Raw genomic sequence first — 57671 nt, forward strand, 5'->3', positions numbered from 1 at the left:
CGCCCGGTTACATTTCGAACCCGGAAGCTAAGCCTTACAGCGCCGATGGTACTGCAGGGGGGACCCTGTGGGAGAGTAGGACGCCGCCGAACAATCTTTGGAAAGGACCCCTGGTCCCCAGCGTTCAGCTGGGGACCAGGGGTCCTTTCGTTTTTCCAGGGCGCACCGGGTACCCGGCTGCGCGAGAATGACTTGCGGTACCGAAGACAGGAGTCACCGATGTCCACCAACTCTCCCGACGACCGACCGGAGCGCGATCAGCGGCGACGGGACAGTGGTGACCGCGATGACCGCAGGGGTCAGCGCAGTGACCGTGGTGGGTTCCGCCGAGACGACCGCCGAGACGACCGCCGGGGTGATGACCGCGGCGGACAGCGCAGTGGCTTCCGCCGGGACGATCGTGACCGTGGACCGCGACGGGACGACCGCGATCGTGGTGGTGACCGGGGCTTCCGTCGCGACGACCGGGGCGGAGACCGCCCGCCCTTCCGGCGCGACGACCGGGGTGACCGCGGGGATCGCCCGTCGTTCCGCCGTGACGACCGAGGTGGAGACCGCCCGCCCTTCCGGCGCGACGACCGTGACGACCGGCGGGACCGCGGGGACCGTCCTTCCTACCGTCGTGACGACCGGGGTGGCTTCGGTCGCCGTGACGACAGCCGGCGAGACGACAGCCGTCGGGACGACCGCGGTGGGCAGCGAGGCGGCTTCCGTCGTGACGACCGACGTGACGACCGGCGTGATGACCGCCGCGACAGTCGTCGTGACGACAACCGCGGTGGCGGTTACGGGCGTCGGGACGATCGCGATCGTGGTGGTGACCGGGGCTTCCGCCGTGACGACCGGGGCGGAGACCGCCCGTCGTTCCGCCGTGACGACCGAGGCGGGGACCGTCCGGGCTTCCGGCGCGACGACCGCGGGGACCGTCCGTCGTTCCGCCGTGACGACCGAGGCGGAGATCGTCCGGCCTTCCGCCGTGACGACCGTGACGACCGCCGGGACCGTGGCGATCGCCCCTCGTACCGTCGTGATGATCGGCGTGACGACCGTCGTGACGACCGTCCTCCCTTCCGGCGCGACGACCGGGGTGACCGCGGAGAGCGCGGTGGCTTCCGTCGGGACGACAACCGTGGTGAGCGTGGCGGATTCGGCCGGCGTGACGACCGGCGTGACGACGGCCGGGGTGGCGACCGCGGTGGGTTCCGCGGGCGGGACGACCGTGGGGGGCGCGGGCCCCGGCGCGACGACCGCGGTGGACGGCCCGGCGGGTACCGGGGGCGTGACGACCGGCAGGGCGGCGGTGGCCGTTTCCGTGACGAGCGGGACCGCGACCGCGACCGCGAGCCGATCAAGCGCCTGCCGATCCCCGAGGAGGTCACGGGCGACGAGATCGACAAGGATGTGCGGCAGGAGCTGCAGAGCCTGCCCAAGACGCTCGCGGAGGACGTCGCCAGGAACCTGGTGATGGTCGCGCGGCTGCTCGACGAGGACCCGGAGGCCGCGTACGGCTACTCCAGGGTGGCCCTGCGCCTGGCGTCCCGCGTCGCCGCCGTACGCGAGGCGGCGGGGTTCGCCGCGTACGCCAACCAGAAGTACAGCGAGGCGCTGGCGGAGTTCCGGGCTGCGCGGCGGATGACCGGGTCCGTGGAGCTGTGGCCGGTCATGGCCGACTGCGAGCGCGGTCTCGGCCGGCCGGAGAAGGCGCTGGACATGGCCGGCGCCCCCGAGGTGCACAAGCTGGACAAGGCCGGTCAGGTCGAGATGCGCCTCGTCGCTGCCGGTGCCCGGCGTGACATGGGGCAGCTGGACGCCGCCATCGTGACGTTGCAGAGCCCCGAGCTGGCCTCCAACTCCGTACAGCCCTGGACCGCCCGGCTGCGGTACGCCTACGCCGACGCGCTGCTGGCCGCGGGCCGGGAGCGGGAGGCGCGGGAGTGGTTCGCGAAGGCCGTGGAGTCCGACCGGGACGGCAGCACGGACGCCTCCGACCGGCTCGCCGAGCTGGACGGCGTGGAGTTCATGGACGCCTTGGACGAGGACGAGGGCGAGACCCATCCGGGTAGCGGCGTGGAGAGCGCTGCCGCCAAGGACGGGGACAAGGACGGGGACAAGGACGAGGACAGGGGCGGCGAAGACGACTGACGTCCCGTACCACGAGACGAAGGGGCGGGCCCGGTTCACGGGCCCGCCCCTTCGTCCCGTCGTGGGCCGGGTCAGGTGTCGAGCGCGCGGAGGACGAGGCCGGAGGCCGGTTTCGGGCCGAAGGACGTCGACTTGCGGGGCATCGTGACGCCCTGTCGGGCCAGTTCGCGGACGACCTCCTCGCGGACCGGGTGCATCAGTACCGCCGTACCGCCGTCGCGTTCGGCCTTCTCCACGGTGGCCGCCGTGTCGTGGATGTAGGAGATGTGGGCCGCCGAGTCGTCGGGGACCTGCCAGACGTGGGCCAGGAGCGTGGCGTGCAGGACGGTGGCGTCCAGGGTGCGCCAGGCCTCGGGCCGGTCGGTGGGAACCGTGCGGTCCAGCAGTCCGGGGTCCGGCAGATCGACCAGGTGGAAGGCGCCGTCGCCGGCGAGCAGGAAGGCGTTGCCCGCGTCGGCCGCCTTCGCCAGGGTCTCCAGGGACTCGTCCAGAGGTGTGTCCAGGCGGCGGACGCGGAAGTGCCCGTCCACGGCGGCCACGGCGTCGCGCACCGGGACGCCGTGCAGCAGGCGGTGGATGGCGCGGACGCGGAGCGGGTAGCGGGCCGTGTCGACCAGGAGGACGAGACCGTGGTCCCACGGGCTGGGGGAGGGGTGCTCCGCGCGGAGGGTGCGGTAGGTGGCCCAGCGGTGGTGGCCGTCGGCGATGAGGGCCTGCTGACGGGACAGCTCGCCCCGGACGCGGGCCATGGTGTCCGGGTCGGTGACCGACCACAGCCGGTGGCAGAAGCCGTCCTCCGTGGTCGTGGAGAGGAGCGGCGGTTGTCCGGCCGTGCGTTCCACGAGGGCGCTGGTGGCCGGTGTCTCCTCGTCGCCGCGGTAGGTCAGGAGCAGGGGCTCCAGGTTCGCCCGGGTGGCCCGCATGAGCGCCGCGCGGTCGGCGACGACGTGGGGCATGACGTCCTCGTGCGGCAGGACCACCTGCTCCGAGGGGTCCGAGACGCGCAGGGCGCCGATGACGCCCCGCTGCAGCATGCCCGCGCCGTCGCGTTGTTCGTAGACGTACAGACCCGGTTCGGGGTCGGTGGTCAGGACGCCCTCCGCCGTCCAGCGCCGCAGGGTGCGTGCGGCCTGCTCGTTGCGCGCCTCGGGTGTGGCGGCCTGCGGGAGGATCAGCCGGACGATGTTGTGCGGGTCCGCCGACTCGAGGTGGAGCAGGCCGTCGGGGCGGACCACGACGTCGTAGGGAGGGGAGGTCACGGCGGCCAGGCTGCCGACCCGGTCGGGGTCGTAGCGGAGGCCTCGGAACGGGGTGAGTTCCAGGCCCCGGTGCGCCGTTGCTTCCGGGTGACCTGCAGAGTTCATCCCGGCATCGTACGTGTGTCGGTGGCATGGGGGATGATCGGGGGAAAGGCGACGAACGAGGAGCGATGCGCAATGAGCCGGAGCGTCAGGACGAGGCCCGAGGGCAGTGGGCAGGGCCTGAACGAGGCCTATGACACGGCGCTGCTCGACCTGGACGGCGTGGTGTACGCCGGGGGCAACGCGATCGCTCACGCCGTCGAGTCCCTCGGTACTGCCCGGGACGGCGGCATGCGCCTGGCGTACGTCACCAACAACGCGCTCCGGACGCCCGACGCGGTGGCCGCGCATCTGACGGAGCTGGGGATAGCGACGGACGCCGGCGACGTCATCACCTCGGCGCAGGCGGTGGCCCGGTTGATCGCCGAGCAGGTGCCCTCGGGGGCGCGGGTGCTGGTGATCGGCGGTGAGGGGCTGCGCGTGGCGCTGCGCGAGCGCGGTCTCGAGCCTGTGGAGTCGGCCGAGGACGATCCGGCGGCCGTCGTGCAGGGGTTCGGCGGCCCGGAGCTGCCGTGGGGCCGGTTCGCCGAGGCCTGTTACGCGATTGCGCGCGGTGTCCCCTGGTACGCCTCCAACACGGACCTGACCATCCCGGGTGCCCGGGGGATCGCCCCGGGCAACGGCGCGGCGGTGGAGGTCGTGCGGATCGCGACCGGTGCCGAGCCGCAGGTCGCGGGGAAGCCGCTGCCCCCCATGCACCGGGAGACGATCCTGCGGACCGGTGCCCGGCGCCCGCTGGTGGTGGGCGACCGCCTGGACACCGACATCGAGGGGGCGTTCAACGGGGAGGTCGACTCGCTGCTCGTCCTGACCGGCGTGACCGACGGAGCGCTGTTGCTGGCGGCGCCGCCGCAGCACCGGCCGACGTACGTCGACGCCGACCTGCGCGGGCTGCTCACCGGCCAGCCGGAGGTCTTGGGCGGCGCGGACGACGGCTTCCGCTGCGGTGGCTGGACGGCGACGGCCGGTGAGGAGCGGCTGGAGCTGGCGGGCGAGGGCTCCGCGCCGGACGGGCTGCGTGCCCTGTGCGCGGCGGCCTGGACTGCGGGCGGGGAGCAGGGGTGCGCACTGGACTCGGGTAAGGCGCTGGCACGATTGGGGTTGTGAGGCGGCGTAAGGGGAAGGCACCCGTCCACGGGTGTGCGGGACGCCGGTTCGGGGTTTGTTGGCGACCTCGGGAATCGTGATCGATTAGCAGGGTAGGCTAACCTAACTGCGTGTTGGTCGACAGTCCCCCCGAACAGCGCGCGGAGACCGCTCCCGCGCCGCCCTCCAAGCGCCGCGTCCTGCGTGCCGCGGGGCTGCCCGTCTCCGTCGCGGTCCTGGTGCTCGTCGCGATGGCGAGCATCGCGATCGGTGCCAAGGACCTGTCCCTGGCGCAGGTCTGGCACGGCCTGTTCCACGACACGGGCACGTACGGCGACGTCGTCGTCGGCGAGCGGCTGTCGCGGACCGTGCTCGGCCTGCTGGCCGGCGCGGCCCTCGGTCTCGCGGGAGCCGTGCTGCAGGCACTCACCCGCAATCCGCTGGCCGATCCCGGACTGCTCGGCATCAACGCGGGCGCCTCGGCGGCCGTCGTCACCGGCATCACCTTCTTCGGTGTCACCTCCCTGACCGGGTACGTCTGGTTCGCCTTCGCCGGTGCGGCGGGCGTCGGCGCGCTGGTCTGGTTCCTGGGCGGCAGCCGGGGGGCCACGCCGGTGCGGCTGGTGCTGGCCGGCACCGCGATCAGCGCCGCACTCTTCGGCTACCTCCAGGCCGTGATGATCATGGACGACGCGGCGCTGGGCCGGATGCGCTTCTGGACGGTCGGTTCGCTCGCCTCGGCGACGACCGGGACCATCCGGGAAGTGCTGCCCTTCTTCGTGACGGGCACGGTCCTGGCGCTCGGGCTCTCCCGGCCGCTCAACGCCATGGAGATGGGCGACGACACCGCCAAGGCCCTCGGCGCCAACCTGAACCGGACCCGGGCGCTGTCCATGCTGGCCGCGACCGTGCTGTGCGGGGCCGCGACCGCCGCCTGCGGACCGATCGTGTTCGTCGGGCTGATGATCCCGCACATCGTCCGCTCCTTCACCGGCCCCGACATGCGCTGGATCCTCCCGTACGCGGCGATCCTGTCCCCGGTGCTGCTGCTCGGCGCGGACGTCCTCGGCCGGATCGTGGCACGGCCCTCGGAGCTCCAGGTGGGCATCGTCACCGCCGTCCTCGGCGGGCCGGTCTTCATCTTTCTCGTACGACGGCGGAGGACGGCCCAGCTGTGAAGACCGGGAAGACCGTGAAGACCAACCGCGCCGTGCGCAGCCCGGGTGGGCTGTCCTTCCGCCTGGACGTGCGGGCCACCGTCGTGGTCGCCCTGCTGCTGCTCCTCGCCCTCGCCGCGAGCGTGCTGCTGATCGGCACCGGCGACTTCGACATACCCGCCGCCGACGTGCTGAAGACCCTGGTCGGACAGGGCAACGCGGGGCAGGAGTTCATCGTCAACGAACTGCGGCTGCCGAGGGTCCTGGTCGGCCTGCTGGTCGGCGGCGCGCTCGGCGTCGGCGGCGCGCTCTTCCAGGCCATCTCCCGCAACCCGCTCGGCAGTCCGGACGTACTCGGCCTCGGACAGGGGGCGACGGCCGGCGCGCTCATCATGATCGTCCTGTTCTCCGGCAGCTCGGCCCAGGTCACCGTCGGCGCGCTCGTCGGCGGCCTGGTGACCGGTCTGGCCATCTATCTGCTCGCCTGGAAGCGTGGCGTGCACGGATACCGGCTGGTCCTGGTCGGCATCGGTGTGTCCGCGATCGTCACGGCGGTCAACGGCTACCTGCTCACCCGCGCCGACATCGTCGACGCCTCCCGCGCCGTCGTCTGGATGACCGGGTCCCTCAACGGCCGGGACTGGGACCAGGTCTGGCCCCTGCTCGCGCTGTGCACCGTGCTCGTGCCGCTCGTGCTCACCAACGGGCGGGCGCTGCGGATGATGGAGATGGGCGACGACGTCTCGTACGCCCTCGGTGTGCGCGTCGAGCGGGTGCGGGCGCTGCTGATGGTGGCCGCCGTCCTGCTCACCGCCGCCGCGACCGCCGCCGCCGGACCGGTCAGCTTCGTGGCGCTCACCGCGCCGCAGCTCGCCCGGCGCCTGACCCGCTCGCCCGGCCCCAACCTGGTGCCGTCCCTGTGCATGGGCGCCGCCCTCCTGGTCAGCGCGGACTGGATCTCGCAGCGGGTCTTCGGCGCCGACCAACTGCCCGTGGGCGTCGTCACCGGCGTACTCGGCGGCGTCTACCTGCTGTGGCTGCTGGTCACCGAGCGCAAGGCGGGCCGGATATGAGCGCCGGTGCCGGGAGCCGCAGCGGGCCGAACAACCAAAGGAGCAACGTGAACCGCCTGACCGCCGAGAACGTCACCCTCGCCTACGACCAGCGGGTCATCGCGGAGAAGCTGTCGGTGGAGATACCCGACAACTCCTTCACAGTGATCGTCGGCCCGAACGCGTGCGGCAAGTCCACACTGCTGCGGGCCCTGTCGCGGATGCTCAAGCCGAGCGAGGGCCGGGTGCTGCTCGACGGGTCGGTCATCCAGTCGATGCCCGCCAAGAAGGTGGCGCGGACCCTCGGCCTGCTGCCGCAGTCGTCCATCGCGCCCGACGGCATCACCGTCGGCGACCTCGTCGGCCGAGGCCGTTACCCGCACCAGGGCATCCTGCGCCAGTGGTCGACCGAGGACGAGCGGGTCGTCCAGGAGGCGATGGCGCAGACCGGCATCGCCGAGCTCGCCGACCGCTACGTCGACGAACTCTCCGGCGGCCAGCGCCAGCGCGTGTGGATCGCCATGGCACTCGCCCAGCAGACTCCGCTGCTGCTGCTCGACGAGCCGACGACGTACCTGGACATCCAGCACCAGATCGACGTCCTCGACCTGTGCGCGGAGCTCCACGAGGAGCAGGGCCGCACCCTCGTCGCCGTCCTGCACGACCTCAACCACGCCGCCCGCTACGCCACCCACCTCATCGCCCTGCGCGGCGGAGAGATCATCGCCGAGGGCGCGCCGAAGGACATCGTCACGGCCGACCTGGTCGAGCGGGTCTTCGGGCTGCGCTGCCAGGTCATCGACGACCCGGAGACGGGCACGCCGCTGGTGGTGCCGGCCGCTCGCAAGGGGCGCACCAAGCTGGAGAAGGCAGTCGCTACAGGAGCTTCCTGAGCCGGAACAGATCGCGCAGACCCGCCTCCAGCTTCACCCGGCCCGAGCCCCAGGCCCTGGCGAAGTTCAGTTCGCCCCCCACCAGGGCCACCAGGTCGTCGCCGGTCATCGCCAGTCTGATCTCCGCCCTCTCGCGCGGCGGGCCCTGCAGGGTCTCGCGCACGTCGATGCGGCCGTCCGCCATGCGTCCCGCGAAGGTGACGTCCAGGTCGGTGATGTGGCAGCTCACCGAGCGGTCCAGCTCCGTGGCCGCCCGGACGTCCCCTTCGGCGCCGCGCATGCTGTCCGAAAGCTTGTCGAGTGCGGCACGGCACTCCTCAGTCGTCGCCATCGGGACCGACCGTACCCCAGCGCCACGCGGTAGCGTCGGGGCATGAGCGACGCAGTACCGGAGCCGGAGTCCGAGCCCGAGGAGGCGGAGCCCGGGGAGCACGCCGGCCCCGGCTACGAGCCGGCCGCCCCCGCACCGCTGGACGTCCCGCGCGCCCCCACCGGGAACGCCGAGGTGGACGCCCGGCTGGCGCGGCTGGCCGACGCCGACCACCTGGCCACCGACGGACATGTCGAGGTGTACGAGGATGTACACCGGGGGCTGCGCGACGCGCTCACCGCGCTCGACGCCCGCCCGGGACCCCAGGGACCACCGGCGCCCCCGCCGCCATCACCGTACGACCGCAGGAGCTGAACCGAACGTGGCAGGAGTCGCACGCCGCCGTCTCGACGCGGAGCTGGTGCGCCGCAAGCTGGCGCGCTCGCGCGAGCACGCGAGCCAGCTGATCGCCGCCGGACGGGTCACCGTCGGCAAGACCGTCGCGACCAAACCCGCCACGCAGGTCGAGACCGCCGCCGCGATCGTGGTGACCTCCGACGACGACGACCCCGACTACGTCTCGCGCGGCGGCCACAAGCTCGCCGGGGCACTGTCGGCGTTCGTACCGCAGGGCCTCGTCGTCGAGGGGCGGCGGGCCCTGGACGCCGGCGCCTCCACCGGCGGCTTCACCGACGTACTGCTGCGCGCGGGCGCCGCCCACGTCGTCGCCGTGGACGTCGGATACGGACAACTCGCCTGGAGTCTCCGGCAGGATGAACGCGTCACCGTCAAGGACCGTACGAACGTACGCGAGTTGACGCCGGAAGCGATCGATGGGGAGCCCGTGGATCTGGTCGTGGGGGATCTGTCCTTCATCCCGCTCGGACTGGTACTGCCCGCCCTGGTGCGGTGCACCCGGCCGGGCGCAGACCTGGTGATGATGGTGAAGCCGCAGTTCGAGGTGGGGAAGGAGCGGCTGGGCAGCGGGGGAGTGGTACGCAGCGCGCAGCTGCGGGCCGAGGCGGTGCGGGGCGTCGCCCGGAAGGCCTGGGAGCTGGGGCTCGGAGTGAAGGGGGTCACCGCCAGTCCGCTGCCGGGTCCCTCCGGGAACGTCGAGTACTTTCTGTGGCTGCGGGCCGGCGCCGGTGCACTGGACCCGGCCGATGTCGATCGTGCAGTGGCGGAGGGGCCGCGTTGACACAGAACCGAGCGCGAACTGTTTTCCTGCTCGCCCACACCGGGCGCCCCGCCGCCATCCGCAGCGCGGAGCTGGTGGTCAAGGGGCTGCTGCGGGCCGGGATCGGCGTACGGGTCCTGGAGGCCGAGGCCCGCGACCTGCCGCTGCCGGGCGAGGTGGACCTGGTGGGCGAAGCCACTCCGCAGTGCCTGGACGGGTGCGAGCTGCTGATCGTGCTGGGCGGCGACGGCACCCTGCTGCGCGGCGCCGAGTTCGCCCGCGCCTCCGGGGTGCCGATGCTCGGCGTCAACCTCGGGCGGGTCGGCTTCCTCGCGGAGGCCGAGCGCGACGACCTGGACAAGGTCGTCGACCGGGTGGTGAACCGGGCCTACGAGGTCGAGGAGCGGATGACCGTCGACGTCGTCGTGCACCGCAACGGCGACATCGTGCACACCGACTGGGCGCTGAACGAGGCCGCCGTGCAGAAGGCCGGCGCGGAGAAGCTGCTGGAGGTCGTCCTGGAGATCGACGGGCGGCCGGTGACGGGGTTCGGCTGCGACGGCATCGTGCTGTCGACGCCGACCGGGTCGACGGCGTACGCCTTCTCGGCCGGCGGTCCCGTGGTGTGGCCCGAGGTGGAGGCGCTGCTGATGGTGCCGATCAGCGCCCACGCGCTGTTCGCGAAGCCGCTGGTGACCTCGCCGGACTCGGTGCTCGCGGTGGAGGTGCTGCCGCACGTTCCGCCGGGAGTGCTGTGGTGCGACGGGCGGCGGACGGTGGAGTTGCCGCCCGGGGCGCGGGTGGAGGTGCGGCGGGGGGCGGTGCCGGTGCGGCTGGCCCGGCTGCACCATGCGTCGTTCACCGACCGGTTGGTCGCGAAGTTCGCGTTGCCGGTCTCCGGGTGGCGCGGGGCGCCGCACTAGCGGTCTCGAAGGGGTGGTTCGGTGCGTCGCGGGGTGCGGGTGCGTTGTGGCTGGTCGCGCAGTTCCCCGCGCCCCTGGCGGTATAACGCTTCCCTGCGTGACAGGGGCGGCCTGTGTGCGCTTTCCGGCCTCGACCTCGTATGGTCGTGTCCGTGCTTGAGGAGATGCGGATACGGTCGCTCGGGGTCATCGACGACGCCGTGGTCGAGCTGTCGCCCGGGTTCACCGCTGTCACCGGTGAGACGGGTGCCGGCAAGACCATGGTGGTCACCAGCCTGGGCCTGCTGCTGGGCGGACGCGCGGACGCGGCGCTCGTGCGGATCGGCGCGAAGAGCGCGGTCGTCGAGGGGCGCATCGCCGTGCCCGACGACGCCGCTGCCGCCGTGCGGGCCGAGGAGGCCGGGGCCGAGCTGGACGACGGGGCGCTGCTGATCAGCCGTACCGTTTCCGCCGAGGGGCGCTCGCGCGCCCATCTGGGCGGGCGGTCGGTGCCGGTGGGGATGCTCGCCGAGCTGGCCGACGAGCTGGTGGCCGTGCACGGGCAGACCGACCAGCAGGGGCTGCTCAAGCTGTCCCGGCAGCGGCAGGCGCTCGACCGGTACGCGGGCGACGCGGTCGCCGGGCCGCTCGCCAAGTACGCCGAGGCGTACCGGCGGCTGCGGGCCGTCGCCACCGAGCTGGACGAGATCACCACGCGCGCGCGGGAACGCGCCCAGGAGGCCGACCTGCTGCGCTACGGCCTCGACGAGGTCGCCGCGGTCGAGCCGCGCGCCGATGAGGACGTGGAGCTGGCGGAGGAGGCGGAGCGGCTGGGCCACGCCGAGGCGCTCGCGTCGGCCGCCACGGCCGCCCACGCCGCCCTCGCGGGCAACCCCGAGGACCCCGAGGGCGTGGACGGCGCGACGCTCGTCGCGGGCGCGCAGCGGGCCCTGGACGCCGTACGCTCCCACGACCCGGCGCTGGCCGCGCTCGCCGAGCGGATCGGCGAGATCGGCATCCTGCTGCGCGACGTGGCCGGGGAACTCGCCGGATACGCCGACGACCTGGACGCCGACCCGCTGCGGCTTGCGGCGGTCGAGGAGCGCCGGGCCGCGCTCACCGCGCTGACCCGGAAGTACGGCGAGGACATCGCCGCCGTGCTGAGCTGGGCCGAGCAGGGCGCCGCGCGGCTGACCGAGCTGGACGGCGACGACGACCGGATCGGGGAGCTGACCGCCGAGCGGGACGCGCTGCGGGTGGAACTGGGCGGGCTCGCCCAGGCGCTGACCGACGCGCGCACCGAGGCCGCCGAGCGGTTCGCCGCCGCCGTGACCGCCGAGCTGGCGTCGCTCGCCATGCCCCACGCGCGCGTGTCGTTCGAGATCCGGCAGACCGAGGACGAGCAGGGCGTCGAGGTCGGTGGGCGCACGGTGGCCTACGGACCGTCGGGCGTCGACGAGGTCGAGCTGCTGCTCGCCCCGCACCCCGGCGCGCCGCCCCGGCCGATCGCCAAGGGCGCGTCCGGCGGTGAGCTGTCGCGCGTGATGCTGGCCGTGGAGGTCGTCTTCGCGGGCACCGATCCCGTGCCGACGTACCTCTTCGACGAGGTCGACGCCGGGGTCGGCGGCAAGGCGGCGGTGGAGATCGGCCGGCGGCTCGCACGGCTGGCCAGGAGCGCGCAGGTCGTGGTCGTCACCCACCTGCCGCAGGTGGCCGCGTTCGCAGACCGGCAGCTGCTGGTGGAGAAGACCAACGACGGCTCGGTGACCCGCTCCGGCGTGAAGGTCCTCGAGGGCGAGGAGCGCGTCCGGGAGCTCTCCCGGATGCTCGCCGGCCAGGAGGACTCGGAGACGGCCCGCGCCCACGCGGAGGAACTGCTGGAGACGGCCCGCGCGGACCAGTAGCAGCGGCGTGCCCCCGCGCCCCGGACACCGGGGCACGCGTGCCCCGCGCGCCGGCGGGATGAGCCCGGGGCCGGGGGCGGGCCACGCCGGTCGCGCCCTGGGCTGTGCGTCGTACTCGTGTCGGCTGTGCCTGTGTCGGCTGCGGCGTGATCCCGGGCGGTCTGGCGCGCGTCGGGTTTCGGGGGGCGGGATGGAGGCCGGGTCGGTGGAGGGCCACGCCGGTCGGGCTCTGGGCTGTGCGTCGTACCCGTGTCGGCTGTGCCTGTGCCTGTGTCGGCTGTGGGGCTTCGGCGTGATCCCGGGCGGTCTGGCGCGCGCCGGATTTCGGGGGGCGGGACGGAGGCCGGGGTCGGTGGAGGGCCACGCCGGTCGCGCTCTGGGCCGTGGGTCGTGCTCGTGTCGGCTGTGGCGCACCGGTGTGATGGCGGGGCGTGTCCGGTGGTTCGCGCCGCAATCACTCGTACGAGTGACGCTGATCCCCGTAGTCGTCCCGCCGTCGGTCCCGTCGTGGCGGTCGTCGTTCCCGGAACACCCGTACGGCCTGGCATCCTTGACGGAGCGGCGCATCGGAATCCGCGCGGCGCACCCCGTCCGCACCATCCTTCTGTACGTTCTTCGTGACCGTCCCCCGCCGAACCAGGAGCCCCGGCCAGTTGACCCCCGTGAGCAGCCACTCACCGCACGGCCAGTCGCCGCTGCGCACCGTGCAGGTGCTGGGCGGCGGCAACGCCGGCAGCAGCGCGCACGTGCGCTCACTGGCCGCGGGGCTCGTCGCACGGGGCGTGAAAGTGACGGTGTGCGCCCCCTCCGATGCGGAGTGCACCTACGACTTCACGGGCGCGGGGGCCGACCACGTGCACGTGCCGCGCAGCAGCGACCCCGTCTCCGTGGCCGCGCTGCGGACGGTGTGCGCCAACGCCGACCTGGTGCACGCGCACGGGCTGCACGCCTCCTTCCGGGCCGCACTCGCCCTCGGCGGACGGCGGGTGCGCACTCCGCTCGTCGTCACCTGGCACGACCGGGTGCACGCCGAGGGGGCCCGCGCCCACCTGCTGCGCGTGCTGGAGCGGCGGGTGATGAAGGCCGCCACCGTGGTCCTGGGCGCCACCTCGGAGCTGGTCGACGGGGCGCGGCGGACGGGTGCCCGGGACGCCCGGCTCGGCCCCGTCGCGCTCCCCGCCCGGCCTAACCCGGCGGCCGGTCCCGAGGACCCCGACCGGCTGCGCCCCAAGGTCCGGGCCGAACTCGGCGCCGTCGACCGCCCGCTGCTGATCGCCGTCGGCTCCCTCGACCGGCACCGGGGCTACGACGTCCTGCTCGACGCCGCCCGCGGGTGGCGCCGCCTCGACCCGGCGCCGATGGTCGTCGTGGCCGGGGAGGGGCCGCTGCGGGGGGAGTTGCAGGCGCGGATCGAGGGCGAGGAGCTTCCGGTGGTGCTCGTCGGCAGCCGCGACGACGTGCCCGAACTGCTGGCTGCGGCCGACCTCACGCTGCTGCCGAGCCGCCGGGAGCCGGGGCGCTCCGTTCTCGCCCAGGAGGCCCTCCACGCGCGCGTGCCGCTCGTCGCGAGTGACGTCGGCGGCATCCCCGAACTGGTCGGCGACGCCGCCGAACTCGTGCCGCCCGGCGACGCGGCAGCGCTCGCGGAGACCGTGGTCCGCCTGCTCGACACCCCCGCACGCCGGGACGAGCTGCGGGAGCGGGGCACGCGGCAGGCGGCCACCTGGCCGACCGAGGACGAGACCGTCGCCCAGGTCCTGAGCGTCTACGACGAGTTGACGCAGCCCACGCCGTTGCTCTAGGCACCCGTCACGGGCCCGCGGTCACGGAACGTGCCGGCGCGCGCGCAGGGCCAGGCTCAACGCCAGTACGGTCTGCGGGTCGTCGAGGTCCGTGCCCAGCAACTCCCCGATCCGGGCCAGCCGGTTGTACAGCGTCTGCCGGTTGAGGTGGAGCTCGCGTGCCGTCTCCGCCTTGCGGCCGGCGTGGGCCAAGTACGTCTGGAGGGTGGGCAGCAGAGGCGGTTTCGAGCGGGCGTCGTGGTCACGCAGCGGGCCGATCGCCCGGTCCACGAACGCCGCGAGGTCCGGATGGCCGCGCAGCCGCCACAGCAGCAGGTCGATGTCCAGACGCCGGGCGTCGTACCAGGGCCGGTCGGTGAGGCCCTGCGCCGCGGTCGCCGTCTCCGCCGCGTGCCTGAGGCCCGCCGACGCCGCCGCCCAGCCGCCGGACACCCCCACGACCACGACCGGCGGCTGCGCCCCCGGCCGTCGCATCCCGGCCCGCTCCACGCCCGCCCGCAGCGCCGCCGCGACCCGGTCCGCGATCGCCGTCCGCTCCGACTCGGAGCGCAGCCCCAGCAGCAGCGGCACCCGGCCCTCCACCGGCCGTACGCCCAGCAGCACCGGAACCCCCACCGACGCCAGCTCCTCGGCGACCGCGCGGGCCAGCACGGCCCAGCCGCCGCCCGCCGGGGACAGGGCGTCGCCGAGCCGCATCACCACCGGGAGCAGTGGGCCGGTGCCCGGCTTGAAACCCAGGACGCGGGCCTGCGCGGGGGCGTCCTCCGCGGTGATCCGGCCCTCGGCGAGGTCGGTGAGGAAGTCGCCCCGCCCGCGCGCCGCCAGCTCCTCCTCCTGCCGCGCCTGCATCAGCACCACGGCGAGGATGCCGGCCGTCCGCTCCGCCGCCATCCGGTGCACCGGCGCCAGCGGGGACCGTACTGGCAGCAGGACGAGGCGCGCCCGGACCGACCCGGCGCCGGGCCCGCCACCCGGTACGTCCACGAGGACCGAGCCCGCCGGGGGCGGAGCGTCCTTGTGCGGGCCCCGCAGCCCCTCCCACACCTGGAGGGGGTCGGCGCCCTCGGGCCCGGAACCGGCTGCGTACAGCAGGCGTCCGTCGGGGGTCTCCAGGAACACGGGGTTGCCGGCGAAGTCGGCCAGGATGGCCAGCACCTGGGGCACCCCGCCTCCGCCCAGCAGCGCCTCGGTGCAGCGGCGATGCACCTCCTCGGCCCGCTGCAGCAGGGTGTAGTGGCCGTTGACGATCTCGGTGTGGATCTCCTCGGTGACCGTCACGAACGGCACCTCGCGGTGCAGCTGGACCAGCGGCAGCCCGGCCGAGCGGGCCGTGTCCACCAGCGCCGCCGGCAGCCGGGCGAAGCGCGGGCCCAGCTCCACCACGAGGGCCGCGATGCCGCGCTCGGCCAGCGTGCGGACGAACGCCCGCTGCTCGGCGGGACGGGTGCCCAGGCCGTACCCCGTGGTCAGCAGCAGTTCGCCGCCCTTGAGGAGCGAGGCGATGTTGGGCACCTCCCCGGCGTGCACCCAGCGCACCGTGCGGTGCAGGCGTTCGGCACCCGCGACGACCTCCGGCAGACCGCTGCGCAGACCGGGCAGCTCCAGTGCCCGCCGCACCGTGATCCCGGCGCCCTGGGTGTCGAATCCGCTGTTCATGCCGCTGTCCATGAGCCGGACGCTACCCGGCGCGGCCCCACCCGGGACATCCACCGGGCCCCCGGGGGTCGGCGGGCGGCGGATGGGTAGGGCACCGGACATGGACATCACCGTTGTGGCCGCCGCACGTGAGGACGCGAGTCCCCTGGACGAGCCCTTGCGCGTGGCGCGGCAGGCCGACCGGCTGGGTTACCCCGAGGTGTGGCTGGGTGAGGGGCCGACCTGGGACGCGTTCGTGCTGTCCGCCGCCGTCGGCGCGGGCACGCGGCGCGTCGCGCTCACCGCCGGGCCGGTCGCCGTGTCGGTGCGCGACCCGTACGGCATCGCGCGGGGCGCCGCCTCCGCGGCCTCGGTCACCGGACGCCCGGTCGGCGTCGCGCTCGGCACCTCCAGCAAGCGGGTGGTCGAGGGGGTGCACGGCCGGGCCAGGGAACGTCCGGCGGCCGTGCTGGAGGCGACCGCCGCGGCGCTGCGGGAGCTGCTCCACGGAGTGCCCGGCGAGCCCGTCGTGCCCGGCAGCGCCTTCCCCCGCCGCCACCGGCCGCCGGGCGGTCCGCTCACCGTGGCGGCCTTCGGGGACCGCGCGATCTCCGTCGCCGCCCGGTACGCCGACCGCATGCTCCTCGACGTCGTCTCGCCCGAGCAGGTCCGCGCCCTGCGCGTCAAGCTGCTCGCGGCCTGCGGCGAGGCCGGCCGGACGACCCCGCCGACGCTGGCCGCCTGGGTACCCGCCGCCGTCGACCCCGACCCCGCCTCCCTCACCCAGATCATGCGCAGCGTCGTGGGCTATCTCACGGTGCCCGGCTACCGCGAGATGTTCGAGGAGGCCGGCTTCGGCGAGGCGGTCGCGCTGGCCCGTACGGGGGCCGACGCGGACACCCTCCTGCGGACGCTGCCGAAGGAGGCGGCGGCCACCGTGGGCCTGATCGGCGACGTGGACACCGTACGGGCTCGTACGGGGGCGTACGCGGAGGCGGGCCTGGACGAGATCGCGCTGGTACCGGCGACGGCGGGCGACCCGGGCGGAGAACGAACCCTGACGGCGCTGGCCCCCTGAACGGCGGACCGGCCCAGGGACAGCCCGCCGCCGGGCCACCACAGCCCGGGGCGGATTCCCGGGAGCCGTGTCCCCCGGAGTGGGCGCCGCGGGTGGCCGGCGCTTCCACGGCCGTGGACGGGAAGGGATCCGGGATCCGGGTGCTTCAGCAGTCGGGGCGCACGCGGGGACCTGAGTTCCGTACCACCGACAGGCCGCCGAGCAGCACGGCGCAGGCCCCCGAGCCACCCGCCCTTCGTTCCGGTGCCCCGAGCGCTCAGCCCCCGTACGCCCCGCTCGCCGTCAGCCTGAGGGCCGTGTCGATCAGGGGCACGTGGCTGAAGGCCTGCGGGAAGTTGCCGACCTGGCGCTGCAGGCGCGGGTCCCACTCCTCGGCGAGGAGACCGATGTCGTTGCGCAGGGACAGCAGCTTCTCGAAGAGCTTCCTCGCCTCGTCCACCCGGCCGATCATCGCCAGGTCGTCGGCCATCCAGAACGAGCAGGCCAGGAAGGCGCCCTCGTCGCCCGGCAGACCGTCGACGCCCTCGTCCTCGCCGTCCGTCGGGTAGCGCAGGATGAATCCGTCCGAGGTGGACAGCTCCCGCTGGATGGCCTCGATGGTGCCGATGACCCGCTTGTCGTCCGGCGGCAGGAAGCCCATCTGCGGAATCAGCAGCAGGGAGGCGTCCAGCGCCTGCGAGCCGTAGGACTGCGTGAACGTGTTGCGTTCCTTGTCGTAGCCCTTCTCGCACACGTCCCGGTGGATGTCGTCGCGCAGTTGCTTCCAGCGCTCCAGCGGGCCGTCCGCGTCGCCGGACTCGATCAGCTTGATGGTGCGGTCGACCGCGACCCAGGCCATCACCTTGGAGTGCACGAAATGGCGGCGCGGTCCGCGCACCTCCCAGATGCCCTCGTCCGGCTCGTGCCAGTGGGACTCCAGGTAGCGGATCAGCTTGAGCTGGAGCACCGAGGCGTAGTCGTTGCGGGCCAGGCCCGTCATGTGGCCCAGGTGCAGGGCCTCGGTCACCTCGCCGTAGACGTCGAGCTGCAGCTGGTGGGCCGCGCCGTTGCCCACCCGGACCGGGGTGGAGTTCTCGTAGCCGGGCAGCCAGTCCAGCTCCGCCTCGCCCAGTTCCCGCTCGCCGGCGATGCCGTACATGATCTGCAGGTTCTCGGGGTCGCCGGCGACCGCGCGCAGCAGCCACTCGCGCCAGGCGCGGGCCTCCTCGCGGTAGCCGGTGCGCAGCAGCGAGGACAGGGTGATCGCGGCGTCGCGCAGCCAGGTGTAGCGGTAGTCCCAGTTGCGGACGCCGCCGATGTCCTCCGGCAGGGAGGTGGTGGGCGCGGCGACGATGCCGCCGGTGGGGGCGTACGTCAGGGCCTTCAGCGTGATCAGGGAACGCACCACCGCCTCCCGGTAGGGACCGTGGTACGTACAGTGCTCGACCCAGTCGCGCCAGAAGTCCTCGGTGGCCACCAGGGACTGCTCGGGCTCCGGCAGCGCCGGCGGCTCCTTGTGCGAGGGCTCCCACGAGATGGTGAACGCGATCCGGTCGCCCGGCGCCACCGTGAAGTCCGCGTACGTGGTCAGCGCCTTGCCGTAGGTCTCCGCCTCCGTGTCGAACCACACGGAGTCCGGGCCCGCGACGGCCACCGTGCGGCCCTCCTGCTTGTGCACCCAGGGGACGACCCGGCCGTAGCTGAACCGCATCCGCAGCTCCGAGCGCATCGGCACCCGGCCGGAGACGCCCTCCACGATGCGGATCAGCTGCGGCGCGCCGTCGCGCGGCGGCATGAAGTCGATCACCCGGACGGTGCCGCGCGGGGTGTCCCACTCGGACTCCAGGATCAGCGAGTCGCCGCGGTAGGTCCGCCGGGCCGAGGTGGGCGGTTCGGCGCCGGGGGCGTAGGCGGGGCCGAGCCGCCAGAAACCGTGCTCCCCGGTGCCCAGCAGGCCGGCGAAGATGGCATGCGAGTCGAAGCGGGGCAGGCACAGCCAGTCGACTGTGCCGTCCCGGCAGACCAGGGCAGCGGTCTGCATGTCTCCGATGAGTGCGTAGTCTTCGATGCGCCCGGCCACGTGCAACTCCAGTCGAACGGCCACGTCACCCCGCGTGGGGGCGGTCGCTAGTGCGGTCAGCGGTCAAGGGTGGGGTCAGGGATGTGTGTCAGGGAATGTGTGTCGAGGGACGCGTGCCATGCGTCTCATGCCTCTTGAGTCATGAAGCAAAGCAGCCGTTCGGCCGTGAAGCCAAACGTGGTCTCCCGAACGACAATTGTTGCTCAACGAACTGACGAGCTCTCGTTGTTCCGGTGCTGACGGGCGAGGGGTGGTGCCGTGTCGCCGGGCGGGCTCGGCAGCGAACGTCCGAGCAGGATACGACGCACGTAGATGATCTGTGTGCCGCTCCGGGCAACCCGGGTCCGCCGAACGGGTGACCACCGGGTGAGGAAACGGTAACGCTCCCTCCTGCGTGTCCGGGCGTGCGCGGAGGGTGGCCGGAAGCCACCGCCCCGAGGCGCTGTTACGCTGGTAGCCCGTGGACCGGTGGGAGAAAAACCCCGGAACCGCAGCGACGGCGCCGCCGACGACTCCCGGGACGACCGGGGCGGAGGACGAACGCACCGCACCCCAGACCGCGACCACGGGAGCCCCCTCTTGGCCATGCCGCCCACTGTTTTTCGAAACAGCACAGCCTCGACGACCAAGCACATCTTCGTCACCGGGGGTGTCGCCTCCTCGCTCGGCAAGGGGCTCACCGCCTCCAGCCTCGGCATGCTGCTCAAGGCCCGGGGCCTGCGCGTCGTGATGCAGAAGCTCGACCCGTACCTGAACGTCGACCCCGGCACGATGAACCCCTTCCAGCACGGTGAGGTCTTCGTCACCAACGACGGTGCCGAGACCGACCTGGACATCGGACACTACGAGCGCTTCCTCGACCGTGACTTGGACGGCACCGCCAACGTGACCACAGGCCAGGTGTACTCGGCCGTGATCGCCAAGGAGCGGCGCGGCGAGTACCTGGGCGACACCGTGCAGGTCATCCCGCACATCACCAACGAGATCAAGCACCGCATCCGCCGCATGGCGACGGACGAGGTCGACGTCGTGATCACCGAGGTCGGCGGCACGGTCGGCGACATCGAGTCGCTGCCGTTCCTGGAGACCGTCCGCCAGGTCCGGCACGAGGTCGGCCGCGACAACGTCTTCGTCGTCCACATCTCGCTCCTGCCCTACATCGGCCCTTCGGGTGAGCTGAAGACCAAGCCGACCCAGCACAGCGTCGCCGCCCTGCGCAACATCGGCATCCAGCCGGACGCGATCGTGCTGCGCTGCGACCGCGAGGTCCCGACGGCGATCAAGCGCAAGATCTCCCTGATGTGCGACGTCGACGAGGACGCGGTCGTGGCCTGCCCCGACGCCCGGTCGATCTACGACATCCCGAAGGTCATCCACACCGAGGGTCTGGACGCCTACGTCGTACGCAAGCTGGACCTGCCGTTCCGCGACGTGGACTGGACGACCTGGGACGACCTGCTCGACCGCGTGCACAAGCCCGAGCACGAGATCGTCATGGCCCTGGTCGGCAAGTACATCGACCTGCCCGACGCCTACCTCTCGGTCACCGAGGCGCTGCGCGCGGGCGGTTTCGCCAACCGGGCCCGCGTGAAGATCAAGTGGGTCACGTCCGACGACTGCAAGACCCCGGCCGGCGCCGAGGCGCAGCTCGGCGACGTCGACGCGATCTGCATTCCGGGCGGCTTCGGCGAGCGCGGCGTGACGGGCAAGGTCGGCGCGATCAAGTACGCCCGCGAGAACAGGATCCCGCTGCTCGGCCTCTGCCTGGGCCTGCAGTGCATCGTCGTCGAGGCCGCGCGCAACCTGGTGGACATCGCGGACGCCAACTCCACCGAGTTCGACCCCGCCACCGCCCACCCGGTCATCTCCACCATGGCCGAGCAGCTGGACATCGTGGCCGGCGAGGGCGACCTGGGCGGCACGATGCGGCTCGGCATGTACCCGGCGAAGCTGGCCGAGGGTTCCATCGTGCGCGAGGTGTACGACGGCAAGGAGTACGTCGAGGAGCGGCACCGTCACCGTTACGAGGTGAACAACGCCTACCGCGCGGAGCTGGAGAAGAAGGCCGGCATCCTCTTCTCGGGCACCTCCCCGGACGGCAAGCTCGTCGAGTACGTCGAGTACCCGCGCGACGTCCACCCCTACCTGGTCGCCACACAGGCCCACCCGGAGCTGCGCTCGCGCCCGACCCGCCCGCACCCGCTCTTCGCCGGGCTGGTCAAGGCCGCGGTCGAGCGGAAGACGTCGAAGTAACACACCAGTTGTACGGTTGGCCGGGGCACGCGCACTCAACGGCGCGGGCCCCGGCTTTCGCGTACGTCTGGAAGGGCAGGTCACCGATGACGGGCAGCACGATCAAGGACACTCCCGAGGAGTGGGAGATCCGGGGCAGCCAGACTCCCTTCCGGGGCAAGAAGACCTCGGTCCGCACGGACGACGTGGTCATGCCCGACGGCTCCGTGGTGACCCGCGACTACCAGGTCCACCCCGGCTCCGTGGCCGTCCTCGCCCTCGACGGCGAGGGCCGGGTGCTGGTCATCCGGCAGTACCGGCACCCCGTGCGCGAGAAGCTGTGGGAGATCCCGGCCGGGCTGCTCGACGTCCCCGGCGAGAACCCGCTGCACGCCGCCCAGCGCGAGCTGTACGAGGAGGCGCACGTCAAGGCCGAGGACTGGCGGGTCCTGACCGACGTCTACACCACCCCCGGCGGCTGCGACGAGGCCGTACGGATCTTCCTCGCCCGGGGCCTGTCCGAGGCCGCGGGCAAGCGCTTCGAGGTCGAGGACGAAGAGGCCGACATGGAGCTGGCGCGGGTGCCCGTCGCGGACCTGGTCCGGGGTGTGCTCGCGGGGGAGCTGCACAACAACTGCCTGGTCGTGGGCGTGCTCTCGCTGGTCGCGGCGGAGCGGGGCGACGGCCTCGACGTCCTCCGCCCGGCCGAGGCGCCGTGGCCGGCGCGGCCCTTCGAGGCCTGAGGCCCGTCCGGCGGTTCAGGCCGCGGGGAACCCGTGGTGCCTCGATGTCGCTGGTGATTGTCGCTGGTGAGCAAGGCAATGGGCCCTCCAGCGAGCGCAGCCGAGCGCGGGGGAGCCGGCAAGCGACGACACACCGCCTGGGATACCTCCCATGCCCGTGAGCCCCGTGAGCCCCGTGAGCCCCGTGAGCCCCGTGAGCCCCGTGAGCCCCCTGAGCCAGTAGGGAAGGGCGTGCCGACCCCCGCGTCTGAGGCCTGAGCCGCCGGACAGGTCCCAGGGTGCGGCGGGAATCCCGGGGCGCGCGGGTGCGGGCGCCGTCGCGCCGGTCGCGCGGCGGCCGGGTCTTTGGCAGTGGCCCGGTTTCCAGGTGTCGCCCGCGGCCGGGCCTCGGTCGTCCGGTGTCGTCCTGGTCGGGGCCGGGGGACGGGGCCCGGGGGCGCCTGCCGGGAGCGGGCGGCACCGGGGCGCGCGGGTGCGGGCGCCGTCGCGTCGGTCGCGCGGCGGCCGGGTCTCTGGCAGTGGCCCGGTTTCCAGGTGTCATCCGTGGCCGGGCCTCGGCTGTCCGGTGTCGTCCTGGTCGGGGGCCGGGCCGGGGCCAGGGGCCGATGGCGCCTGCCGGGAGCGGGCGGTCGGTTCCGGCACGGGCCGGAAGGCGCCCGGGGGCCAGCTGCCCGAGGCCGGGCCCGGTCCCGCTCCCGGGCGGGGCCCGCTCGCGGAACTGCGCAGGTCGATGTGACGATCGGTTGATCCGATCAGGGGATCTGCCCGCCGCGCTCCGCCCGGAACGTCGCAGAGCGTGAACTAGGCTCGGGAATCGCCCGAACCGGGCTTCCGGCGGGCACCGGCGTGCGGTGGGATCGGGAGTGTGGCCCGTGACGGATCAGGCGGTGGACACGGACGGCGCACGGCTGTCCCACGACCCTGCCGAGGAGAGCGGATTCCTCGGCCGCACCCGGGAGCTCAAGGAGCTGCGCGCCGACATCGAGCGCGCCGGCCTGGACACCCTCTCCGGCCGCAAGGCCCCCCGCGCGCGCGTGCTGCTCATCGCGGGCCGGCCCGGCTCGGGGCGCACCGCGCTCGCCGAAGAGCTGGCCGCGCAGGTCGCGGACGCCTACCCCGACGGCGTGCTGCGGGCCCGGCTGAGCGAGCCCGACGGCACCCGCGTGCCCGTCGAACGCCTCGCCCGGGAGCTGCTCACCGAGCTGGACCGCACCGCCCCGCCCGGCGCCGACGAGGACGACCTCACCGAGGCCCTGCGCGACGCGCTCGCCGAGCGCAGGGCCCTGCTCCTGCTCGACGCCGTCGCCGACGCGGAGCAGGTCGACGCGCTGCTGCCGGACACCCCCGACTGCCTGGCCGTCGCCGTGGCCGAGGGCCCGCTGACCGGCATCGCGGACGTCCGGCCGTGCACGCTGGGGGGCCTGGACACCAAGTCGGCCGTGGAGCTGCTGTCACGCCGGACCGGCTCGGTGCGCATCACCGTCGACCCCCGGGCCGCCGAACAGCTGGTCGAGCTCTGCCAGGCCCAGCCCGCCGCCCTGACCCTGGCCGGCGGCTGGCTCGCGGCCCGTCCCCAGGCGGCCGTCGCCGACCTCGCCAAACACCTCCACGCGGAGAACGAGGAAGGCAGCGCGCTCGCCCGTGTCTTCCGCCTCGTCTACGCGTCCCTGCCCAGCTCGGCCGCCCGGATGCTGCGGCTGCTCTCCCTGGCCCCGGCGGGCCTGGTCGACCCGCACACCGCCTCCGCGCTCGCCGGCTGCTCCGTGAACGGCGCCCGCGGCACCCTGGACGACTTCGTCACCCTCGGCCTGCTGCGCGCCGCCGACTCACCGCTGCCCGAGTACGAGGTCCCCGGGTGCCTGCACGCGCAGCTGCGGCACCTCGCGCGCAAGCACGACCGGCCCGCCGAGCTCCAGCTGGCCCGCGCCCGCATGCTGGAGCGGACCGTGCGGCTGCTCCAGTCCTGCCGTGCGGTCACCGAGACCGACAGCCCGCAGGCCCGCGAGAAGCTCCTCACCACGCCGCGCGACCTGCGCTTCCCGCATCCCAGGGCCGCCGCCGACTGGCTGCGTGCCCGGCGTCCCGCCCTGCTGGCCGCGGCCCGCCTCGCGGTCGCCGACGGCGAGCTGGACACCCTCGCCCGCAGACTCATGTCCCAGCTGGTGCGGGCCATGGTCGCCCACTTCGGCACCCGGGCCGCGGCCCCCGACCTGTACGGCATCCACCGCCTCGTCCTCGACGTGGCCGAGCGCCGCGAGCTGCCCCGGGAGCAGGCCGCGGCCCTGCTGAACCTGGCCGACCTGGACGCCCGCACCGGCCGTACCGCCGAGGCCCTGGTGCGCTACCGGGCCGCGCTGGACGCCGGACGCGAGGCCGACGACCCGTACGCGACCGGCCGCGCGATGGAATCCGTGGGCGGCGCACACCTGGAGCTCGGGGACTACGACCGCGCCGCCGACTGGTTCGGCAGGGCCCTCGCCCAGCGCCTCGCCCGGGACGAGCGGGCCGACGCCGCCCGGGTCTACGGCAGGCTCGCCACCGCCCACACCTACGCCGGACGCTACGGCGAGGCGGTACGGGCCTGGCGGGCGGCCGTCGCCGGGTACCGCAAGTGCGAGGACGTGGCAGCGCACGCGCGGGCGCTGTCCGAGCTGGCCCGGGTCCAGGAGTACGCCGGACGCCCCGAGGAGTCGCTGCGCACCTGCCAGGAGGCCGTCGACTGGGCCCGCCGGGCCGAGGACGACCGGCTCCAGGCCGCCCTGCACCTGCGGCTCGCCGACACCCTCGACCGGCTCGGCGATCCCACGGCGGCCGGACTGCAGCGGAGTGCGGCCGAACGCATGCTGAGGGAAGATCCCGCAGACGCCTGCGAAATCCGCAGCGCAGTGACTGAAGATTGATGCTTTGGAAGGCTAGACAGAGGGAACGCCTTCATTAAACTGGCTCTGCCGCACTTTCTCCTGCGGTCTGACCCGGTGTGCCCGCGCTTGAACGGGTATGCCTTGTAATAGCCCATCCTCTGAGCCAAGGACCGTGATCCACGTGAAGGTCGGCATCCCCCGCGAGGTCAAGAACAACGAGTTCCGGGTGGCCATCACCCCCGCCGGCGTGCACGAGCTGGTGCGCCACGGTCACCAGGTGGTCATCGAGCGCGACGCCGGCATCGGTTCCTCGATCCCGAACGAGGAGTACGTCGCGGCCGGCGCGCGGATACTCGACACCGCCGACGAGGTCTGGGCCACCGCGGACCTCCTCCTGAAGGTCAAGGAGCCGATCGCGGAGGAGTACCACCGCCTGCGCAAGGACCAGACGCTCTTCACCTACCTGCACCTGGCCGCCTCGAAGGACTGCACGGACGCGCTCATCGAGTCCGGCACCACCGCCATCGCCTACGAGACGGTCGAGCTGCCCAGCCGCGCGCTGCCGCTGCTCGCCCCCATGTCCGAGGTCGCGGGCCGGCTGGCCCCCCAGGTCGGTGCCTACCACCTGATGGCCGCCAACGGCGGCCGCGGTGTGCTGCCCGGCGGAGTCCCCGGTGTGCTCGCGGGCCGCGCCGTCGTCATCGGCGGCGGCGTCTCCGGCTGGAACGCGGCACAGATCGCCATCGGCCTGGGCTTCCACGTCACCCTGCTCGACAAGGACATCACCAAGCTCAAGGAAGCCGACAAGATCTTCGGCACGAAGATCCAGACCGTCGTCTCCAACGCCTTCGAGCTGGAGAAGGCCTGCCTGGAGGCCGACCTCGTGATCGGCGCCGTGCTGATCCCGGGCGCCAAGGCCCCGAAGCTGGTCACCAACGAGCTGGTGTCCCGGATGAAGCCCGGAAGTGTCCTTGTCGACATCGCGATCGATCAGGGCGGCTGCTTCGAGGACTCCCACCCGACCACCCACGCCGAGCCGACTTTCCCGGTCCACAACTCGGTCTTCTACTGCGTCGCCAACATGCCCGGCGCGGTGCCCAACACGTCCACCTACGCGCTCACCAACGCCACGCTGCCGTACATCGTGGAGCTGGCCAACCGTGGCTGGGCCGAGGCGCTGCGCCGCGACCCCGCGCTGGCCAGGGGCCTCAACACCCATGACGGCAAGGTCGTTTACAAGGAGGTCGCCGAGGCGCACGGCCTGGAGCACGTCGAGCCGGCCTCGCTGCTCGCCTGACCTGCCGCCCGGCCGACCGGCCGGCCCGCGTGGCCGGTAAATCGGCTAAGTCATCAACCGGGAAAGGCGATACGTCAACAGTCGTCGTCAACCCCGCACACCCGGCCGGACCTTGCCCGACAAGGTCCGGCCGGGTGTGTGTATGGTCACTTTGCGATTCTCGGTCAACTCGCCTCGAACGTAACGCTTCAACCGATTCGCGCACCGGTGAAACCTGCTGTGCGACGGCCGTACGCCCTTGACAGAGGGATGTTTCATTGCCGACACATCGGGCCGGGTCCGGCGGATTGTGTTGCTGCGGACGGCCGACACGCCATAGAGTCGCCGAACGTCGGCATGGTGCCACGCTGACCTGTCTAGAAGTTCCCTGGTCACCAAGGAGGTAAGACGACTTGTGAATGAGTCGACATTTACTCCCGGGGGTGGTCACCCAGGAATGCCGGCACGGACCAGCGGTCCCGGGCGTCTCGAGGCTGTCGGCTCCGTGGCTGTACGCACCTCCGCAGCCGACCACCACAGTCCGCAGGCGACTCGGACAGCACACATGAGTATGGATGGCCAACACGTGAACGCCATGGCCGGCGACGGAAGTGGCGCGCCACGCAACCACTTCGCCGACTACGACGAACTGCCCGAGGGGCACTTCTACGACCCGGACGCGGAGTACGAGCCGGATCCCGAGTACGCCGCCACGCTCGCGCCCGACGCGGCCCGACAGCGCCGCGAGCGCATCGGCCCGACCGGACGCCCGCTGCCGTACTTCCCGATCCCGGGCCCGCTGACCGATCACGGCCCCGCCAAGATCATCGCGATGTGCAACCAGAAGGGCGGCGTGGGCAAGACCACGTCGACCATCAACCTGGGTGCCGCGCTCGCCGAGTACGGGCGCCGGGTGCTGCTCGTCGACTTCGACCCGCAGGGCGCGCTGTCGGTCGGACTCGGCGTCAACCCGATGGAGCTCGACCTCACCGTCTACAACCTGCTCATGGAGCGGGGCATGGCGGCCGACGAGGTGCTGCTGAAGACCGCGGTCCCCAACATGGACCTGCTGCCCAGCAACATCGACCTGTCGGCGGCCGAGGTGCAGCTGGTGAGCGAGGTCGCGCGCGAGTCCACCCTCCAGCGGGCGCTCAAGCCGCTGATGGACGACTACGACTACATCGTGATCGACTGCCAGCCCTCGCTCGGCCTGCTCACGGTCAACGCCCTGACGGCCGCGCACAAGGTGATCGTGCCGCTGGAGTGCGAGTTCTTCGCGCTGCGCGGTGTGGCGCTGCTGACCGAAACGATCGAGAAGGTCCAGGAGCGGCTCAATCCCGACCTGGAGCTCGACGGCATCCTCGCCACGATGTACGACTCGCGCACGGTGCACAGCCGTGAGGTGCTCGCGCGGGTCGTCGAGGCGTTCGACGACCACGTCTACCACACGGTCATCGGGCGCACGGTCCGCTTCCCGGAGACCACGGTCGCCGGTGAGCCGATCACCACGTACGCGTCCAACTCCGTCGGTGCCGCCGCCTACCGCCAGCTCGCCAGGGAGGTGCTCGCCCGGTGTCACGCCGAGTGAGTCTGCCGGGGGCCGACGAACTCTTCCGTACGACAGGGGGAATGGCGCTCCAGGCGTCCACCCCGCGGCGACCGGCGGGCGGCGAGGCCCGGGTGCCGGCCCCGGCGGGGGAGAGCGACCAGGCCGCCGCCGAGGACGCACCGCAGTCGGTGCCCGCACAGGGCGGTGACGGCGAGGGCGCCGAACACGCCGCGGCGGACGCGGATCCGGGCGCGGCGGGCGAGCCGCGCAGCCGGGGTGCGGAGCGCTCCGCACGGGGCTCCGGGCCGGGCACGGGCGCGCAGGAAGGTTCTGCCGCCCCCGGCGCCGACCGGCCCCGCAAGCGCGGCAGGGCCGCCGCACGCCGTCCCAGCGGACGTGAGCGCCACGACGAGAAGATCACCGTGTACGTCTCCGCCGAGGAGCTGATGGACCTGGAGCACGCCCGCCTGGTGCTCCGCGGCGAGCACGGCCTCGCCGTCGACCGCGGCCGCATCGTCCGCGAGGCGGTCGCCGTGGTCCTCGCCGACCTGGAGACCCGCGGGGACGCCAGCATCCTCGTACGACGGCTGCGCGGGCGGTAGCGGGTAGCCTGCGGGGGCCATGACCTCGAACGACGCCCCCCACCCCGGCCGCACCCCGCGCGCCGGGCGCCGACGTGCGCTGGGCCGGGGCCCGGGAGCGTCGGCGGCTCCACCGCTTCCCGAGGAGACGCCTTCCGGCGACGGCGCGTCCGGGACTGCCGGAGCGGCTCCCACCGACCAGGACCTCCGGGCCGGACCGGCGCCCGCCCCCGCCGTATCGGCCGGGGCGTCGGCCGCCGAGCCCGGAGACCCGGCGCGAGTCCTGGAGACGGCGGCGCCGGACGCGGAGGAGTACGACCCCGGAACGGAACCGGACCCCACGGGCCCCGCCGTGCGCACGGAGGTGGAGCCGACCGACGCGGGAACGGCGACGGAGGCGTCGGCGGCGACCGGGCGCGTCTCGGTCGCACCAGGCCGACAGGCCGCCGTGCCTGCAGACGAGCGAGTACGGGCGGACGGCCCGTCCGAGGCCGTTTCCGCCGTGGACCCGACCCCCGTGCCGGAACAGGCCCCGCGGACCGCGGACCATGAGTGTCCCGGGCCGGTCGGGCGGCCGGTCGCGGCGTCCGGGGCACCGACGGTCGTGGGCGCGCCCGGGGAGCAGGCCGAGGACGTCTCCGGCCGGCCCGGCGCCGCCTCGTCACAGGGGTCCTCGGAGAAGACCTCCGACGACGGGGGCGACGGTGTCTTCAAGGTGCGGCTCGCCAACTTCGAGGGGCCGTTCGACCTGCTGCTCCAGTTGATCTCCAAGCACAAGATGGACGTCACCGAGGTCGCGCTGTCGAAGGTGACCGACGAGTTCATGGCGCACATCCGGGCGATGGGGCCGGACTGGGACCTCGACCAGACCACCGAGTTCCTGGTCGTCGCGGCCACGCTGCTGGACCTGAAGGCGGCCCGGCTGCTGCCGGCCGCCGAGGTCGAGGACGAGGCCGACCTGGCCCTCCTGGAGGCCCGCGACCTGCTCTTCGCGCGGTTGCTCCAGTACCGCGCGTACAAGCAGATCGCGGAGATCTTCAACGAGCGGCTGGAGGCCGAGGCCCGCCGCCACCCCCGTACCGTCGGCCTGGAACCACACCACGCCGAGCTGCTGCCCGAGGTCGTCATCAGCATCGGCCCCGAGGGCTTCGCCAGACTCGCCGTGAAGGCGATGCAGCCCAAGCCCAAGCCGCAGGTGTACGTCGAGCACATCCACGCGCCCCTGGTCAGCGTGCAGGAGCAGGCCGGGATCGTCGTCGCCCGCCTGAAGGAGCTGGGCGAGGCCAGCTTCCGGGTGCTGGTCCAGGACACCGAGGACACGCTGACCGTCGTCGCCCGCTTCCTGGCCCTCCTGGAGCTGTACCGGGAGAAGGCCGTCGAGCTGGACCAGGAGACCGCGCTCGGCGACCTGCTGGTGCGCTGGGCGGGCGGCGACGGGGACGCCCAGCCGGTGGTGACCGACGAATTCGACCGGCCGCCCGAGGTGCCGAAGGAGGAGCGGAAGGCGTGAGTGAGCAGACCACGGAGGAAGAGGAGGCCGGGGGCGGCCCGGCGGGTGTCGCCGCCCTCGACCTCAAGCCCGCCCTGGAAGCCGTCCTCATGGTCGTCGACGAGCCCGCGACCGAGGAGCAGCTGGCGAAGATACTGCAACGGCCCCGGCGGCGGATCGCCGACGCCCTGCGCGAGCTGGCCGACGAGTACGCCGTCCAGGGCCGCGGCTTCGAACTGCGCCTGGTCGCGGGCGGCTGGCGCTTCTACAGCCGGGCCGAGTACGCCGCCGCCGTCGAGGGCTTCGTCCTGGACGGCCAGCACGCCCGCCTCACCCAGGCCGCCCTGGAGACCCTCGCCGTGGTCGCCTACCGCCAGCCGGTCAGCCGCAGCCGGGTCTCGGCGGTGCGCGGCGTGAACTGCGACGGCGTGATGCGCACCCTCCTGCAGCGGGGTCTGGTCGAGGAGGCGGGCACGGAACCCGAAACAGGTGCGATCCTGTACGTGACGACGAACTACTTCCTGGAGCGGATGGGCCTGCGCGGTCTGGACGAGCTCCCGGAGCTCGCGCCCTTCCTCCCGGAGGCGGAGGCGATCGAGGCCGACACGCTGGAAGGGGTCCCGTCGTTCGATCCGGACGCCCCGGACTCCGGGGACGCAGACGACAAGACGGAAATTTGATGCGAAGCAGCAGCGGCAGGAACAGCAGCGGAAACAACGGCGGGAGCCGTGGTGGCAACAGCGGCGGCCGCGGCGGGAGTGGCGGTGGCCGCGGCAACTACCGCGGCGCCGGCAACGACCGCGACGACAAGCAGGGCGGCCGTCCCAAGAAGCCGCGCCCGGAGGAGCGGCGCTACGACGTGGGTCCCGGCGCCACCAAGGACGGTCCGAAGTCGGGCCGCGGCCCCTCGGCCCGCGGCGGCGCCAAGGGCGGTCCCAAGCGGCCCCAGCAGCGCGGCCGCAGCGCCCCGGCCACGTCCCGCGAGTACGAGACGCGGGCCGAGGAGCGCAACCGCGAGCGGTACGCGGGCAAGAAGGACGTCAAGCCGCCCAAGACCTTCCCGGGCGCCGAGCAGGAGGGCGAGCGGCTGCAGAAGGTCCTCGCGCGCGCGGGCTACGGCTCCCGGCGCGCCTGCGAGGAGCTGATCGAGCAGGCCCGGGTCGAGATCAACGGCGAGATCGTGCTGGAGCAGGGCCGCCGCGTCGACCCGGAGAAGGACGAGGTCAAGGTCGACGGCCTGACCGTCGCCACGCAGTCGTACCAGTTCTTCTCGCTCAACAAGCCCGCCGGCGTCGTCTCCACCATGGAGGACCCGGAGGGCCGCCAGTGCCTCGGCGACTACGTCACCAACCGCGAGACCCGCCTCTTCCACGTCGGCCGGCTCGACACCGAGACCGAGGGCGTCATCCTGCTCACCAACCACGGCGAGCTGGCCCACCGCCTGACCCACCCCCGGTACGGGGTGAAGAAGACCTACCTCGCGCACATCGTGGGCCCGATCCCGCGCGACCTCGGCAAGCGCCTCAAGGACGGCATCCAGCTGGAGGACGGGTACGCGCGCGCGGACCACTTCCGGGTCGTCGAGCAGACCGGCAAGAACTACCTGGTCGAGGTCACCCTGCACGAGGGCCGCAAGCACATCGTCCGCCGGATGCTGGCGGAGGCGGGCTTCCCCGTCGACAAACTGGTGCGCACCGCCTTCGGCCCGATCACGCTGGGCGACCAGAAGTCGGGCTGGCTGCGCCGGCTGTCCAACACGGAGGTCGGGATGCTGATGTCGGAGGTCGACCTGTAAGGGCTCCAAGGGTTGTCCCCCGCACCCGCTCTCTTTATAGTCGTAGTGACTATTAAAGGGGGCGGGTGTTCGTGCACGACTACGACAAGCACGCCTACGAGCCGTTCGCCGTCACCGTCGATCTCGCCGTCCTCACGCTCCGCGCGGGCGCGCTGCACGCGCTGCTCGTCGAGCGCGGCCAGGAACCGTACGCGGGCCGCTGGGCACTGCCCGGCGGCTTCCTGCTCCCCGAGGAGTCGGCGGAGACGGCTGCCCGCCGCGAGCTGGCCGAGGAGACCGGCCTGGCGGACGTGACCGGGCTGTACCTGGAACAGCTGCGGACCTACAGCGAGCCCGACCGCGACCCCCGCATGCGGGTCGTCTCCGTCGCGTTCGCCGCCCTGCTGCCGGACCCTCCCGAGCCGCACGGCGGCGGTGACGCGGCCGAGGCCCGCTGGGTGCCGTACGACAAGGCCCGCGGCCTCGCCTTCGACCACGACCGGATCCTGGACGACGCCCGGGACCGGGTCGGCGCCAAGCTGGAGTACACCTGCCTGGCCACCGCCTTCTGCCCGGCCGAGTTCACCCTCGGCGAGCTGCAGCAGGTCTACGAGACGGTGTGGGGCACGGCCCTGGACCGGCCGAACTTCCGCCGCAAGGTCCTCGCCACCCCCGGCTTCGTCGAGCCCGTCCCCGGAGCCGCCCGCCTCACCGGAGGCCGCGGCAAGCCCGCCGCCGTGTACCGCGCGGGACCGGCCACCACCCTGCACCCACCGCTGCTCCGCACCCCTCGGGAAGGACGCCCCGCATGACCACGACCCCCGGCACCAAACGCGCCGCCACAGGAGCGCTCACCGGCCTCGCCCTCGGCGACGCGCTGGGCTTCCCCACCGAGTTCAACGACGTCCCGTCCATCCTCGCCAAGTGCGGCCCCTGGCGGGAGATGGCCCTGCCCACGCCCGCGGTCGTCACCGACGACACGCAGATGACGCTGGCCCTGGGCAAGGGACTGCGGACCGCCATGGACCGGGGCGTCCTGACACCCGAGGGGATGGCCGAGCCGGTACGGCAGGAGTTCATCGCCTGGAACCGCTCGCCCGAGAACAACCGGGCACCGGGCAACACCTGCCTGAGGGCCTGCGACCTCCTGGAGCGGACCGACCGCCCCTGGCAGGACGCCAGCCAGGTCGGTTCCAAGGGATGCGGCGCCAACATGCGCGTCGCACCGGTCGGGATCGTCCCGGGCCTGAGCGACGAACAGCGGGCGGGTGCCGCCCAGCTGCAGTCCGCGCTCACCCACGGGCACCCCACCGCGCTCGCCGCCTCCGACCTCACCGCCCACGCCGTACGGCTGCTCGCCGAGGGAGCCGAGCCGACCGGCCTGGTCGGACTGCTGCGCTCCTACGCCTACGACAACCGCACCCGCTACCACGAGCGCTGGCTCGGCGACCTCTGGAGCCGCGCCCAGGACCCGACGCCCGAGCACTTCATGGCGCGCGGCTGGGACGAGTGCCTGGCGATACTCGACCGGCTCCAGGAGGCGGTGCGCACCGCCTCGCCCGAGACCGACCCCTGCCTGGCCGTCGGGGAGGGCTGGATCGCCGAGGAGGCCATGGCGGCCGGGCTGCTCTGCTTCCTGCTCTTCGTCGACGAACCGCTCACCGCCCTGCGGCGCGGCGCCTGCACCTCCGGCGACTCCGACTCCATCGCCTGCCTCGCGGGCGCCTTCGCGGGCGCGCACCTGGGGGCCGACGCCTGGCCGACCGACTGGGCGGACCGTATCGAGTACCGGGGCGACCTGCTGACCCTCGGAGCGCTCTGGGACTCTTGAGCACATGATCGACGCCCTCGACATCGACCTGGCCCCGGTGGTGGCCGAACAGCCCTTCCCGGTGCTGTTCGCCACCGTCTCCGGCGCCCACCTCTACGGCTTCCCCTCCCGCGACTCCGACGTGGACCTGCGCGGCGTGCACCTGCTGCCCGCCGCCGACCTGGTCGGGCTGCGCGAGCCGGAGGAGACGAGGTCCCGGATGTGGGACCGGGACGGTGTCGAGATGGACCTGGTCACGCACGACCTGCGCAAGTTCGTCCGGCTGATGCTCCGCCGCAACGGCTACGTGCTGGAGCAGTTGCTCTCCCCGCTGGTCGTGCACACCACCGGGGCACACCGGGAACTGGCCGGATTCGCGCCGGGTGTCCTCACCAGCCACCACGCCCACCACTACCGGGGGTTCGCACAGACCCAGTGGCGGCTGTTCGAGAAGACCGGCCAGCTGAAGCCGCTCCTGTACACCTTCCGGGTGCTGCTCACCGGCGTCCACCTGATGCGCGCGGGCGAGGTCCAGCCCCACCTGCCGACCCTCGTCGAGGAGGTCGACGCCGCTCCCGGGTACCTGCCCGAGCTGGTCGCCGCCAAGGCCGAGCGGGAGCACGGGGACGCGGACGTCGACCACGCGCGCGTGCGGGCCGACGTGGAGCGGCTGCACGGTGTCCTGGACGACGCCCAGGCCGCCTCAGCCCTCCCCGACGCCCCGACCGCGTACGACGCCCTGCACGACTTCGTCGTACGGATCCGGCTGGAGCGCTGAGGCGCGGCGGGTGCGGACCAGGAAGTCCTCGACGCGCCGGCGGTCCGGCTCCCCGGGCAGGGGACTGCGTGCGGCGGCCTCCTCGCCCTCCTTCGCCAGGCGCGTCATCCGCGCCTCCACCTCCGGCCAGGGCACCTCGCCGCGCTTCACCGCGAGCAGCGACTCCCGCGCTTCGCCGACGTCGATCGTCAGGACGCCCGTGCGCAGCAGGTCGCGGGCGGAGACCAGCAGCCTCAGCAGGTGCATCGCGTGCTTCCAGCGCGGGGCGCCGTGGGCGCGCACATCGGCCTCCAGCTTGCGCCGCTGGCCGTACGCGTAGCGCGTGAACGTCTCGTAGGCGCGGCGGGACAGGAACGCGTCGCGCAGGGCGAGCAGTTCGCGGCCCGTGTCGTCCACACGCTCCACGAGCGGGGAGTGCAGGCACTCCAGGATGTTCGGGTTCGCGCGCAGAGCCAGCTCGCAGAAGCGCTCCAGCTCCCAGCTGAACTGCTCCTGGCCGGGGCCCTCCACGTGCGTCGGCGGCTTCTCGAAGCGCCAGAACAGCGCGGTCGGCGCGAGGAAGACTCCCCGGCGGTCCGTGTCGCTGCCCTCCGTCGCCAGACCGAAGGCGCGCGAGCCCATGACACAGGCGTAGACCGTGTGGTCGCGGACCAGGGTCTCGGAGGTCTCGGGGTGCATGGCCGGAGCGTACGCGGGCCTCTCACGCCAGGCGGACCGAATTTCCCTCCACCGTGATCTCCTTGCCGGGCAGCGGCTTGGTGGCCGGGCCCCGCACCACCGAGCCGTCGGCGGCGGCGAACCTGCTGCCGTGGCAGGCGCAGTCGATGGTGCCGTCCCGCACGTCCGACACGATGCAGCCCTGGTGGGTGCAGACCGCCGAGAACGCCTTGAACTCGCCCGTCTTCGGCTGGGTCACCACGATCTTCTGGTCGGTGAGGACCTTGCCGCCGGCGATCGGGATGTCGCTCGTGGACGCCAGCTCCTGCCCGGAGGAGGCGGCCGAGGAGTCGCCGTCGTCGCCTCCGCCGCCGCAGCCCGCGCAGAGCGCCGCCGCGCCCGTACCCGCGCAGAGGAGGACCGTACGGCGGCTCGGGGTGTGGGTCATGTCGCAACTCCGGGGGAGGGAGGGTCGGGCCGCCGCCAGCGTCTCAGGAGACGGGCGCCGCGGGCCGGTACCCGGCGGGCTGACTAGGCTGGACGGACCAAGAACCGATACACGCGTCAGCAACATCAGCAACGTCAGCAAGGAGCATCGCCGTGGCGGTACGAGCGGTCCGGGGCGCCGTCCAACTGGAGCGGGACGAGGCGGGGCACATGGACGAGCAGGTCGCGGCCCTGCTGACCGCCCTCATGGAGCGCAACGGCCTGACGGCCGACGACCTGATCAGCCTGTGGTTCACCGCCACCCCCGACCTGCACAGCGACTTCCCGGCCGCCGCGGCCCGCGGGCTCGGCATCACCGACGTGCCGCTGATCTGCGCCCAGGAACTGGACATCGAGGGCGCCATGCCGCGCGTCGTGAGGGTCCTCGCCCACATCGAGTCCGACCGGCCCCGCACCGGGATCGCCCACGTCTACCTCGGCGCCGCCGCGGCCCTGCGCAAGGACATCGCCCAGTGAGAACCGCACTCGTCATCGGCACCGGCCTCATCGGCACCTCCGCCGCCCTCGCGCTCACCGCCCGGGGCGTCACCGTCCACCTCGCCGACCACGACCCCGAGCAGGCCCGCACCGCCGCCGCGCTCGGCGCCGGCACCGACGGGGTCCCGGACGGGCCGGTCGACCTCGCGATCGTCGCCGCGCCGCCCGCCCTGGTGGCCGACGTGCTCGCCGACGCCCTGGCCCGCGGCGCCGCCCGCGGCTACATCGACGTGGCCAGCGTCAAGGGCGGCCCCCGGCGCGAGCTGGAGGAGCGCGGCCTCGACCTCTCGGCGTACATCGGCACCCACCCCATGTCCGGCCGGGAGAAGTCCGGCCCGCTGGCCGCCACCGCCGACCTCTTCGAGGGCCGCCCCTGGGTGCTGACCCCGACCCGGGACACCGACACCGAGGTGCTGAACCTCGCCCTGGAGCTGGTCTCGCACTGCCGCGCGGTGCCCGTGGTGATGGACGCGGACGCCCACGACCGCGCCGTGGCACTCGTCTCCCACATGCCCCACCTGGTCTCCAACATGGTCGCCGCCCGCCTGGAGCACGCCGAGGAGGCCGCCGTACGGCTGTGCGGGCAGGGCATCCGGGACGTGACCCGGATCGCCGCCTCCGACCCCCGGATGTGGATCGACATCCTCTCCGCCAACCCCGGGCCGGTCGCCGACCTGCTCACCGACGTCGCCGCCGACCTGGAGGAGACGGTGCGCTCCCTGCGCGCCCTGCAGTCCGCCGACGCGGACAAGCGCCGCGAGGGCGGCACCGGCATCGCCGAGGTGCTGCGGCGCGGCAACGCCGGACAGGTCCGCGTCCCGGGCAAGCACGGGTCGGCCCCGCGGGCCTACGAGACGGTGGCCGTCCTCATCGACGACCAGCCCGGCCAGCTGGCCCGCATCTTCGCGGACGCGGGACGGGCCGGGGTCAACATCGAGGACGTACGCATCGAGCACGCGACCGGGCAGCAGGCGGGTCTGGTGCAGCTCATGGTGGAGCCGAAGGCCGCCGCCGTCCTCACGGCGGCCCTGAAGGAACGGGGCTGGGCGATCCGCCAGTGATCCCCCCCCGTACGCCTGTCGGAGGGGCCTCGGCGGCCCGGTAACCTTGTGCGGGACGCGCTCGCGTCCCGCACACCACCCACCGCACCGCACCAGGAAGGTGTCCCCTCGTGGAAAACGGCGCCGCCCCGACCGCCCCGGCCGTGATTGTCGCCATCGACGGCCCCTCCGGCACGGGCAAGTCGAGCACGTCGAAGGCCGTGGCCGCCCAGCTCGGCCTCAGCTACCTGGACACCGGTGCGCAGTACCGGGCGATCACGTGGTGGATGGTCAGCAACGGCATCGACACCGACGACCCGCACGCCGTCGCCGCCGCGGCCGGCAAGCCCGAGATCGTCTCCGGCACCGACCCGGCCGGCCCGGCCATCACGGTCGACGGAGTGGACGTGGCCGGCCCGATCCGCACCCAGGAGGTCACCTCCAAGGTCAGCGCGGTCAGCGCCGTGCCGGAGATCCGCGCCCGGATCACCGAGCTGCAGCGCTCCATCGCCGCCGCCGCGCCGCTCGGCATCGTCGTCGAGGGCCGCGACATCGGCACCACCGTGCTGCCCGACGCCGACCTGAAGATCTTCCTCACCGCCTCGGCGGAGGCCCGCGCCGCCCGCCGCAGCGGCGAGCTGAAGGGCGCCGACGTCAACGCCACCCGCGAGGCCCTGATCAAGCGGGACGCGGCCGACTCCAGCCGCAAGGCCTCGCCGCTGGCCAAGGCCGGCGACGCGGTCGAGGTGGACACCACCGCCCTCACCCTGGCGCAGGTCATCGAGTGCGTCGTCACCCTCGTCGAGGAGAAGCGGGCGGGCAAGTGACCGCATCCTCCGCCGCGCCCCTCCCCTCCGAGAAGGGCGCCGAGGTCGGCCGGCGCATCGGCGTCGGCCTGATGTACGGGCTGTGGAAGCCGCGCGTGCTCGGCGCCTGGCGGGTGCCCGCCACCGGCCCGCTGATCTACGCCGTCAACCACTCGCACAACATCGACGGCCCCATGGTCATGGGCGTCGCACCCCGGCCGACCCACTTCCTGATCAAGAAGGAGGCGTTCGTCGGCCCGCTCGGACGCTTCCTGACCGGCATCGGCCAGCTGAAGGTGGACCGCCACTCCACCGACCGCACGGCCATAGGACAGGCGCTGGGCGTGCTGGCCGACGGCGGCGTCCTCGGCATCTTCCCGGAGGGCACCCGGGGCGAGGGCGACTTCGCCTCGCTGCGGGCCGGGCTCGCCTACTTCGCGGTGCGCGGCGGCGCGCCGATCGTCCCGGTCGCCGTACTGGGAAGCACGGACCGTCCCGGACGGTTGATAAAGGCGCTGCCCCCGCTGCGCTCCCGTGTCGACGTCGTCTTCGGCGACCCCTTCGACGCGGGCGACGGCAGCGGGCGGCGCACCCGCAAGGCCCTGGACGAGGCCACCGAACGCATCCAGAAGCAGCTCACCGCGCACCTGGAAAACGCCAGGCGCCTCACCGGGCGCTGAGTGACACTTGAGTAGTGGATCACCCGGTACAGGGGTGTTCCACCGATCACCACGATGAACGAGGTACGGACTTCATGAACGACCACATCCACTCCGAGGGCTCGGGCGAGGAGCACGACCACGGGGCGCTCGGCGACGCCGAGTACGCGCAGTTCATGGAGCTGGCCGCCGAAGAGGGCTTCGACATCCAGGAGGTCGAGGGCGCGATCGAGGAGGCCGGGCACGGCCCGCTGCCCGTCCTCGCCGTCGTCGGCCGCCCCAACGTCGGCAAGTCGACCCTCGTGAACCGCATCATCGGCCGCCGCGAGGCCGTCGTCGAGGACAAGCCCGGCGTCACCCGCGACCGCGTCACCTACGAGGCCGAGTGGGCCGGACGCCGCTTCAAGGTCGTCGACACCGGCGGCTGGGAGCAGGACGTCCTCGGCATCGACGCCTCCGTGGCCGCACAGGCCGAGTACGCCATCGAGGCCGCCGACGCCGTCGTCTTCGTCGTGGACGCCAAGGTCGGCGCCACCGACACCGACGAGGCGGTCGTCCGGCTGCTGCGCAAGGCCGGCAAGCCCGTCGTGCTGTGCGCCAACAAGGTGGACGGCCCGAGCGGCGAGGCCGACGCCTCCTACCTGTGGTCGCTGGGCCTGGGCGAGCCGCACCCCGTCTCCGCGCTGCACGGCCGCGGCACCGGCGACATGCTGGACCGGGTCCTGGAGGCCCTGCCCGAGGCCCCGGCGCAGACCTTCGGCACCGCCCTCGGCGGCCCGCGCCGCATCGCCCTGATCGGCCGCCCCAACGTCGGCAAGTCCTCGCTGCTGAACAAGGTGGCCGGCGAGGAGCGCGTAGTCGTCAACGAACTGGCCGGCACCACCCGCGACCCGGTCGACGAGCTGATCGAGCTGGGCGGCGTCACCTGGAAGTTCGTCGACACCGCGGGCATCCGCAAGCGCGTCCACCTCCAGCAGGGCGCCGACTACTACGCCTCGCTGCGCACCGCCGCCGCCGTCGAGAAGGCGGAGGTGGCCGTCGTCCTCATCGACGCCTCCGAGTCGATCTCGGTCCAGGACCAGCGGATCGTCACCATGGCCGTCGAGGCGGGCCGCGCGATCGTCGTCGCCTACAACAAGTGGGACACCCTCGACGAGGAGCGCCGCTACTACCTGGAGCGGGAGATCGAGACCGAGCTGGGCCAGGTCGCATGGGCCCCGCGGGTCAACGTCTCGGCGCAGACCGGACGGCACATGGAGAAGCTGGTCCCCGCGATCGAGACCGCCCTGGCCGGCTGGGAGACCCGCGTCCCGACGGGGCGGCTCAACGCCTTCCTCGGCGAGCTGGTCGCCGCCCACCCGCACCCGGTGCGGGGCGGCAAGCAGCCGCGCATCCTCTTCGGCACCCAGGCGGGCACCAAGCCCCCGCGGTTCGTGCTCTTCGCCTCCGGCTTCATCGAGGCGGGCTACCGGCGCTTCATCGAACGCCGGCTGCGCGAGGAGTTCAGCTTCGAGGGGACGCCGATCCACATCTCCGTGCGGGTCCGCGAGAAGCGCGGCGCGAAGAAGAAGTAGGCGGCAGGAACACACAGTGACGAGTGAGGGGCGCCCCCGGCCGGGGGCGCCCCTCACTCGTCACTGGTCCGGCGGTCAGGTGCCGGACCGCGGGGCCGGGGGCAGCGCGGCCGGGACGTGGTGCGTGCCGCCGACGCGCTGCCACACCGACTGCTGGCCGACCCGGGCACTCTGGGCCCCCGCGCTGTAGGCGCTGTAGGCGCTTCTGCCGCGCGGGATGGTCCCGAAGGCCGTGAATCCCAGCTCCTCCTCACCGCTGCGATCGCCCGGCAGCGATCGGAAGGACCTGACGTACTCGGCGTAGAGCGCGTCGTAGATCGGCGTGGCCGATGGGCCGCCGTGGCGGTGGAAGGCGTCGTATGCGTACACGTATGTCCAAACGACCCCGCACGGGAAGGGATGCGGCCCAGGTGGCGGCCGTCCGGCAGCCGCGTGAACCGGCTCAGGTTCCGGCCAGCGGCAGCGCCGCCGCGACCAGCTGTCCGTTCGCCGCCGCCTTGTCCAGGGCGTCCCGCAGCAGGTCCTCGCGCGGCTGCCGGCCGATCGAGCCGACGGGCGCCGCGAACATCAGCACCTGCTGGTGCTTGTTGGCCGCCGTGCGCCAGCCCTCGGTGACCTGGAGCGGCTGGTGCGCCTGCCACCAGGCCACCGGCCGGCCGCCGTTCGTCCCGGGCTGCAGCACCGCGTGCAGCTGACCCATCGCGAGCAGCACCGACCAGCCGTGCAGCACCGCAGGCGCGGACGCCAGCTCGGTGACCGGCATGAAGCCCTGCTCGATCAGCAGCGGCAGGAAGTCGTCGCCGGCGCCCGTGGTGCCGGGCCGGGCGATGGGAGCGGTCGGCTCCACCACGAGGGCCGGGTGCAGCTCCCCGGCGATGAGGATCAGTCCGCTGGTGACACCGAGCACGGCCTGCTCGGGCGCGGCCCGCTCGGGGGCGGCGGGAGCGGGCTCGGAGCGGGCCTGGTCGGCGCTGATGGACCGCACCGCCCCCTGCAGCTGCTCCTCGGTGACCTTGACCACCTGCGAGGGCAGGCAGCCGGCGTGGGCGAAGGCGAGCACGGCGGTCTCGTCCCCGATGAACAGGACGGTGCTGGTGCGCTCCTGCTCGCAGTCGCCCGGGGTGCGGCAGGACGTGCAGTCGTAGCTGCCCGGGGCGGACTCCCCGGCCAGCAGGCGGTCGGCTTCTTCGTCGCCGATCTCGGCGCGTACGTCGTCGCTGACGTCGAGCATGCGCGGCACGGGTGGCTCCCTCGGGATGCGGTGCGTGGCCGGACCGGGTGGCTCCCGGGCCGTGGTCCGGGCGGGTCCCGGCTCATGCAAGGACAACGGGCGATCCATGGCGGGAGTCACGCCCCATGGCCAACGGAATCGAACCACGACAGGTACGGGGTCCCGCCGGGGCCGGGATCGTCGCCGTACTCCCAAGTGGGTTGCGGTGAGCAGGGGTTGGGCGGTCCGAGCGGGTAGCGCCGCCGCCCCTGTGAGTCGACAAATCATGAAATCAGCGAATGAACAGGGTGACTGGAAATGGTCCTCGTCGACCGGTCACCGCGGTCGTGACCACATCGCAATCGGACACGGACAACCAGAAGGCGGGGTTCCGGGTCTAACCGGACGACGAGAAGCCCATTGGAGGAACCGCACCGCATGACGCCGCCGGCCCCACCGGCCGCCCCGCTGCGCGCCGACTGCATCGGCGACTCCGCGGGCGGTCTGACCTTCGACGTCGCCGCGAGCGGAAACACCGAGGCGGCCCTGCTCGTCCTGCGCCGCCGCGGTGCCGACGCCGCCCCCGACACGGTCAGCCTGCCGCTGGCCCCGGCGGCGGAGGGCCGGCTGCGCGCCGCCCTGCCCAGCAGCGTGTCCCTGCCCGAGGGCCGCTGGGACGCGTACGCCCGCCTGTCCGACGGCGAGCCGCGGCGCCTGGTGCCCGGCGTCACCGATCTGCGCTCCCTCGCCGAGCGCACTCCCAGCGGACTGCTCGGTCACGTCGCCGTCCGCATCCCGTACGCCACCCGGCAGGGCAACCTCACCGTCCGCAGCTGGCTGCGCGCACCGCACGCCGAGGCGGTGGACCTGCGGCCCGCGAGCGGCGGCCTGAGCGTGCGCGGACGGGTGTACGGCACCCAGCTGGTGCCCGGGGCGTACGCCGAGCTGCGCGCCCGGCCCGGCGGCGGCGTACGCCGGCTGGACGTCGCCGCCGAGCGGACGGAGTTCGCCTTCACCGTCCCCTACGACGGCCTGGCACCGGGCGACTGGGACCTGTGGCTGCGGCCCGCCGGTGACGCCGGCCCGGTGGTGCGCCTCGCACGGCTGCTCGACGACGTCGCCGACAAGAACCCCGTCCTCACGTTCCCCCGTGCCCGCGTGCGGACGCCGCACGGCCCCGTGGAGGCCGCGCCGTACTACACCCGGGACAACGACCTGTCGCTCGCCGTCACCCCGCTGGACGTCTGACGCCGCCGGACGCCGGCCGCGCCGCACGCGGCTGTCCGTTGTCCGATGTTCGATTCGTGTAAGTGATCCGCGGGCGTTTGTGCGGTGGGGTGCGCACGTCCGTTCGGGAGTGTCCGGGCGCAAAATGCGAGGCGGTCGCCGAGGTGCCCGGAGGGGCTTTTCCGTCCGCTTATCCGAGAGGGCGCCGCGAGACGCGGGAATTCACCTCGGCCGCCCGCGGGAGTTGGGAAAAATCGTCCGTACGTGTGAACGCGTTCCAGTAAAACGCCCATCATGATCCTGTGACAGAAATGTGACCGTAGGTGCACCCGTGACCCGTGTTACGGGCTTGGGCTTCCCCGCTCCCGGGGCAGGGCATAGCGTGGCGGCATGGCACCGATTCCGACACCCCCGGCCGAGCCCCAGGACAGTCCGGACACCTACGTCGGCCTCGATTCCGGCGCGGCCGAACGGCTGGCGCGGGAGCGGGGCTGGTCCACGGTGCGGTCCCTGGCGCCGGGCACGGTCATCACCATGGAGTACCGCGTGGGCCGCCTCAACTTCGAGGTGAAGGACGGCCGGGTCTCCCGGGCCTGGAAGGGCTGAGGCGCGCCCGCCGGCCCCAGGCGCCGCGGTCAGCCGCCCGACAGGGGGCGTGCGGCCTGGGCGGAGCTGCGCGGGTGACGGTCCGCGTGCGGCGGCCGGCGGCTGCCGGCCGGCGTCACCGGCGTACGGTCCGAGCGGGCCGTGTGCGGGCCCGGAGCCAGGTGCACCGGGGCCCGGGCGGTGCGGGGTGAGGCGACCGGCTCGCGGGCCGGTGTCTCCGGCCGGGCCGGGCCGGGCGGGGCGACGGCCGCGGGCGGGCGCACCGGCCGCCGTGCCGTCCTCCCGCGGGCGCGAGAGGCGTACCAGCGGTCGCGCAGGCCGAGGATCCACGCCTCCGCGCGGGTGATCAGCGGCTCGAACCAGGGGAGCGCCAGCAGGATCAGCAGCCCCGCCACCCAGCCGAGCAGCACGTCGCTGAGCCAGTGCGTACCGAGGTAGACGGTGGACATGCCCACCCCGAGCGAGGTGACCGCGGACAGTGCGGACAGCCAGCGCCGGGCGCGGTGCGTCGAGGCCAGGTAGGCGAGGATGCCCCAGGTGACGACGGCGTTCGCGGTGTGACCGCTCGGAAATATATCGCCGCCGAGCCACATCTCGTTGGCGCCGATCGTGGTGGCGTAGTGAGGTCCGAGCCGGCCCATGCCGTACTTGGCGGCGCCGACCGTGGCGTTCAGCAGGAGCAGGGAGACGCCGAGCGCCAGCAGCGGACGCAGGGTGTGCTGCCGCCAGGAGCGCCAGCCGAGCCAGGCCGCGACCATCACCGCGGTGGGGCCGCGCTGACCGAGCACCACGTAGTAGTCGACGAACGCGTGGATCTCGGGCCACTGCTGGTAGGGCCGGAAGAACATGACCTGCCAGTCGAGCCGGACCAGCCACGAGGTGATCACCACGGCCCACACGATCGCGAGGTAGAACGCGAGGGTTCCGGCGAACAGCGCGAACCTGTGCCGGGACATCTCCGGCGCGTCCAGGAGCTCCGGTCGTTCCGGCTCCCGGTCCAGTCTCGCGAACACCCGGTCCAGACGGGTGGGCTTCCGTTCGGTACGCACCCAATCGACGTTACAGCGAGTGAGGAGTGATCCCTGACGAATCAACGGCTTTGTGATGACGATGTGATGTGGGATTGCTCTCAGGAGGCGCCTTATTTCCGGGTAATCCGCAATCCTGTCCGGCCGTGGACTTCAATTCCTTTGATCTGCCCGGCCGGCGGTTTTATCGCGCTTATGAATTCGTTCACCGAATGCTGGTACGGAATTGTCCCGGCGGCCATCGGGCGGCCCCTGCCGGTCAGGGCGGTCCCGAGCCGTTCAGCCAGAACGCCCCGTACACCGCGGACGCCGCCGCGATCCCGCACACGAGGGGCGCCGACCGGGTGGTGCGCAGCCGGGCCAGGCCCAGGGCCAGGGGGAACAGCAGCGGGAACGCGGGCAGCAGCAGCCGGGGCTTCGAGCCGAAGTAGCTCGACGCGCACAGGGCGAGCAGGGCGACGATCCCCGCGTACACCAGCAGCGGGATCGGCTGGCGCTGCCGTACGCACACCACGTACAGCCGGACCAGCAGCGCGACCCCGACGATCAGCCCGACACCGGCCAGGGCCGCCGGGAACGACGTGAACTTCGCCGCGACGAAGCGGGCGAAGGCCGCGCCCCCGTCGAAGCCGTTGCGCCAGCCGGCCTGGACGTCGAGGTAGCCGAGGGGGCCCCTGCCGGTGCGGTGGCCGACCCACAGGACGTACCCGGCGGCGCCCAGGGGCGCGAGCAGCATGCCGAGCAGGCGCCGCGCGCGGTCGCGGCCGTCCCGGTTCCGCGTGAACGCCGGGATCGCGGCGACCCACACCGCCGCCGTCACCGCGAGCCCCACCGGGCGGGTCAGCCCGGCCAGCGCGGCCAGGATCCCCGCCGTCACCCAGCGCCCCGTCAGGACCGCGTACAGCGACCAGGCGGCCAGCGCCGTGAACAGTGACTCGCTGTACGCCATCGACTGCACGACCCCGACAGGCAGCACGGCCCACAGCAGCACGGCGCACACGCCGGCCCGGCGGTCGTACACGTGGTCCGCCACCGTGAAGATCCCCCAGGCCGCGGCGAGCGAGGCGAGCAGGGAGACGACGAAGCCCGCGTCGGCGTACGACAGGGGCGTCACCGCCGCGCCGAGCCGCTCCAGCCAGGGCAGCAGCGGGAAGAAGGCCAGGTTGGAGTGGACGTCGCCGTTCGGCAGCCGTACCTCGTAGCCGTACCCCAGCTCGGCGACCCTCGTGTACCAGAGAGAGTCCCAGCGGGCCGTCAACAGCGTGTACGCGCTCTTGTCGCGCGCCGCGCTCCACACGGCCAGGGCGAGCAGGCCCAGGGCGCGTACGGCCGCGTAGCCGAGGAGTGCCGGGGCGGCCCGGCGCAGGGCACCGGGCAGACCCGGGGCGCCGGTGCGGCCCGCGGTGCGCGTTTCAAGATCGGTCACGGGCTCGATTATCTGCCGGGTGCGGGGGCCGCCGTCCCGCCGGGCGGGCGGGGCGGCGGTCGCAGTGGCACACACCACACGGGTGACGCGGGATGTGTGAGGCCCGCCACGTGTGCGTTGCCAGGTCTCGCGTAACCTGACGAGTCACTCGCGTTCCGTTGCACGGCCCGGAGCCCCCCGCTCCTCTCCGGCCGAGCCGCAGGGGAGTCCCCACCCCGTGGCCCGCCGGACGCGAGGGAACATCTTGGAGGTACGTACATGTCCGGTACGACCACGGCTGCCGCTGCGCCGCGCCGTCGGGCGGCCGGGGCCGGTGCCAACCGCTGGGTGGTCCTGGTCGTCCTCTGTGTCAGCCTGCTGCTCGTCGCCGTCGACGCGACCGTGCTGCACGTGGCGGTCCCCGCCGTCACCGAGGACCTCAGGCCCGGCGCCATCGAACTGCTCTGGATCGTCGACGTCTATCCGCTGGTCTGCGCCGCGCTGCTGATCCTCTTCGGCACGCTGGGCGACCGGGTGGGCCGCAGACGGATCCTCCTGCTCGGCTACGCCCTCTTCGGCGTCGCCTCCGCGCTCGCGGCGCTCGCGGAGGGCGCCCAGGTGCTGATCGCGGCCCGTGCGCTGCTAGGCGTCGGCGGCGCCATGATCATGCCGGCGACGCTGTCGATCCTGAGGCAGGTCTTCCCCGACCGGCGGGAGCGGGCGCTGGCCATCGGCATCTGGAGCGCGGTGGCCGCGGTCGGGGCGGCGGTCGGACCGCTGCTCGGCGGGTTCCTGCTCGAACACTTCTGGTGGGGCTCGGTCTTCCTCGTCAACATCCCGCTGATGCTGGTCAGCCTGCCGGTGGGGCGGCTGCTGCTGCCCGAGTCGAAGGGCGACGGCCGCGGGCCCTGGGACGTGGTCGGCGCGCTGATGGCGGCGGGCGGACTGTTCGGGGTCGTCCTGGGCGTGAAGCGGCTGGGCGGCGGTGAGCCGGTGGCGAGCCTGCTCACCCTGCTGCCGCTGGTGGCGGGGGCGGCGCTGCTGGCGGGCTTCGTACGCCGGCAGCGGCGGCGCACGTATCCGCTGGTGGACCTCGCGATGTTCCGGCGGCCGGCGTTCAGTACGTCGGTGGGGTGCATCGTGCTGGCGATGCTGGCGCTGGTGGGTCTGGAGCTGATCGCGGCGCAGTATCTGCAGCTGGTGCTCGGGCTGTCCCCGCTGGAGACCGGGCTGCGGCTGCTGCCGCTGACCTTCGCGGCGATGGCGGCGGGGCTGGCGGGGGCGCGGCTGCTGCGGCGCTTCGGGCCGCGGCGGACGGTGTGCGCGGGGTTCTGTCTGACCGCCTTCGCGGTGCTGCTGCTGACGGCGATGGGCCGGGCCGACAACTGCGCGCTGCTGCTGACCGGGTTCGTGCTGCTCGGCTTCGGTCTGGAGACGACGCTGTTCGGCGCGTACGAGTCGATGCTGAGCGAGGCGCCGCAGGAGCAGTCGGGGGGTGCGGCGGCGATCGGGGAGACCTCGTACCAGCTGGGCGCCGGGATCGGCATCGCGCTGCTGGGCAGTGTGATGAACGCGGCGTACGCGCCCGGGCTGACGGGGGGCGTGCAGGGGGTGCCGTCGTCGGCGTCGGTGGCGGCGGGGCATTCGCTGGGGGAGGCGTACGAGGTTGCTGCGCAGCTTGGGGGGCCGGCGGGGGTGGCGTTGCGGCGGGCCGCGGGGGATGCGTTCGTGCACGGGCTGCATGTGACGTTGGTGGTGAGTGCGGGGTTGTTGCTGCTGGGGGCGGTGATGGCGTTGCGGTTGCCGCGGGTGATGCAGTGCGAGGCGGTGTCCGTGCCGGCGCCGCGGGACGCGGTGGAGTCCCGCGTCTCGGTGTGACCGACCCGTCTCCCACCCACGCACCACCCGTTCACCGCCGGGAGCGGGGTGGGCGTTGCCCGTGGGTGGCTCGGCGTCGTCGGCGGCTGTGGGGTCGTGGTCCGGCTTCGCCGTGTGGTCTCCCACCCGTGTATCGCCCGTTCGCCGTCGGGAGTGGGGTGGGCGTTGTCTGTGGGTGGTTCGGTGTCGTCGGCGGCTGCGGGGTCGTGGTTCGGCTTTGCCGTGTGGTCTCTCAGCCGCGTATCGCCCGTTCACCGTCGGGGGCGGGTGGGAGGAGCGTCGGCGGCTGCGGGTTGTGGTTTGCCGCGGCCTCGGGCATCGCGACCGGGAATCGCCGCACCACCCGCTCCGGCCGCGGGCCGGTGTGGTCCGCCGTCGGCCGCAAGCCGCCGGCGGTGGGTCACCCCCACGGGCGACGTTCGGCTTGGTGCCGACGGTGAACGGGTGGTGCGTGGGTGGGAGACGGGCATGGTGGACGTGCGGGGCGTCGCGTCGTAACGTCGGCGTGAGAGCCGTAACTAGCGACGCTAGTTTTATAGTCCCCGGAGGGTGTCCCATGGCCGCGTCCCCCAAGTTGCCCGCGTTCGATCCCGCCGATCCCCTCGGCGTCGACGACCTCCTCGAGCCGGAGGACCTGGCGATCCGGGACACCGTGCGGGGCTGGGCCGCGGACCGCGTGCTGCCGTACATCGCGGACTGGTACGAGAAGGGCGAGCTGCCCGGGATCCGGGAGCTCGCGCGCGAACTCGGCGGCATCGGCGCGCTCGGCATGTCGCTCAAGGGGTACGGCTGCGCCGGCGCGAGCGCCGTCCAGTACGGGCTCGCCTGTCTGGAGCTGGAGGCCGCCGACTCCGGCATCCGCTCCCTCGTCTCCGTACAGGGCTCCCTCGCCATGTACGCCATCCACCGCTTCGGCAGCGAGGAGCAGAAGGAGACGTGGCTGCCGCGCATGGCCGCCGGTGAGGTCATCGGGTGCTTCGGGCTCACCGAGCCCGATCACGGGTCCGACCCGGCCAACATGCGCACCCGCGCCAAGCGCGACGCCGGCGGGGACTGGGTGCTCAACGGGCGCAAGATGTGGATCACCAACGGCTCGGTGGCCGGCGTCGCCGTCGTGTGGGCGCAGACCGAGGAGGGCGTCCGCGGATTCGTGGTGCCGGCCGACAGCGCGGGGTTCTCCGCCCCCGAGATCAAGCACAAGTGGTCCCTGCGGGCGTCCGTCACCAGTGAGCTGGTTCTCGACGACGTGCGGCTGCCCGCCGACGCCGTACTGCCGGAGGCGACGGGCCTGCGCGGACCGCTCAGCTGTCTCTCGCACGCCCGTTACGGGATCGTCTGGGGCTCGATGGGCGCGGCGCGCAGCTCCTTCGAGGCGGCCCTGGAGTACGCGAAGTCGCGGGAGCAGTTCGGGCGGGCCATCGGAGGCTTCCAGCTCACCCAGGCCAAGCTCGCCGACATGGCGGTCGAACTGCACAAGGGGATCCTGCTCGCCCACCACCTGGGGCGGCGCATGGACGCCGGCCGCCTGCGTCCCGAGCAGGTCAGCTTCGGCAAGCTCAACAACGTGCGGGAGGCCATCGACATCTGCCGTACGGCCCGGACGATCCTCGGTGCCAACGGGATCTCGCTCGAATACCCGGTCATGCGGCACGCGACGAACCTGGAATCGGTGCTCACCTACGAGGGCACCGTCGAGATGCACCAGCTGGTGCTGGGCAAGGCGCTCACCGGGCTCGACGCCTTCCGGTAAGAGCCGGCGGGGCGGGGCCGTGGTGTGCGGCCCCGCCTCAGCTCTGGTTGAAGAAACCGTCGGAACGGTGCGCGGCGGGCTCGCCGCTGATGACCTGGGTGTCGGCCGGGCTCAGCAGGAACACCCGGGTGGACACCCGCTCGATCGAACCGCGCAGGCCGAAGATGAGCCCGGCCGCGAAGTCCACCACGCGCTTGGCGTCGGTGCCCTCCATGGCCGTCAGGTTCACGATGACCGGGACGCCGTCCCGGAACAGCTCACCGATGGCCCGTGCGTCCCGGAAGCTGTCCGGGGTGACCGTCGCGATGCGGCGGCCCTTCTCCTCGGCCACGTCCGAGGCCACCTTCACCCGCGGGTCCGTGACCCAGGCGTCCCCGGGCTGCTCGGTGCCCTCGGAGTAGTCGTCGTCGTAGTAACGCTCGTCATCGTTGTCGTCGACGAGGCCGAGCCACGCACTCGCCTTGCGTACCGATCCCATGGACGCCTCCTCTCACAGCGGTCTTTTGTGCTTCCGCATCCCTATGGTCATCCATGATGCGGACGTCGCGCCAAGTGGATAGACGCCGCGCGGGGGGTTTGTGACGGTACTGGTGCACAGCGGATCCGTCGAGAGTCCTTGTGTCCCAAGGGTCCTTTCCCAAACGGATGCTGACTGTGAGTGAAATATGATTCTTCACGGCACACGGGTGAGGACGGGTGCGTACGGGTGAAGCCGGCGGTCGGTACGATGCCGCAGCTCAGCGTCGTACCAACCACGGGGGAGCGTCGTGTTCGGAATCGTCAGGCCGTGCAGGCACCGGCTCGGAGAGAGCCTCACAAGCCAGTGGATGGCTCATTTGTGCGGGTTGTGCCTCGCGCTGCGCAAGGACCACGGGCAGTTCGCGCGGATCGTGACGAACTATGACGGGCTGCTCATATCGGTTTTGACGGAGGCTCAGGCCGGGCGGGGCGGCGCGGGCGCCGGGCGGCGCACCGCCGGGCCCTGTCCGTTGCGCGGGATGCGCACCGCCTCCGTCGCGCACGGTGAGGGCGCCCGGCTGGCGGCGGCCGTCTCCCTGGTACTGGCCTCGGCCAAGGTGCGCGACCATGTCGCCGACGGCGACGGCCTGCTGGCCCGCCGGCCGGTGGCCCTCGCCGCCCGCCGGATCGCCGGCGGCTGGGACGCGGCCGGAGCGCGCGGCGGCGGCGCCGTCGGCTTCGACACCGCCGTACTGGTCGACGCCGTGGACCGGCAGGGCGGCATCGAGGCCCTCGCCGGGCCCGGCACACCGCTGCTCACCGTGACCGAGCCGACCGAGACGGCGACCGCCGCCGCCTTCGCGCACACCGCGCACCTCGCCGGTCGGCCGCACAACGCCGTGCCGCTCGCCGAGGCCGGCCGCCTCTTCGGCCGGCTCGCCCACCTCCTCGACGCCGTCGAGGACCGGGAGGCCGACGCCGCGTCCGGCGCCTGGAACCCGCTCACCGCCACCGGGACGCCACTCACCGAGGCCCGGCGGCTCGCCGACGACGCCGTGCACGGGGTGCGGCTGGCACTGCGGGAGGCCGAGTTCACCGACGGCCGGCTGGTGCACCGGCTGCTCGCGCACGAGCTGGGCGCGTCCGTGGACCGCGCGTTCGGCACCGTCTCGTGCGCCCATGGCGGCCATCCGTACGCCCCTCCCGGCACCCCGGGTGTGCCCGGCGGTCCCGGTGGGCCGACGCCCCCGGAGCCGCCGCGCCGCGACCGGCGCGGGCTGCTCGCAGGGTGCGCCGTGTGGCTGGGTCTGGCCTGCACGTGCCAGATGTGCTGCGGCACCTTCAACGACCCCTGGAGCGGGCAGCGCAGGGAAGGGCTCTGCTCCAACTGCGACTGCGGGAACTGCTGCGACTGCTGCGACTGCTGCAGCAACTGCAGCGACGGATGCTGCTGCGACGGCTGCGGGTGCGACTGCTGAGGCGCCGTCATCCGAGCCGTTCCGCGCTCGCCGCCGCCGTCCCGGGGCCCCGCGGGCCGCTCGTCCTCGCCGGCGCGCACTGACCGGAGGGCCATCCGGACGGGCGACTTCCGGACACCGCGGGCGGTGGGCGACGGGCGGCGGCGTGCGATGCCTCCGTCGGGGCCGCCGTGCGCGTTCGCCGGCCGCTTCGTCTGTACCTTCCCGATGCCGGGGGACACCCTTGCGGCCCGCGTCGAGGGGGGAGCGCGGACTGCGCCGAGTGCGGCGGGCGTTGACGGGAGCGGGCGGGAAGGGGACGGGTGGGTAAAAGTCGTTCAAAGCTTGACGGCCGAAAGGCACCCTTGCGCCGACCGGTCGTTCGGCCGAATACTCCAACCTCAGCGCTTGTCAGGGGCACGACGTATCCGGAACCCGGAGGTCCGTCCCTGGCTGCGCCTCACGGGCCCCCGACCCCACAAGAGGGGCCCCCGACTTCCCCTGTGGAGGAACGAAAAGTGAGGATCAAGCGCACCACCCCCCGCAGCGGCATCACGAGACGGACTCGGCTGATCGCCGTATCCACCGGCCTCGTGGCCGCAGCCGCCGTCGCGATCCCCAGCGCGAACGCCGCCGCACCCACCCCCGCCACCTTCAGCGCCGCCGAGCTGAGCAGTGCCGGCAACGCGGTGCTCAAGGCCGACGTCCCGGGCACCGCCTGGGCCGTCGACAAGCAGTCCGGCGAGGTGCTCGTCACCGTCGACAGCACGGTCTCCCAGGCCGAGATCGCGAAGATCAAGGAGCAGGCCGGCGACAAGGCCGGCGCGCTCACGATCAAGCGCACCCCCGGCACGTTCAACAAGCTCATCCAGGGCGGTGACGCCATCTACGCGAGCAGCTGGCGCTGCTCCCTCGGCTTCAACGTCCGCAGCAGCAGCGGCGCCGAGTACTTCCTGACCGCCGGTCACTGCACCGACGGCGCCGGCGCCTGGCGCTCCAGCTCCGGCGGCACCGTCATCGGCCAGACGGCGGGCTCCAGCTTCCCGGGCAACGACTACGGCATCGTGCAGTACACGGGCTCCGTCTCCCGGCCCGGCACCGCAAACGGTGTGGACATCACCCGCGCGGCCACCCCGAGCGTGGGCACCACCGTCATCCGTGACGGCTCCACCAGCGGTACCCACAGCGGCCGGGTCACCGCCCTGAACGCCACCGTCAACTACGGCGGCGGCGACGTCGTCTCCGGGCTGATCCAGACCACGGTCTGCGCCGAGCCCGGCGACTCCGGCGGCCCGCTCTACGGCAGCAACGGCACCGCGTACGGCCTGACCTCCGGCGGCAGCGGCAACTGCTCCTCCGGCGGCACGACCTTCTTCCAGCCGGTGACGGAGGCCCTGAGCGCCTACGGCGTCAGCGTCTACTAGTCCGTCAGCCCGTCACCGTTCACGTATCGAGCGCCGCCGGCGGCGTGACGAGCCCCCGTACACCGAAGCGACGGTGTGCGGGGGCTCAGTCGGTGCCGCCGGGGAGGACGACGCCGTTCTCGGACTGCCCGGCCCCGCACGGAACTCCCGCCGTGGGTGGAGGCCGCGGCCGCGCGCCTTGCCCGGAGTGAACGTCCGGGCCTCCTCGCGGTGAGGAGGTGAAGGCCGTGTGACCACACTGGAGTTGTCGTGCGCACGTCCTTAAGTCGACCTTGTGTACGGGCTGGGGAATCGGAAGAGTTAACGCTCGTCAACCAGCCTTCCGGTTCACGGGGTCCCCACAACCTCGCGGACCGACCCCCCACAGGAGGACGTGAGTTGAAGCACCGACGCATACCCAGGCGGCGGGCGGCCGTGGTAGGTGCGGGTATCACCGCACTGGTCGCCGCGGGAGTCACCTTCCAGACCGCGAACGCCAGCGAGTCCGAGTCGGCCTCCGCACCCGAGACCCTGTCGGTCACGGCGGCCGGGAAGCTCGCCACCACGCTGATCGGCGACCTCGGCTCCGACGCCGCGGGCACGTACTACGACGCGCAGGCCAAGAGCCTCGTCGTCAACGTGCTCGACCAGAGCGCCGCGCAGACCGTCGAGGAGGCCGGCGCCAAGGCGAGAGTCGTCGAGAACTCGCTCGCCGACCTGAAGAGCGCGCGCACCACCCTCACCGAGGACGCGGCCATTCCGGGCACGTCCTGGGCGACCGACCCGACCACCAACAAGGTCGTCGTCACCGCCGACCGCACGGTCTCCAAGGCCGAACTGGCCAAGCTGACCAAGGTGGTCGACGGGCTGGGCGCCAAGGCCGAGCTCAAGCGGACCAAGGGCGAGTACAAGCCCTTCGTCTCGGGCGGCGACGCCATCACCGGAGGCGGCGGGCGCTGCTCGCTCGGCTTCAACGTGACCAAGGGCGGCGAGCCGTACTTCATCACCGCCGGTCACTGCACCGAGTCCATCTCGACCTGGTCGGACTCCTCCGGGAACGTCATCGGCGAGAACGAGGCGTCCAGCTTCCCGGACAACGACTACGGCCTGGTCAAGTACACCGCCGACGTGGACCACCCGAGCGAGGTGAACCTCTACAACGGCTCCTCGCAGGCCATCTCGGGCGCCGCCGAGGCCACCGTCGGCATGCAGGTGACCCGCAGCGGCTCCACCACCCAGGTGCACGACGGCACGGTCACCGGCCTGGACGCCACCGTGAACTACGGCAACGGCGACATCGTCAACGGCCTGATCCAGACCGACGTCTGCGCCGAGCCCGGCGACAGCGGCGGCTCGCTCTTCTCGGGCGACAAGGCCATCGGCCTCACCTCCGGCGGCAGCGGCGACTGCACCTCGGGCGGCGAGACCTTCTTCCAGCCGGTGACGGAGGCCCTGTCGGCCACCGGCACGCAGATCGGCTGAGCCCGCAGGTCCGCTGAGCGGTACCCGCACCAGTGAAGTCCCGTCCCGCGCGCGAGGGGCGGGACTTCCGCGTGCGCCCGGGGTGCGGACGGCGCTTCCGCGCGGGTACGGCGGTCAGCCCGCCGCACCCGGCGGCAGTTCCGTCCCCTGCCGCCCGCGGGGCTGCAGCACGGCCGCCAGCATCGTGATCACCGTCCCCGCGACCGCCCACGCCCACAGCACCAGCAGGGACGCGGTCACGTCGTTCCCCTTGAAGTAGGCGATCGAGCGGGCCGTCCAGGTGCCCGCGCCCGGCGGCAGCGCCGGGCCGATCGCCTTCCAGAACGGCGGCAGCAGCGGCAGCGGGAAGGCGCCGCCCGCGCTCGGGTTGCCCGCGATCACCACCAGCAGGATCGCGAGACCGATGCCGACGATCCCGAAGACGCCCTGGAGGGCGAGCGTGGCGGCACCCACCGCGAAGGTGATCAGCGCGCCGAGCCCCCACAGGTCCACCACTCCGCCGGGCAGTGCGCCCAGGATCGGCCCGACGATCACCGCGCCGCCGAGCCCGCCGGCGATCGCGACCAGCGCCATCACGATCAGCCGGATCGCCGCCCGGCGCGGGTTGGACGGCCGGGCGCCGGTGCTGATCGCCAGGATCGAGGCGCACAGGTAGCCGCCCACGCACCAGCCCACGACCAGGTAGAAGGACGACAGCCCGTTGAAGTCGTGGGACGAGGCCGGGGCCACGTCGACGGTCCGCGTCGTGCGCTTCTCTGCCTGCTCCGCCTGGCCGACGACGCGCTCCAGGGTGGTGGCGAGGGCGGTGCCGCCGCCGGAGGCGACCAGCAGGGTGTCCTGCCCGCCCCCGGGGTCCACGATCAGGGCGCCGTCGATCTCCCGGTTCATGATCTGCCGCCGGGCGCTCGCCTCGTCGGCCACCGTGCGCGGGTCCAGCGGGGAGCCGGGCAGCCGCTCCAGCCGGTCCACCGTCTGCCCGGCGGCCGCTCCGGGCGCGGCCACCCCGAAGGGCACGTCCTTCGCTCTCGGATCGTGCAGCGCCCCCACGTAGGAGGCGATGAAGAGCAGCTGGAGCGCGATCACGCCGAGCACGAGCAGGGTGGCCCGCGGGGTGACGGCGTCCTTCACCTCACCGAGGAAGGAGCCGCTTCGCGTGCGGGGGCCCGGTGTGTGTGACATGTCCCCACAGTCCGGGTCGGGGGGTGTTCGCGCAGGTGGGACGGGGCCGAACGGATGTCGCACACACATTCGAGGATGGGGGTATGGTGGGTGGGGTAGCTGGGAACAGGCGTTCGATAATGGCGTTCGGGTCTACGTGGTCGTGCGTCGGGTTCATGAGTCGGGAGGTGCGTGATGCCGGGTTTCACGCATCTGCACACCGTCTCCGGGTTCTCCGCCCGCTACGGCGCCTCCCACCCGGAGCGGCTGGCCGAGCGTGCCGCCGAACGGGACATGGACGCCCTCGCCCTCACCGACCGCGACACCCTCGCGGGCACGGTCCGCTTCGCCAAGGCCTGTGCGAGGGCGGGCGTCCGTCCGCTGTTCGGCGCGGAGCTGGCGGTCGCCGCCCCCGAGTCCGGAGCCGCCGGGCGCACGGACACCTCCGTGCGCCGGGACCGGCGCCGTGCTCCCGTGCGCGGCGGCGCCTTCGTCGACGAGTCGGCCCCCCGGGTGACCTTCCTCGCCCGCGACGGCGCCCGCGGCTGGGCCGACCTGTGCCGCCTGGTCTCCGCAGCCCACACCGCCGAGGACACCCCGCTGCTGTCCTGGCCCGACAACCACGCCGACGGCCTGACCGTCCTGCTCGGCCCCGGCTCCGACGTCGGCCGCGCCCTCGCCGCGGGTCGCCCCGACCGCGCGGCGCGGCTCCTCGCCCCCTGGCGGGAGGTCTACGGCGACGCCCTGCGCCTGGAGGCCGTCTGGCACGGCCGCAAGGGCACCGGCCCCGGCTCCCTGCGCCTGGCCTCCCGTACCGTCGGCTTCGCCGCCGAGCAGGGCGTCCGGCCGGTGCTCTCCAACGCCGTCCGCTACGCCGACCCCGGCCAGGGCGAGGTCGCCGACGTCCTGGACGCCGCCCGCCGCCTCGTCCCCATCGACGTCACCGGGGAACTGGACTCCGGCGAGGCCTGGCTCAAGGGCGCCGGTGCCATGCGGGACGCCGCCGAGCGGATCGTCGAGTCCGCGGGCTTCCGGCGCGACACCGCCCACCGCCTGCTGGAGCAGACCCGGGCCACGGCCGCCGAGTGCCTGGTGGACCCCGAGGACGACCTCGGCATGGGCGCCGTCCACTTCCCCGAACCGCACCTCGTCGGCGCCGGCCGCCGCACCGCCCAGCGGGCGCTCGCCTCCCGGGCGGCGGCGGGCATGGTGCGGCGCGGCTACGACCGGCGTCCGGGCCGGCGCGAGTACTGGGAGCGGATGCACCACGAGCTGGACATCATCGCCCACCACGGCTTCGCCTCGTACTTCCTCACCGTCGCCCAGGTCGTGGACGACGTACGGCACATGGGCATCCGGGTCGCCGCGCGCGGCTCCGGCGCGGGCTCGCTCGTCAACCACCTCCTCGGCATCGCGCACGCCGACCCGGTCGAGCACGGGCTGCTGATGGAACGGTTCCTGTCCAAGGAGCGGGTGGTGCTGCCCGACATCGACATCGACGTGGAGTCCGCGCGCCGGCTGGAGGTCTACCGCGCGATCATCGGCCGGTTCGGCACCGAGCGCGTCGCCACGGTCGCCATGCCGGAGACGTACCGGGTGCGCCATGCCATCCGCGACGTGGGCGCCGCCCTGTCCATGGACCCGGCCGAGATCGACCGGGTCGCCAAGTCCTTCCCGCACATCCGCGCCCGCGACGCCCGCGCGGCCCTGGAGGAACTGCCCGAGCTGAAGGAGCTGGCGGGGGAGCAGGAGCGGTACGGCAGGCTCTGGGAGCTGGTCGAGGGCCTGGACGCCCTCCCGCGCGGCGTCGCCATGCACCCCTGCGGCGTCCTGCTGTCCGACGCCTCCCTGCTCTCCCGTACGCCGGTGATGCCGACCAGCGGCGAGGGCTTCCCGATGGCGCAGTTCGACAAGGACGACGTGGAGGACCTCGGGCTGCTCAAGCTGGACGTGCTCGGGGTGCGGATGCAGTCGGCGATGGCGCACGCGGTCGCCGAGGTGGAGCGGGCGACGGGGGAGCGGGTCGACCTGGACGCCGTGCCGGAGGGCGACCCGGCGACGTACCGGATGATCCGCTCGGCCGAGACGCTGGGCTGCTTCCAGATCGAGTCGCCGGGCCAGCGGGACCTGGTGGGGCGGCTCCAGCCGGCCACCTTCCACGACCTCGTGGTCGACATCTCGCTCTTCCGGCCCGGTCCGGTCGCCGCCGACATGGTGCGGCCGTTCATCGAGGCCCGGCACGGGCGGGCGCCGGTGCGCTACCCGCACGAGGACCTGGCGGAGCCGCTGGCGGGGACGTACGGGGTCGTCGTCTTCCACGAGCAGATCATCGACATCGTCGACATCATGACCGGCTGCGGACGCGGCGAGGCGGACCGGGTGCGGCGCGGCCTTTCCGACCCGGAGTCGCAGGGGCGGATCAAGGTGTGGTTCGCCCAGCACGCGGCGGCGAGCGGCTACGACGCGGAAACGATTCAGCGCACCTGGGAGATCGTCGAGGCCTTCGGCAGCTACGGCTTCTGCAAGGCGCACGCCGTCGCCTTCGCGGTGCCGACGTACCAGTCGGCGTGGCTGAAGGCCCACCATCCGGCCGCCTTCTACGCGGGCCTGCTCACCCACGACCCCGGCATGTACCCCAAGCGGCTGCTGCTGGCGGACGCGCGGCGGCGCGGGGTGCCGATCCTGCCGCTGGACGTGAACAAGTCGGGGGTCGCACACAGGATCGAACTGGTGTCTGATTCGCATGGGTCGCGGCCGCGGAAGCCCGCCGCGTGGGGCCTTCGCCTCGCCCTCTTGGACGTGCACGGCATCAGCGAGGCCGAGGCGGGACGCGTCGCCGAGGGGCAGCCGTACGCCTCCCTGCTCGACTTCTGGGAACGGGCCCGCCCCAGCAGGCCGTTGGCCGGACGGCTCGCCCAGGTCGGCGCGCTGGACGCGTTCGGCGCCAACCGGCGCGACCTGCAACTGCACCTGACCGAACTGCACCGCGGCGCCCGGGGCGGACGCGGCGACCAGCTCCCGCTGTCCGGCGGCCGGAAGACCGCCTCCGCCGGGCTGCCCGACCTCACCTCGGCGGAGAAGCTCAGCGCCGAACTGGGCGTGCTGTCCATGGACGCCTCGCGCAACCTGATGGACGACCACCGCACCTTCCTGCGCGAGCTGGGCGTGGTGTCGGCCAAGCGGCTGCGCGAGGCCCGGCACGGGGAGACGGTGCTGGTCGCGGGCGCCAAGGCGGCC

The 57671-nt window shown here is 73.1% G+C and carries 49 protein-coding genes and 1 rRNA gene (1 of these 50 running past the window's edge); 38 read left to right on the plus strand and 12 right to left on the minus strand.

Translation table 11 applies throughout. The features are described from left to right. The 3 genes from rrf to ACIQFU_RS28970 all read left to right on the plus strand — a co-directional run. Positions 1-92 (plus strand): 5S ribosomal RNA (gene rrf / locus ACIQFU_RS28960); the annotation flags it as partial. Positions 93-187: 95 nt separating this feature from the next. Beyond that, the gene (locus ACIQFU_RS28965; protein ID WP_402555563.1) at positions 188-1465 is read left to right on the plus strand and encodes a hypothetical protein; all 1278 of its coding nucleotides are present in this window, start codon (positions 188-190) and stop codon (positions 1463-1465) included. Beyond that, on the plus strand, positions 1357-2142 hold the full coding sequence (locus ACIQFU_RS28970; RefSeq protein ID WP_402555565.1) for a hypothetical protein: 786 nt from the start codon (positions 1357-1359) through the stop codon (positions 2140-2142). Before ACIQFU_RS28965 ends, ACIQFU_RS28970 begins: the two co-directional genes overlap by 109 nt. A 71-nt stretch (positions 2143-2213) precedes the next feature. On the opposite strand, the gene ACIQFU_RS28975 is transcribed toward ACIQFU_RS28970, so the two are convergent. After that, entirely contained in the window at positions 2214-3506 is a 1293-nt protein-coding gene (locus ACIQFU_RS28975) for a DUF1015 domain-containing protein (protein WP_402555315.1), read from the minus strand. Between the two features lie 72 nt (positions 3507-3578). Here ACIQFU_RS28975 and ACIQFU_RS28980 point away from each other — a divergent pair, with 72 nt between their 5' ends. The 4 genes from ACIQFU_RS28980 to ACIQFU_RS28995 all read left to right on the plus strand — a co-directional run bounded on the left by ACIQFU_RS28980 (position 3579) and on the right by ACIQFU_RS28995 (position 7691). Further along, on the plus strand, positions 3579-4610 hold the full coding sequence (locus ACIQFU_RS28980) for an HAD hydrolase-like protein (protein ID WP_402555317.1): 1032 nt from the start codon (positions 3579-3581) through the stop codon (positions 4608-4610). 110 nt (positions 4611-4720) lie between these two features. Beyond that, positions 4721-5767 carry a FecCD family ABC transporter permease gene (locus ACIQFU_RS28985; RefSeq protein ID WP_402555319.1) on the plus strand — a complete coding sequence of 349 codons (1047 nt, stop codon included), beginning with the start codon at positions 4721-4723 and terminating at the stop codon, positions 5765-5767. 14 nt (positions 5768-5781) lie between these two features. Then, positions 5782-6819, plus strand: coding sequence for a FecCD family ABC transporter permease (locus ACIQFU_RS28990; RefSeq protein ID WP_402555567.1), 1038 nt, complete (start codon positions 5782-5784; stop codon positions 6817-6819). After that, a complete protein-coding gene (locus ACIQFU_RS28995; protein WP_402555321.1) occupies positions 6816-7691 on the plus strand; it encodes an ABC transporter ATP-binding protein in 876 nt (291 codons plus the stop codon). Before ACIQFU_RS28990 ends, ACIQFU_RS28995 begins: the two co-directional genes overlap by 4 nt. On the opposite strand, the gene ACIQFU_RS29000 is transcribed toward ACIQFU_RS28995, so the two are convergent. Then, entirely contained in the window at positions 7675-8022 is a 348-nt protein-coding gene (locus ACIQFU_RS29000) for a sterol-binding protein (protein WP_402555323.1), read from the minus strand. The two genes, ACIQFU_RS28995 and ACIQFU_RS29000, sit on opposite strands and share 17 nt — an antisense overlap. A gap of 42 nt (positions 8023-8064) precedes the next feature. Between ACIQFU_RS29000 and ACIQFU_RS29005 the strand changes: the two genes are divergently transcribed. The 5 genes from ACIQFU_RS29005 to ACIQFU_RS29025 all read left to right on the plus strand — a co-directional run bounded on the left by ACIQFU_RS29005 (position 8065) and on the right by ACIQFU_RS29025 (position 13786). Further along, complete coding sequence (locus ACIQFU_RS29005) at positions 8065-8376, plus strand: hypothetical protein (protein ID WP_402555324.1); 312 nt, start codon at positions 8065-8067, stop codon at positions 8374-8376. 7 nt (positions 8377-8383) lie between these two features. Next, positions 8384-9199: a hemolysin gene (locus ACIQFU_RS29010; RefSeq protein WP_402555326.1), complete on the plus strand. Its 816-nt coding sequence runs from the start codon at positions 8384-8386 to the stop codon at positions 9197-9199. After that, positions 9196-10101: an NAD kinase gene (locus ACIQFU_RS29015; protein WP_102927286.1), complete on the plus strand. Its 906-nt coding sequence runs from the start codon at positions 9196-9198 to the stop codon at positions 10099-10101. Before ACIQFU_RS29010 ends, ACIQFU_RS29015 begins: the two co-directional genes overlap by 4 nt. Before the next feature lie 140 nt (positions 10102-10241). Next, positions 10242-11984 (plus strand): DNA repair protein RecN, encoded by a 1743-nt coding sequence (gene recN / locus ACIQFU_RS29020; RefSeq protein ID WP_402555328.1) that lies wholly within the window; start codon positions 10242-10244, stop codon positions 11982-11984. A gap of 653 nt (positions 11985-12637) precedes the next feature. Beyond that, complete coding sequence (locus tag ACIQFU_RS29025) at positions 12638-13786, plus strand: glycosyltransferase family 4 protein (protein ID WP_402555330.1); 1149 nt, start codon at positions 12638-12640, stop codon at positions 13784-13786. A 21-nt stretch (positions 13787-13807) separates the two neighbouring features. Here the strand turns inward: ACIQFU_RS29025 and ACIQFU_RS29030 are convergent, their stop codons facing one another. Continuing rightward, a complete protein-coding gene (locus ACIQFU_RS29030; protein ID WP_402555331.1) occupies positions 13808-15454 on the minus strand; it encodes a PucR family transcriptional regulator in 1647 nt (548 codons plus the stop codon). A gap of 88 nt (positions 15455-15542) precedes the next feature. Here ACIQFU_RS29030 and ACIQFU_RS29035 point away from each other — a divergent pair, with 88 nt between their 5' ends. Beyond that, positions 15543-16499, plus strand: a complete 957-nt coding sequence (locus ACIQFU_RS29035) for an LLM class F420-dependent oxidoreductase (RefSeq protein WP_402555332.1) — start codon at positions 15543-15545, stop codon at positions 16497-16499. 256 nt (positions 16500-16755) lie between these two features. Here ACIQFU_RS29035 and ACIQFU_RS29040 read toward each other — a convergent pair whose 3' ends face one another. Continuing rightward, the gene (locus ACIQFU_RS29040) at positions 16756-18558 is read right to left on the minus strand and encodes a glycoside hydrolase family 15 protein (RefSeq protein ID WP_402555569.1); all 1803 of its coding nucleotides are present in this window, start codon (positions 18556-18558) and stop codon (positions 16756-16758) included. A 585-nt stretch (positions 18559-19143) separates the two neighbouring features. Here ACIQFU_RS29040 and ACIQFU_RS29045 point away from each other — a divergent pair. The 12 genes from ACIQFU_RS29045 to ACIQFU_RS29100 all read left to right on the plus strand — a co-directional run bounded on the left by ACIQFU_RS29045 (position 19144) and on the right by ACIQFU_RS29100 (position 33651). Beyond that, positions 19144-20811: a CTP synthase gene (locus tag ACIQFU_RS29045; protein WP_402555334.1), complete on the plus strand. Its 1668-nt coding sequence runs from the start codon at positions 19144-19146 to the stop codon at positions 20809-20811. A gap of 86 nt (positions 20812-20897) precedes the next feature. Then, the gene (locus ACIQFU_RS29050; RefSeq protein WP_402555336.1) at positions 20898-21533 is read left to right on the plus strand and encodes an NUDIX domain-containing protein; all 636 of its coding nucleotides are present in this window, start codon (positions 20898-20900) and stop codon (positions 21531-21533) included. Between the two features lie 872 nt (positions 21534-22405). Beyond that, entirely contained in the window at positions 22406-24433 is a 2028-nt protein-coding gene (locus ACIQFU_RS29055) for a tetratricopeptide repeat protein (RefSeq protein WP_402555338.1), read from the plus strand. A 133-nt stretch (positions 24434-24566) separates the two neighbouring features. After that, entirely contained in the window at positions 24567-25691 is a 1125-nt protein-coding gene (ald, locus tag ACIQFU_RS29060) for an alanine dehydrogenase (RefSeq protein ID WP_402555339.1), read from the plus strand. Positions 25692-26127: 436 nt separating this feature from the next. After that, positions 26128-27258, plus strand: a complete 1131-nt coding sequence (locus ACIQFU_RS29065) for a ParA family protein (protein ID WP_402555341.1) — start codon at positions 26128-26130, stop codon at positions 27256-27258. Continuing rightward, positions 27243-27821 (plus strand): hypothetical protein, encoded by a 579-nt coding sequence (locus tag ACIQFU_RS29070; RefSeq protein ID WP_402555343.1) that lies wholly within the window; start codon positions 27243-27245, stop codon positions 27819-27821. Before ACIQFU_RS29065 ends, ACIQFU_RS29070 begins: the two co-directional genes overlap by 16 nt. 331 nt (positions 27822-28152) lie before the next feature. After that, positions 28153-29310, plus strand: a complete 1158-nt coding sequence (locus ACIQFU_RS29075) for a segregation/condensation protein A (RefSeq protein ID WP_402555571.1) — start codon at positions 28153-28155, stop codon at positions 29308-29310. Continuing rightward, positions 29307-29969, plus strand: coding sequence for an SMC-Scp complex subunit ScpB (scpB, locus tag ACIQFU_RS29080; protein ID WP_402555345.1), 663 nt, complete (start codon positions 29307-29309; stop codon positions 29967-29969). Before ACIQFU_RS29075 ends, scpB begins: the two co-directional genes overlap by 4 nt. Next, the gene (locus ACIQFU_RS29085) at positions 29969-31084 is read left to right on the plus strand and encodes a pseudouridine synthase (RefSeq protein WP_402555347.1); all 1116 of its coding nucleotides are present in this window, start codon (positions 29969-29971) and stop codon (positions 31082-31084) included. Before scpB ends, ACIQFU_RS29085 begins: the two co-directional genes overlap by 1 nt. Positions 31085-31155: 71 nt before the next feature. Continuing rightward, positions 31156-31875 (plus strand): NUDIX hydrolase, encoded by a 720-nt coding sequence (locus ACIQFU_RS29090; RefSeq protein WP_402555349.1) that lies wholly within the window; start codon positions 31156-31158, stop codon positions 31873-31875. Continuing rightward, positions 31872-32894, plus strand: coding sequence for an ADP-ribosylglycohydrolase family protein (locus tag ACIQFU_RS29095; RefSeq protein WP_402555351.1), 1023 nt, complete (start codon positions 31872-31874; stop codon positions 32892-32894). The genes ACIQFU_RS29090 and ACIQFU_RS29095 overlap by 4 nt, the downstream gene beginning before the upstream one ends. 4 nt (positions 32895-32898) lie before the next feature. Further along, entirely contained in the window at positions 32899-33651 is a 753-nt protein-coding gene (locus ACIQFU_RS29100) for a DNA polymerase beta superfamily protein (RefSeq protein WP_402555352.1), read from the plus strand. Here the strand turns inward: ACIQFU_RS29100 and ACIQFU_RS29105 are convergent. Next, on the minus strand, positions 33577-34329 hold the full coding sequence (locus tag ACIQFU_RS29105) for a DNA polymerase beta superfamily protein (protein ID WP_402555353.1): 753 nt from the start codon (positions 34327-34329) through the stop codon (positions 33577-33579). The genes ACIQFU_RS29100 and ACIQFU_RS29105 overlap by 75 nt on opposite strands. A 22-nt stretch (positions 34330-34351) precedes the next feature. Beyond that, entirely contained in the window at positions 34352-34756 is a 405-nt protein-coding gene (locus ACIQFU_RS29110; RefSeq protein WP_402555355.1) for a Rieske (2Fe-2S) protein, read from the minus strand. 152 nt (positions 34757-34908) lie between these two features. Here ACIQFU_RS29110 and aroH point away from each other — a divergent pair, with 152 nt between their 5' ends. From aroH to der, 5 genes are all read left to right on the plus strand, one after another. After that, positions 34909-35271, plus strand: a complete 363-nt coding sequence (gene aroH / locus ACIQFU_RS29115) for a chorismate mutase (protein WP_402555357.1) — start codon at positions 34909-34911, stop codon at positions 35269-35271. After that, a complete protein-coding gene (locus tag ACIQFU_RS29120) occupies positions 35268-36353 on the plus strand; it encodes a prephenate dehydrogenase (protein WP_402555358.1) in 1086 nt (361 codons plus the stop codon). Before aroH ends, ACIQFU_RS29120 begins: the two co-directional genes overlap by 4 nt. 110 nt (positions 36354-36463) lie before the next feature. Further along, positions 36464-37159: a (d)CMP kinase gene (gene cmk, locus ACIQFU_RS29125; protein WP_402555360.1), complete on the plus strand. Its 696-nt coding sequence runs from the start codon at positions 36464-36466 to the stop codon at positions 37157-37159. Further along, the gene (locus tag ACIQFU_RS29130) at positions 37156-37818 is read left to right on the plus strand and encodes a lysophospholipid acyltransferase family protein (RefSeq protein WP_402555362.1); all 663 of its coding nucleotides are present in this window, start codon (positions 37156-37158) and stop codon (positions 37816-37818) included. The genes cmk and ACIQFU_RS29130 overlap by 4 nt, the downstream gene beginning before the upstream one ends. Positions 37819-37892: 74 nt before the next feature. Next, on the plus strand, positions 37893-39371 hold the full coding sequence (gene der / locus ACIQFU_RS29135; protein ID WP_402555363.1) for a ribosome biogenesis GTPase Der: 1479 nt from the start codon (positions 37893-37895) through the stop codon (positions 39369-39371). A gap of 75 nt (positions 39372-39446) precedes the next feature. Here the strand turns inward: der and ACIQFU_RS29140 are convergent, their stop codons facing one another. Both ACIQFU_RS29140 and ACIQFU_RS29145 read right to left on the minus strand, forming a co-directional pair. Beyond that, positions 39447-39740: a hypothetical protein gene (locus ACIQFU_RS29140; protein WP_402555365.1), complete on the minus strand. Its 294-nt coding sequence runs from the start codon at positions 39738-39740 to the stop codon at positions 39447-39449. Between the two features lie 73 nt (positions 39741-39813). Beyond that, entirely contained in the window at positions 39814-40611 is a 798-nt protein-coding gene (locus tag ACIQFU_RS29145) for a hypothetical protein (RefSeq protein WP_402555366.1), read from the minus strand. Between the two features lie 408 nt (positions 40612-41019). Here ACIQFU_RS29145 and ACIQFU_RS29150 point away from each other — a divergent pair, with 408 nt between their 5' ends. Together ACIQFU_RS29150 and ACIQFU_RS29155 are read left to right on the plus strand one after the other, a co-directional pair. Then, entirely contained in the window at positions 41020-41829 is an 810-nt protein-coding gene (locus ACIQFU_RS29150) for a hypothetical protein (RefSeq protein WP_402555368.1), read from the plus strand. A gap of 369 nt (positions 41830-42198) precedes the next feature. Then, positions 42199-42414: an I78 family peptidase inhibitor gene (locus ACIQFU_RS29155; RefSeq protein WP_054103246.1), complete on the plus strand. Its 216-nt coding sequence runs from the start codon at positions 42199-42201 to the stop codon at positions 42412-42414. 29 nt (positions 42415-42443) lie between these two features. Here ACIQFU_RS29155 and ACIQFU_RS29160 read toward each other — a convergent pair whose 3' ends face one another. Both ACIQFU_RS29160 and ACIQFU_RS29165 read right to left on the minus strand, forming a co-directional pair. Further along, positions 42444-43463 carry a phosphatase PAP2 family protein gene (locus tag ACIQFU_RS29160; protein WP_402555370.1) on the minus strand — a complete coding sequence of 340 codons (1020 nt, stop codon included), beginning with the start codon at positions 43461-43463 and terminating at the stop codon, positions 42444-42446. A gap of 238 nt (positions 43464-43701) precedes the next feature. Further along, positions 43702-44868, minus strand: a complete 1167-nt coding sequence (locus ACIQFU_RS29165; RefSeq protein WP_402555371.1) for a mannosyltransferase family protein — start codon at positions 44866-44868, stop codon at positions 43702-43704. 258 nt (positions 44869-45126) lie between these two features. Between ACIQFU_RS29165 and ACIQFU_RS29170 the strand changes: the two genes are divergently transcribed. Both ACIQFU_RS29170 and ACIQFU_RS29175 read left to right on the plus strand, forming a co-directional pair. Beyond that, positions 45127-46725 carry an MFS transporter gene (locus ACIQFU_RS29170; protein WP_402555373.1) on the plus strand — a complete coding sequence of 533 codons (1599 nt, stop codon included), beginning with the start codon at positions 45127-45129 and terminating at the stop codon, positions 46723-46725. A gap of 556 nt (positions 46726-47281) precedes the next feature. Beyond that, positions 47282-48475, plus strand: coding sequence for an acyl-CoA dehydrogenase family protein (locus ACIQFU_RS29175; RefSeq protein ID WP_402555374.1), 1194 nt, complete (start codon positions 47282-47284; stop codon positions 48473-48475). A gap of 37 nt (positions 48476-48512) precedes the next feature. On the opposite strand, the gene ACIQFU_RS29180 is transcribed toward ACIQFU_RS29175, so the two are convergent. After that, entirely contained in the window at positions 48513-48953 is a 441-nt protein-coding gene (locus ACIQFU_RS29180) for a cell division protein SepF (protein WP_007447969.1), read from the minus strand. A gap of 289 nt (positions 48954-49242) precedes the next feature. Between ACIQFU_RS29180 and ACIQFU_RS29185 the strand changes: the two genes are divergently transcribed. From ACIQFU_RS29185 to ACIQFU_RS29195, 3 genes are all read left to right on the plus strand, one after another. Then, complete coding sequence (locus ACIQFU_RS29185; protein WP_402555376.1) at positions 49243-50412, plus strand: DUF5685 family protein; 1170 nt, start codon at positions 49243-49245, stop codon at positions 50410-50412. A gap of 497 nt (positions 50413-50909) precedes the next feature. Continuing rightward, the gene (locus tag ACIQFU_RS29190) at positions 50910-51815 is read left to right on the plus strand and encodes a S1 family peptidase (RefSeq protein WP_402555378.1); all 906 of its coding nucleotides are present in this window, start codon (positions 50910-50912) and stop codon (positions 51813-51815) included. A 378-nt stretch (positions 51816-52193) separates the two neighbouring features. Beyond that, positions 52194-53276 (plus strand): S1 family peptidase, encoded by a 1083-nt coding sequence (locus tag ACIQFU_RS29195; RefSeq protein ID WP_402555380.1) that lies wholly within the window; start codon positions 52194-52196, stop codon positions 53274-53276. Between the two features lie 114 nt (positions 53277-53390). On the opposite strand, the gene ACIQFU_RS29200 is transcribed toward ACIQFU_RS29195, so the two are convergent. After that, positions 53391-54455 carry a DUF3533 domain-containing protein gene (locus tag ACIQFU_RS29200; RefSeq protein WP_402555381.1) on the minus strand — a complete coding sequence of 355 codons (1065 nt, stop codon included), beginning with the start codon at positions 54453-54455 and terminating at the stop codon, positions 53391-53393. A gap of 174 nt (positions 54456-54629) precedes the next feature. On the opposite strand from ACIQFU_RS29200, the gene ACIQFU_RS29205 reads away from it, so the two are divergent. Further along, a protein-coding gene (locus tag ACIQFU_RS29205) for a DNA polymerase III subunit alpha (RefSeq protein ID WP_402555383.1) crosses the window boundary here: on the plus strand, positions 54630-57671 show its 5' portion. 528 nt of this gene lie beyond the right edge of the window; only the first 3042 of its 3570 coding nucleotides appear in the window; it begins with the start codon at positions 54630-54632; its stop codon lies off the right edge, out of view.

Source organism: Streptomyces sp. NPDC093065, assembly GCF_044754585.1.
Taxonomy (GTDB): domain Bacteria; phylum Actinomycetota; class Actinomycetes; order Streptomycetales; family Streptomycetaceae; genus Streptomyces.

Coding starts and splice junctions, on each gene's coding strand:
- ACIQFU_RS28975 (WP_402555315.1), bottom strand. CDS start 3,506: ATGAACTCTGCAGGTCACCCGGAAGCAACGGCGCACCGGGGCCTGGAA.
- ACIQFU_RS28980 (WP_402555317.1), top strand. CDS start 3,579: ATGAGCCGGAGCGTCAGGACGAGGCCCGAGGGCAGTGGGCAGGGCCTG.
- ACIQFU_RS29155 (WP_054103246.1), top strand. CDS start 42,199: ATGGCACCGATTCCGACACCCCCGGCCGAGCCCCAGGACAGTCCGGAC.
- ACIQFU_RS29065 (WP_402555341.1), top strand. CDS start 26,128: ATGCCGGCACGGACCAGCGGTCCCGGGCGTCTCGAGGCTGTCGGCTCC.
- ACIQFU_RS29175 (WP_402555374.1), top strand. CDS start 47,282: ATGGCCGCGTCCCCCAAGTTGCCCGCGTTCGATCCCGCCGATCCCCTC.
- ACIQFU_RS29180 (WP_007447969.1), bottom strand. CDS start 48,953: ATGGGATCGGTACGCAAGGCGAGTGCGTGGCTCGGCCTCGTCGACGAC.
- der (WP_402555363.1), top strand. CDS start 37,893: ATGAACGACCACATCCACTCCGAGGGCTCGGGCGAGGAGCACGACCAC.
- ACIQFU_RS29095 (WP_402555351.1), top strand. CDS start 31,872: ATGACCACGACCCCCGGCACCAAACGCGCCGCCACAGGAGCGCTCACC.
- ACIQFU_RS29150 (WP_402555368.1), top strand. CDS start 41,020: ATGACGCCGCCGGCCCCACCGGCCGCCCCGCTGCGCGCCGACTGCATC.
- ACIQFU_RS29085 (WP_402555347.1), top strand. CDS start 29,969: ATGCGAAGCAGCAGCGGCAGGAACAGCAGCGGAAACAACGGCGGGAGC.
- ACIQFU_RS28995 (WP_402555321.1), top strand. CDS start 6,816: ATGAGCGCCGGTGCCGGGAGCCGCAGCGGGCCGAACAACCAAAGGAGC.
- recN (WP_402555328.1), top strand. CDS start 10,242: ATGGTCGTGTCCGTGCTTGAGGAGATGCGGATACGGTCGCTCGGGGTC.
- ACIQFU_RS29030 (WP_402555331.1), bottom strand. CDS start 15,454: ATGGACAGCGGCATGAACAGCGGATTCGACACCCAGGGCGCCGGGATC.
- ACIQFU_RS29005 (WP_402555324.1), top strand. CDS start 8,065: ATGAGCGACGCAGTACCGGAGCCGGAGTCCGAGCCCGAGGAGGCGGAG.
- ACIQFU_RS29110 (WP_402555355.1), bottom strand. CDS start 34,756: ATGACCCACACCCCGAGCCGCCGTACGGTCCTCCTCTGCGCGGGTACG.
- ACIQFU_RS29100 (WP_402555352.1), top strand. CDS start 32,899: ATGATCGACGCCCTCGACATCGACCTGGCCCCGGTGGTGGCCGAACAG.
- ACIQFU_RS29035 (WP_402555332.1), top strand. CDS start 15,543: ATGGACATCACCGTTGTGGCCGCCGCACGTGAGGACGCGAGTCCCCTG.
- ACIQFU_RS29170 (WP_402555373.1), top strand. CDS start 45,127: ATGTCCGGTACGACCACGGCTGCCGCTGCGCCGCGCCGTCGGGCGGCC.
- ACIQFU_RS29105 (WP_402555353.1), bottom strand. CDS start 34,329: ATGCACCCCGAGACCTCCGAGACCCTGGTCCGCGACCACACGGTCTAC.
- ACIQFU_RS29200 (WP_402555381.1), bottom strand. CDS start 54,455: ATGTCACACACACCGGGCCCCCGCACGCGAAGCGGCTCCTTCCTCGGT.
- ACIQFU_RS29000 (WP_402555323.1), bottom strand. CDS start 8,022: ATGGCGACGACTGAGGAGTGCCGTGCCGCACTCGACAAGCTTTCGGAC.
- ACIQFU_RS29050 (WP_402555336.1), top strand. CDS start 20,898: ATGACGGGCAGCACGATCAAGGACACTCCCGAGGAGTGGGAGATCCGG.
- ACIQFU_RS29045 (WP_402555334.1), top strand. CDS start 19,144: ATGCCGCCCACTGTTTTTCGAAACAGCACAGCCTCGACGACCAAGCAC.
- ACIQFU_RS28965 (WP_402555563.1), top strand. CDS start 188: ATGACTTGCGGTACCGAAGACAGGAGTCACCGATGTCCACCAACTCTC.